Here is a 55,349-nt window from a genome sequence, read left to right as displayed (position 1 = left end):
TCGGCCGAACTGGCGCGCGCGCGGCTGGCCGATCTCGGCTTTCCGGCCGACAAGCTGGCGGCCGTCGCGCACGCGATCGAGGCGCACAGTTTTTCCGCCGGCGTGCCCGCGACGACGCTGGAAGCGCGCATCGTGCAGGACGCCGACCGCCTGGACGGTCTCGGCGCCGTGGGCCTGGCGCGCATGTTTTATATCGCCGGCCGCATGGGCAGCGCCCTCGCCCACGGCAGCGATCCGCTCGCGCGCGACCGGCCGCTCGACGACCGGGCGTATTCCCTCGACCACATCGAGGCCAAGCTGGCGCGCCTGCCGGCCATGATGCAGACCGAGGCCGGACGGGCGCTCGCCGAGGACCGCCTGGCCACGTTGACGGATTTCCGGCGCGCGTTCGCGGCCGAATGGAGCGGCGCGCCGGCCGGCGAAACATGATGGGCCCGCCATGTTGTCGGCACGGCAATCGATGCTACCATAGGCATTTCCCTATTTTCCCGCGAAGTCCATGACCAGCAGCGCGACTCTTGCCAAAAAGCCGTCCGGCAACCTGAATTTCGTCCTGATCTGCGTGTTCATCGACATGCTCGGCATCGGCCTCATCGTGCCCGTGCTGCCGGGCCTCGTCGGCGAATTCGTCGCCAACCGCCAGCAGCAGGCGCTGTGGTACGGGGTGCTGGGCGCGACGTTCGGCCTGATGCAATTCCTGTTCATGCCGATGATCGGCGCGCTGTCCGACCGCGTCGGCCGCCGCCCCGTGCTGCTGTATTCGATGGGCGGCATGTGCATCAACTTCCTCGCGACGGCGTGGGCGCCGAATCTCGCGTGCCTGTTCATCGGGCGCGTGATCGGCGGGGCGTCGTCGGCCAGCATGTCGGTGGCGTCGGCGTACGCATCGGACGTGTCGGCGCCCGAGAACCGCGCGAAGAGCTTCGGCAAGATCGGGGCCGCGTTCGGCTTCGGCTTCATCTGCGGCCCGATTCTGGGCGGCCTGCTCGGCAACATGGGGCTGCACCTGCCGTTCTACGTGGCGGCCGCGCTGTCCGCCACGAACTTCGTCTACGGCTTCGTCGCCGTGCCGGAATCGCTGCCGCGCGAACGGCGCGCGCCGTTCCGGTGGGCGCGCATCAATCCGTTCGGGGCGCTGCTGCGCCTCGTGCGCCGCACCGACATCCGCGGGCTGATCGTCGTCTACACGCTCGTCGCGTTCGCGCAGATGATGCTGCAGTCGACGTGGGTCCTGTTCACGACGTTCCGCTTCAACTGGACGCCGCGCGACAACGGCATCGCCCTGTTCTGCGTGGGCGTGTGCTCGATCGTCGTGCAGGCGGGGCTGCTCGCGCCGCTGATCCGGCGCTTCGGCGAGGTGCGGCTGTCGCTGATCGGCCTCGCGTCCGGCGCCGTCACTTACTTCCTGTACGCGATCGCCACGCACGGCTGGATGATGTACGTGTTCATCCTGTGCAATCTGCTGTCGTTCGCGGCCGGGCCCGCGCTGCAGGGCATCCTGTCGAAATCGTCCTCGAGCCGCGAACAGGGCGAGTTGATGGGCTCCCTGCAATCGATCAGCAGCGTCGGCCTCGTCATCATGCCCCTCGTCGGCACGGCGCTGCTGGGCGCGGCGAGCCACCTGCCGCCGCTGGACTGGCGCGTGGGCGGGCCGTTCTTCGTGTGCGCCGCGATGCAGGCCGCGGCGCTGCTCGTCGCGCACCGCTACTTCCGCAGCCACGGCATCCCGGAGACGGCACCGGCCGCCGAACAGGCGTGAACCCGGACACCGCGATCGCCGCGCCCGTGCTGCTCGCGGTGCTGGGCGCCGCGCTGCTGCACGCGAGCTGGAACGCGCTGCTCAAGCGCCGGGGCGGACCCCGGCTCGCGGCGTTGCTCGTGGTGGCCGGGTCGGCCCTCGTGTCGGCCGTGGCGCTGCCGTTCCCAGCGGCGCCGGCGCGCGCCAGCTGGCCATTCATCGCGGCGTCCAGCGGCATCCACACGGTCTACTTCCTGCTCCTCATCGAGACCTACGGCGACGGCCAGATCAGCCACGCCTACCCGCTGATGCGCGGCTGCGCGCCGCTGCTCGTGGCCCTGGCCGACGGCCCGCTGACGGGCGAGGCGCTCAGCGCGGGCCAGTGGTGCGCCATGCTCCTGATCTGCGGGGGCGTGCTGGGCAGGTGGTGCTGCGCGAACCCGTCGGCCGCGCGCACCTGGCGGCCGTCGCGCTGATCGCCTGCGGCGCCGTCGCGATGCGGCTCGCCTGAAATTCGGGGTCAGAGCACTTATTCGGGGTCAGAGCACTTTTTCGAGCTATTGCTTGCCCGAACATCTGCGCACGGCATCGACGGGAATTGCACGATTTCCGGCGCCGTCGTGCCACAGCCGATCAATAGAAATTGCGGTCAGCCTATTTTCCTGAAATGTGCTCTGACCCCGAAGTGAATGCAAATTGTGCTCTGACCCCGAATTTCCTGACCCCGAATTTCTTGCGACACAATGGCGTTATTGCGATGTGCATGTCAGAATGGCAAAAAAGGAGCGGCCGTGTCTGTTCGCCGGATTGCGGACCGCAAATTTCTTCCGCGAAAATATTTTTGACATGCATAACCGTCGGCGACCCCGCGGTTTTGCCTTCATGAACACCCGTGCCGCTATAATGGCGCGTCTTCATTTCGAGGTTCACCGTGTCCGATCGCCTGAAAGTCCTGCCCCAGTATCTGCTGCCGAAGCGGCGTCTCACGACCTTCGCCGGCCGCGTGGCCGGGGCCAACGGCGGTACGATCACGACGCGCATGATCCGCTGGTTCGTCGCGAAGTACGGCGTGAACATGGCCGAGGCCGAGAATCCGGACATCGCGAGCTACAAGAGCTTCAACGAATTCTTCACGAGAGCGTTGCGGTCGGACGCCCGCCCACTGGCCGATGCCGATTTCGTCAGCCCCGTCGACGGCACCATCAGCCAGTTCGGCGCCATCGACGACCATCGCATCCTTCAGGCGAAGGGCCATGGCTTCACGACGACGGAGCTGGTCGGCGGCGACGCCGCGCTGGCAGCGCAATTCCGCCACGGCTGCTTCGCCAACCTGTACCTGTCGCCCAAGGATTACCACCGCCTGCACATGCCATGCGACGGCAAGCTGACCCGCATGATCTACGTGCCGGGCGCATTGTTCTCGGTCAGCCCGACGACGGCGCGCGGCCGGCCGAACCTGTTCGCGCGCAACGAGCGCGTCGTCTGCGTGTTCGAATCGCCGGAACACGGCCCGTTCGTGCTGGTGCTCGTGGGTGCGACCATCGTGGGCAGCATGGCGACCGTGTGGCACGGCGTCGTGAATCCGCCCCGCATGCAGAAGGTAACGGAGTGGACGTACGCGGACCGCGACATCGTCCTGAAAAAAGGCGAGGAGATGGGCCGCTTTCTGCTCGGCTCGACCATCGTCATGCTGTTCCGTCCGGGCACGATCCGCTTCAATCCTGACTGGGCGCCGGAACGCCCGGTGCGCCTCGGCGAGATGATGGGCAGGCGCCCGGCCTGATCGTTCGACGCTAAAACATATTGTACTGACAAGATTTTCGTGTCAGCATGGCGCTTCCCGTTCTCGGAGGCAACCATGCAAGACACGCAAACGTCCGTTTCCGCCCCCCTCACCGTCGCCGCAGCCCAGCAGGACATGCGCACGGCCTACCTGGGCGGTGCGCCCGGCCTGTTCGTGTCCGGCAGTGTGTGGACCATCGCGGGCATCGTCTGTTTGTGGCGTTCCCCGCAGATGGCCGTGTGGGCCTTGTACGTGGGCGGCGCGCTGATCCACCCGGTGTCCGCCCTGCTGACCCGCCTGCTCGGGCGCTCCGGCCGGCACGCGGCCGGCAATCCGCTCGGCATGCTCGCGCTTGCGACGACGATCTGGATGATCCTGGCGCTCGTCCTCGCCTACGGCATCTCGCTGTGGCGCATCGAACTGTTCTTCCCCGCGATGCTGTTCGTGATCGGCGGGCGCTACCTGACCTTCGCCACGCTGTTCGGCACGAAGCTGTTCTGGGTGTGCGGCGCCGTGCTGGCACTGGCCGGCTATGAACTGGCCAGGCTGCACGCGGCGCCGGCCACCGCCGCATTTGCGGGGGGTGCCATCGAAATCGTGTTCGGCATCGTCATGCTGGCCGGCATGCGGCGCGCGGCGCGCACGGCGCCCGCATCGGCCTGACGTCACGGCGCCTTGTCGCGGTCCTTGCAGAACATTTCCTCCATCATGTCGAGGAACGCCCGCGTCTTCGCGGGCATCAGGCGCCGGCTGGGGAACACGGCCCAGCCGGTCGCGAGCGGCATCTCCCATTCCGGCAGTACGCGCACCAGTTCGCCCCGCTGCACGTGCCGCGCCACGATGAAGTCCGTGCTCGCCGCGATGCCGGCCCCGCTGCACGCGATCGTCGCCAGCAGCTGGGGCGAATTGGCCGTCAGGCGCGCCGTCAGCTCCTTTTCCCAGCGCACCTTGCCGCGCTGCAGAATCCACGGTACGGCGCCGCCCGAACGGCTCAGCACGCACAACAAGTCATGCCGCAACAAGTCGTCCGGCTGTTCCGGCAGGCCGCGCTGCGCGAGGTAGATCGGTGCCGCATACAGGCCGAACTGCTGGGTCACGACGCGGCGCGCGGCCAGCGTGGAATCGTCCGGCAGGTTGCCCATGCGGATCGCGATGTCGAAGTTCTCCGCGATCAGGTCCACGCGCCGCGGCGACAGGTCCAGTTCCAGCGACACGGCCGGATAGCGCTCGATAAACCGCGGAATCATCTCCGCCATGACGACGTTGGCGAAATCCTGCGGCATCGAGATGCGCAGCTTGCCGCTGGGCACCGCCTGGCGGTGCTGGGCCAGCGCGCCGGCCGCCTCCACTTCTTCCGCCACCTTGCGCGCGTGTTCCAGCAGGCTCGCACCGAACTCGGTCAGCATCAGGCGGCGCGTCGTCCGTTGCAGCAGGCGCTCGCCCACGCTCGCCTCCAGCAGCGCGATGCGGCGCGACACGGTCGACTTGGGCAGATCCAGGCGCTGCGCCGCCATGCTGAAACTGCCCGCTTCGACGATACGGGCGAACAGCAGAAGGTCGTTCGGTTCGACGTTCATGGATTGTTCCACTCATTGAATAATGTTATCCATTCTACTGTCTTCCGCACGATATTTGGAACCATTAAAGTGTCTACATCGAAACCCGAACCGAGGAAGACACCATGAACATCCTGCAGATCAACTCGAGCTTGCGCGGCGCCCAATCCGAATCGACCCGCGTCGCCAATGCGATCGTGGCCAAAGTGGCCTCCGCCAATCCGGGCGCGACCGTCACCGTGCGCGACCTGGGCGCGGACCCGCATCCGGTGCTGGACGAAGCGACGCTGGGCGCCCTGTTCACGCCCGCCGAGCAGCGCACGCCCGAGCAGGCCGCCCGCGTCGCGCTGAACGACGCGCTGATCGCGGAAGCCCAGGCGGCCGACGTGATCGTGCTCGGCGCGCCGATGTACAACTTCGGCATGCCGATCCAGCTGAAAGCGTGGTTCGACGCCGTCGCCCGCGCCGGCGTGACGTTCCGCTACACGGAGAACGGTCCGGAAGGCCTGCTCAAGAACAAGAAGGTGTACGTGGCCACGGCGCGCGGCGGCATCTACCCGGCGGACGCCGACCCGCAAGTGCCGCACATCCGCATGCTGCTGAACTTCCTGGGCCTGACGGACCACGCGTTCATCTACTCGGCGGCCCAGTCGATGGGTCCGGAAGCGGCCGCCAAAGGCCAGGCCGAAGCGGACGCCGCGGTCGCGGCGCTGGCCTGAATCCAACCGGACGCCTGGAGACCATCATGACCCAGCAAGTGCAAACGCAAACCGTGGCCACGAGCCGCGGAGTCGAACGCCTGGTCGGCGGCCAGTTCGTCATGGACGGCGCGGGCGTCAAGATCAACCGCGTGCTCACGCAGCCGCTGCAGCGCCGCCTCGACCCGTTCCTCATGCTCGACGCGTTCGGCAGCGACGAGGCGGGCGACTACATCGCCGGCTTCCCCGAACACCCGCACCGCGGCTTCGAGACCGTCACCTACATGCTCGAAGGCCGCATGCGCCACCGCGACAGCGCCGGCCACGAGGGCTCGATCACGAACGGCGGCGTGCAGTGGATGACGGCCGGCCGCGGCGTGGTCCACTCCGAGATGCCGGAGCAGAACGAAGGCTTGATGGAAGGCTTCCAGCTGTGGCTCAACCTGCCCGCGAAGGACAAGATGAGCGCGCCCTGGTACCGCGACATCCCGGCCGAGGACGTGCCCCGCTTCACGCTGGACTCCGGCGCGACCGTGCAGGTGATCGCCGGCAGTTCGCACGGCGTCGCCGGCGCCGTGCGGCGCGACGCGACCCAGCCGCTGTACCTGGACATCACGCTGCCCGCGGGCGCCACGTTCGAGCAGCCGCTGCCCGCCGGGCACAACGCGTTCCTGTACGTGTACCGGGGCGAGGTCGTCGTCGAAGGCAAGGCCGTGCCGCAGGCCCGCATGGCCATCCTCGACAATGCCGGCGGCGCCGACGGCGTGTGCATCAAGGCGACGCAAGCTGCGCGCCTGCTGCTGATCGCGGGCCGTCCGCTCAACGAGCCGATCGCGCAATACGGCCCGTTCGTGATGAATACCGAGGCCGAGGTGTTCCAGGCCGTCGAGGACTTCCGCAACGGGAAGTTCACCGACAGCACGGCGGCATCGAGCGCCTGAACGCCCGATTTCCGCGCGGGCAGACCGTCACCATGCGGCGGTCTCCCGCGCTTCCTTGCGTCTTGCGCTACACTAGCCGCCATCGCATTTCGCCGTCGCCCACGATGCCGCTGCTCCCCGTCCTGTCGTCCCTGCTGTCCCGCGCCAGCCGCGCCCTCGGCCTGGAGAGCGTCGACGCCTTCCCGCCCGGCCACCGCTACCCGCACACGCGCTGGGACCCGGCCTATTTCGACATCGCCTCCGACCTGACGGCCGACCAGATGGAGACGGCCGTCTGCGCGGCCATCGCCAACACGCCCGCGATCTTCGCCCACGTCACGCATCCGACGCCGCGCATGCAGCGCGCGCTGCTGGGCGTCATCCACGCGCGCCTGCGCCGCGGCAGCACGGCGCCGACGGACCTCGTCGGCATGCTGATCGAGGCCTGCGACGACCCGCGCACGCCGGAAGCCCTGCCCGGCCTGCGCGCCGCGCTGGCGTCGACGGCAGGCTACGACCCGTCGATGCGCATCGCCCACCTGCAAGCCTGGCTGGCCGACATGCCGGCCGCGTTCGACGTCATCGAAGCGCCGGTGCGGGTGCGGGGCTGAGCGCCGATTCCCAGCGCGCGCGCAGCCGCATGAACGGCGTCTCGACGACCACGAACAACAGCCACCCGGCCACGAGCGACGCCAGCAGGCAGGCGGCGATCGTCGCCCCGTCTTCCGCGCCGTAGCCCGCCCGCGCCATGCGCGCCGCGACGAGGATGCTGACGGATTTATGCGTGAGATAGATCGCGTACGACCACAGCGCGAGGCTCGCGGCACCCGGCACGCGCACGCGCTGCAGCGGCGAGCCGGGCGCCAGCGCCGCCAGGATCAGCAGCGACCAGCCGAGGCCCAACAGCGGATAGCCGGCCACGGTCTGCGCCAGCCCGTAATGATCGTCGAGGAACCACGCGCTCGCGGCGCCGACGACGGCCACGCCGGCCGCGAACAGCGCATTGCCGTGCGCGAGCACGCGCCGCCACGCGCCCGGCGCCCGGTTCTTCAGCAGCGCGAGGGCGACGCCCGCCAGCAATTCGTCGCAGCGGCACCAACTCGAGTAATAAATGTATCGGTAGTAATACCACAGCCAGTTCGACGCCTGCTGGCCGTCGTGCCAGATCGTGGCGCGCGCCACCATCCCGCCCACGACGCCCAGCAGCAGCGCGCACCAGGCCCAGCGCAGGCGCACGCCGCGCCGTCCGAGCGCGGCCCCGGCGACGGCGACGGCCGGCAACAGCATGTAGAACTGTTCTTCGATGCACAGCGACCACGCGTGCGAAAACGCCGTGCCCGGCTGCAGGTGGATGTTCTGCGTGAACGTCAGGTAATGCCACAGCGGCAACATCGGCGTGGCGCCGCGCCACGCCGGCCACAGCGCGTACAGCGCCAGCACGCCCCAGAAATTGGGCAATGTGCGCAGCAGCCGGCGCATATAAAAACGTCCCAGCCCGAAACCGCGGGCGGACCGGAGCGCCGCGAAGATCTGGTTGCCGATCAGGTAGCCGGACAGCGCGAAGAACAGGTCGACGCCCGCCCATCCCATCGTCCCCACCCAGCCGAACGTGGGCGCGTCGCTGACGAACAGCGTGTAGTGGTGCAGCACGACGAGCGACACCGCGAGGGCGCGCAAGGTGTCGAGGCCGTGGATGCGGGACGTGCCTCCCGTATTGACGCCGTCCATATTGGCATTCTTTTACGAAAACCACGGATGATGCCACGCACCGGGCCGGCACGCTACAATGCCCGCATTTTTCTCCTTTGGAACGACGCATGATTCCCGCCAGCCAGCTGCACTTCAAGTCCGTCAACTACACCGGCCAGGGCACCGGGCCCAAAGTCATCATCATGGGCGCCACGCACGGCAACGAAAAGTGCGGCACCCAGGCCATCGGGCGGATCATGGCGGAGATCGACGCCGGGGCCCTGCACATCGTCAACGGCAGCGTGACCTTCGTCCCCATCGTCAACCCGCTGGCCTATGCGAAGAACACGCGCTCGGGCGACCGCAACCTGAACCGCGACCTGTCGCCGAAAGCGCGGCCGCACGACTTCGAAGACCGCGTGGCGAACTGGCTGTGCCCGCTGCTCGCGCAACACGACGTCCTGCTCGACCTGCACTCGTTCAACGCCGCGCACGGCGAACCGTTCGTGATGGTCGGCCCGCTCGACAACGACGGTCCCCTCGAACCCTTCGCCCACATGCGGAAAGAACGGGCGCTGGCGCGCCGCCTGGGCGTGCGCCGCTTCGTCACGGGCTGGATGGCCGCGTACGGCGGCGGCGTCCAGCGCCGCTCGCGCGGCAACGCGCAAGAACTGGAGACGGTGCTGCGCTACGGCATGGGCACGACGGAATACATGCGCAGCACGGGCGGCTATGCGCTGACCCTGGAATGCGGCCAGCACCTGGACCCGCGCGCGCCCGACGTCGCCTACACCGCCATCCTGAACACCCTCGCCTTTCTCAGGATCATCGATGCACCGGAACCGGAGCCGCTGCCGTACGACGACATGGAAGCGCTGCAGATGGTCGTCGTGCACGACAAGCTCCACGCCGACGACCGCTTCATCCGCCAATGGGCCAGCTTCGACCCCGTCGCGGAAGGCGAGCAGATCGGCGTGCGCGCGGACGGCACGCCGGTCGTCGCGGAATTCGCGGGCCGCATCCTGTTCCCGGACGTGAACGCCGGACCGAACCAGGAGTGGTACTACCTCACGCGGCCGAATCCCGCGTTCGGGCGCGAATGACGGCGCTGCCGCCGCCATGACGCCGAACACCTTCCTGCTCATCCTCGGCATCCATGCGCTCGCGCTGATCTCGCCCGGGCCCGACTTCGCCGTCGTGACGCGCACCGCCATCATGTCCGGGCGCCGCGCCGGCCTGTGGGCCGCGGCCGGCGTCGCGACGGCGATCGGCATCTACGTGCTGATCTCCGTCCTCGGCATGTCGCTCGTGCTGGCCGCGCTGCCGGGCCTGTCCCGCGTCCTGGCCGTCGTCGGCGCGTCGTATCTGGCGTGGCTCGGCATCCAGTGCCTGCGCTCGAAGGGCCAGTTGCCGGACGCGCAGCCGGCCCAGGCCGGACGCAAGACCTTCGTCACCGGTTTCCTCACGAACCTCCTCAATCCGAAAGCCATGCTGTACTTCGGCTCCGTGCTGTCCCAGGCCTTGAAGCCGGGCCTGGCCGCCGCCGACGTCGCCCTCCTCTGGACCCTGCTCGTGGCCGAGTCGCTGCTGTGGTTCGTGCTCGTGGCCCTGTTGTTCTCGTCGCGCCCGGTGCTGGCCTGGCTGCGGGCGCGCCTCGTCTGGCTCGACCGGACCGTGGGCGCCGTACTGCTCGTGCTGGCCGCCAAGGTCTCGCTACTGGCCGTGCGCTGACCCGCCTATTCCCCCCTGGCGGCACCGTCCCGCGCACGGCGGATCAGCTGCAGGTTGCGCAGGTAGATCGCGACGCCGAGGCCCTGGCCGGCCACGAACACCGGATCGCGCCGGTGCAGCGCGTAGACGAGCAACACGAGCGCGCCGAGGATGCTCAGATACCAGAACGACACGGGGATCACACTGCGCCGGTCGCGTTCGCTGGCCAGCCACTGGACGACGAAGCGCCCCATGAACACGGCCTGCCCGCCCAAGCCCAGCAGCAACCACCCGTCCACGTCAGCCATCGCCCCTCCGCCGCTGCACCCGCTGGACGAGCCGCACCAGGCCGAGGCGGCTTAGCCACCACGACACCCACGCCCGCCGGGCCAGCCCCGCCACCGTGGCACGTCCCGGCGGTGCCTGGGCCGCGTAGGGCGCCGCACCGTTGCGCGCCGCCTCCGCGGCAAGCCACGTCCTGCCCAGCCGGCCGGTCTCCCAGGCGCCCCACGCCAGGCAGACTGCACCGACCACACGTTGCGCCGGCATCACGGCCGGGATGCCAATGTGGCGGCTCACGAGCAGGCTGGCCGCCACGGCCATCAGCACCGCGCCGGCCAGCAGGCCGCCCCGCCCCGCCGTCGGCCAGCGCCGGCGCGCCTGCAACGCGAGGCCGGCCCAGGCCGCCAGCCAGCCGCCCGCCATGCCGCCCAACACGTCGAGCGGCCAGTGCACGCCGAGCATGATGCGCGACAGCCCGACGAGGCCCGCCAGCGCGAACGGCAGCGCATGCCAGCGCCGCCGCCACTGGCCGCCCATGATCCAGATGCCGGCCAGCGCGAACGCGGCCGCGGCGTGGCCGGACGGGAACGACACGTGCTTGTAGGCCGGCCCCGCCAGGTGGAAATCGCCGGGTGCCAGCACCAACAGCGGCCGCGGCACGTCGATGACCTGTTTCGCGCCCTGGGTCCACAGGCCCGCGACGACGGCCGCCAGCAGCGCCGCCCAGAACAGCCGGGGCGCACGACGGATGCACGGCAGCACGAGCGTGAGCGCGACGGCGCCGTCCCCCAGCATGGTCAGGTGGAACCACACGAGATCGTCGACGGCGCGGCCGCGGTGGTTCAGCCACAGGAACAGCGCCCGGTTGCTGCCCGTCGCCACGATGGCGGCCGCCAGCACCAGCGCGACGGCGGGCGGCAGCCAGGACCACGACGGACGGACGGCGGCCGGCATCGCACGCTCACCCGTCGATCCGCACCAGCAGCACGCCGCCCTCGCGGAACAGCACGCGCGCCGGCGGCAGCGCGTCCAGCGCGTCGCTGCGCGTGAGGACGACGTCGCCCGCGCGTGGCGCGTCCGCCGCCGGCGTGATCGCGCCGCGGTACACGGAAAAGCTCGGCACATTGATGCGCCAGCTGCGCACCGGCCATCCCGCTTGCCGGGCCAGGAGCGCGGCCCGCTTGACGGGACCCTGCTGGAGCACGGCGACGGCAGGCAGCACCAGGCCGCCGAGCGCGTACGAGCAGGCCAGCGCCGCCGCGGCCAGGCGGGGCCAGGGACCGCCCGCGGGGCGAGCCGCCGAGTGCCCCCCCTCCGCCGCGCCGTCCGCCTCCGTGCACGACGCCGGTGCCGTGCCCGCGTTGCCTTCCGCGCGCGCCGGCGCACGGGCCCACCCACCGGCGGCGCGGCGCCGCACGGGCCACGACGCCAGCAACAGCACGGCCGCGGCCACCGCGAGCGCCCGCATCCTCCATGACGCATCGAACACGCCCGTCCTGGACAGCGCCTCGCGCACGTACGCGTTGTGCGCGCCCGCAGCGAGACGGGGCAATACGCGCGGCAAGGCGGCGACGGCGCCCGCCAGCAACAGCGCGGGCAGCAGGGCCGCCACGCGGCTCCGCAAGACGTGGCGCCGGCGCGCCATCAGGATGAACAGCGGCGTCGCGCCGTACAGCAGATAGTGCGGCAGCTTGGTGCCCGCCACCGTGAAGAAGGCGAGGACGAACAGGAACCAGCACCACAGCAACGTGTCGAGGGGCGACGCGCGCAGGCGCCGCAGTCCGGGGAGCGTGACCAGCAGCAGGCCCGTGTACGGCAGCACGAGCAGCAGCGCGACCGGCAGGTAGTAGAAGATGCCGCCCGCGTGGCCCTGCATGGGGACGAGGAAGCGCTCGACGTTGTGGCGCAGGAAGAAGCCGGCCACGAAGGCGTCGCCGCGGCGCGCGTATTCCAGCGCGTACCACGGCCCCGCGACGGCCAGCAGGATCGCCCAGCCGACGGGATCGCGCACGGCGCGCCACCAGCCGGCCATGCGGCGCCGCAGCAGGAACGCGATGGCGCCGGCGGCGCCCGGGATCAGCAGCGCGACGGGTCCCTTGGCCAGCACGCCCAGGCCGATCCAGAGGAAGGCGCGGCGGCGCCAGCGCGGGCGCGGATCGACCAGTTCGCGGTAGACGTCGAACATCGCCAGCGCGAGGAACAGGTTCAACAGCGCGTCGGCGATCGCGGCGCGGCCGATCACGACGACGCCGGCGCTCGTGGCGGCGATGAAGGCGGCGGCGCGGGCCGTGTCGCGGTCGACCGTGCGGCGCACGAACGCGTGGATGGCGGCGATCCACGCCGCCGCCGCGAGCGCGGACGGCAGCCGCAGCGCGAACTCGTCCAGGCCGAACAGCCGCACGGACGCCGCCTGCAGCCAGTAGGTGAGGATTGGCTTGTCGAAGCGCGGCTGGCCGTTCAGCCAGGTCGACACGTAGTCGCCGCGGGCGAGCATCTCCCGCGTCGCTTCGCCGAACGCGCCCTCGTCCACGTCGAACAGGGGGATCGCGCCGAGGCCGTGGAACAGGCCGAGCCAGACGGCCGCCGCGAGCAGCAGCGGCCACGTCCACGATACGAACGCGGCGCGCACGGACGGCCGCCGCCCTTGCGCGCCCTGGGCACGGGCGAGCGCCGCCGCGTCCGCGCCGCTTCGTGGATTCATGGCCGCCCCCGCGCCGCGCGCGGCCGCGGATGCGCGGGCGCGCCCACGTCCGCGCCGCCGCCCACGGTTTCGCGCACGAGATAGGCGGGCGCGCCGGCCGCCTCGAACCAGGTGCGGGCCAGCATCTCCGTCACGATGCCCGTGCAGACGAATTGCACGCCGATGACGACGAGCAGGATGCCGAGCAGCAGCAAGGGCCGGCCCGCGATGGCGGCGCCCTCGCCCAGCTTGACCCAGCCAAGCCAGCCCAGCATGACCAGCCCGGCGCCGCCGCAGGCCAATCCGATGCGGCCGAAGAAGTGACCCGGACTGGCGCGAAATCGCACGAAGAACGCCATCGTCAGCAAGTCGAGGAGGACCCTCACGCCGCGCGCCAGGCCGTGCGCGCCGTATTTCGACCGGCCGTGCCGGCGCGGCGCGTGGCCGACTTCTTCCTCGGCGATGCGGTCGAGCGACGTCAGCGTGGCCATCCAGCTCGGGATGAAGCGGTGCATCTCGCCGTACAGCCGCACCCGGCGCAGCACGGCGGCGCGGTAGATCTTGAGCGTGCAGCCGTAATCGTGCAGCGGCACGCCCGTCAGCAGGCCGATGACGCGGTTGCCCAGCCGCGACGGCAGCCGGCGCAGCCAGCCGTCCCGGCGTGCCCGGCGCCAGCCCACCAGCAGGTCGAGGTCGTCGTCGAGCAGGCGGCGCACCATGCGCACGATGTCGCGCGGATCGTTTTGCAGGTCGCCGTCCAGCGTGGCGATGACGGTACCGCGTGCGAGGTCGATGCCGGCCTGCATGGCCGCCGTCTGGCCGAAGCCGCGGCGCAGGATCGCGCCGCTCAGGTGACGGGGATTGGCGGCCACGGCTTCGCGGATGCGCTCGCCGGTGCGGTCGCGGCTGCCGTCGTCGACGAGGATCAATTGCCACGGCCACGGCGCGCCGGCCAGCGCCGCCTGCACCTGGGCCGCCAGCGCCAGCACGTTGTCTTCCTCGTCGCGCAGCGGCACGACGACGGACAGGACGTGGCCGCCGCCGGCGCCCGGCGGGGCCGCGGGCCGGACGACGTCCCGTCCTCCCGGCTCATGCATGGCGCGCCTCCCGTCGGGCGGCGGGCGCCATCGGGGGCGGCATCGCGCTGAAGTGTTTCATCCCATTCTCCTCGTCGGCGCCGGCCGTGCGGGCTGGCAGCGGTATCTTCGCGTGCGGGCGGAACGCGACGACGATGCACGTCAAACGTGCGCGGGTATGCCGCCGTTGCCGAATCCACACGCAACGGCGCGCGCTTGCGAAAACGGGCGCGGATCGTGCGACAATCGGCCGTTGGCAGCAACGACAACAGAACAACAATCAAAACCAATGGGGAAATTTGCAAGAACGGTGCGGTGCGCCGTATTGGCGCTCGCGTTCGCCGACGCCGGCGCGCAGGCGCTGGACGTCCGCGTGGCGTCGCAGTTGACGCTGGAACCCAAGTGGATCCATGACGGGGGCCGCGTCACCGGCATCTGTCCGGACATCATGGCCGCCATCGAACGGGTCGAACCCCGGCTGCACTTCGTCGGCTACCGGCACAGCAGCCGCTCGCTGTCGGGCATCGAGGCCGGGCTGGAGAACGGCTCGCTGGACGCGGCGTGCGGCCTCGTGTCGTCGCCGCACCGGCTCGCCATCGGGCAGCCCGTGGGCAAGTCGATCTATCCGGTGCGCCATTATCTGGTCGTGCGCAGGAACGACCCGGTCACGATCGAATCGACGGATGACCTGGCCCGGCTGGGCGACCTCGTCACGACGCAGCGCTCCTCGGTATTTACGGAGCGCCTGCGCGCGGCCGGGGTGCGCGTCGACGATGCGACGGACGACAATCGCGTGAACCTGCGCAAGATTTTGGCCGGTCATGGCCGCTTCGCGTACATCAACGACCTGGCCCTGCGCTACCTGATCCGTACGGAAGGCCTGGAAGACAGGGTGCGCGTCCTGCCGGTCGTCCTGGGCGACGAACCGATGTGGTTCTGGGTCGGCCGCCGGGCCGATCCCGCGCTCGCGCCGCTGCTGGGCGCCGCGCTCGACAAGCTCAAGGCAAGCGGCGACCTGGACCGCATCTACGTGCGCTGGGAAAACATGCAGTGAACCGCATGCCCCGCACCGCCGTCAGGCCGGCGTGAGCAGCTTGAGGCCCACGATGCCGGCCGCGATCAGGCCGATCGACAACAGCCGCAACGCACCCGCGGGCTCGCCCAGCAAGACCATCCCAGCCACGGCCGTGCCGATCGTGCCGATGCCCGTCCACACGGCATAGGCGGTGCCGAGCGGCAGTGTCCGCAGGGCCAGTCCCAGCATGCCGACGCTGCCCGCCATCGTCGCCAGGGTGAACGCGGACGGCCACAGGCGCGTGAATCCCTCCGTGTACTTGAGACCCGTCGCCCACGCGACTTCCAGCAGGCCGGCCACGGCCAGGTAGATCCAGCTCATCGATGACTCCCGCCCGAACAAACCGGCCAGTATAGCACCGGCGGGTACACGCTGCCGCGGCGGTGCGAATTCGGGGCGTCCTCTGCAGGATTTCCGACGCTGCTTTAAGATGCCCTTTCTTCGCCGCACGCTCGCGGCGAACCATCGAAAAACAGGAGTACCGATGACGACTTTGTTTGACCCGATCAAGGTCGGCAGCCTCGAACTGCCGAACCGCATCATCATGGCGCCGCTGACCCGTTCGCGCGCCGTGGGCGCTGGCCGCGTGCCGAACGCCCTGATGGCCGAATACTACGTACAGCGTGCCTCGGCCGGTCTGATCCTGTCGGAAGCGACCTCGGTGACCCCGATGGGCGTGGGCTATGCCGACACCCCGGGCATCTGGTCCGACGAGCAGGTCGAAGGCTGGAAGCAGGTCACCGACGCCGTCCACGCGGCCGGCGGCCGCATCTTCCTGCAGCTGTGGCACGTGGGACGTGTTTCCGACCCGATCTTCCTGAACGGCGAATTGCCCGTCGCCCCGTCGGCGATCCAGCCGCAGGGCCACGTCAGCCTAGTGCGCCCGACGAAGCCGTACGTCACGCCGCGCGCGCTGGCGCTCGAGGAAATCCCGGGCATCGTCGCCGCCTTCCGCAAGGGCGCGGAAAACGCGAAAAAGGCCGGCTTCGACGGCGTCGAGATCCACGGCGCCAACGGCTATCTGCTCGACCAGTTCCTGCAGGACAGCACCAACCAGCGCACGGACGCGTACGGCGGCCCGATCGAGAACCGCGCGCGGCTGATGCTGGAAGTGACGGACGCGTGCATCGACGTGTGGGGTGCCGACCGCGTCGGCATGCACCTGGCGCCGCGCCGCGACGCCCACGACATGGGGGATTCGGCGCCGCTGGACACCTTCGGCCATGTCGCGCGCGAACTGGGCAAGCGCGGCATCGCGTTCATCTGCGCGCGCGAAGCGATCGGGGAAGACCGCCTCGGCCCGCAACTGAAACGCATCTTCGGCGGCGTGTACATCGCCAACGAAAAAATGACGAAGGAAAGCGCCGAGCAATTGCTGACGAGCGGGGACGCGGATGCCGTCGCTTTCGGCCAATGGTTCATCGCCAACCCTGACCTGCCGGAGCGCCTCAAGCGCAATGCGCCGCTGAACGCGCCCCGGCCGGATAAGTTCTACGCGCCGACCGCCGAAGGCTATACGGATTATCCGGCCCTGCAAGCTAACGGCTGACGCCGGTGTGTATCCGGACGCGTCCGCGCCGCGCGGACGCGTCCTTTCCCATGCATATATCCTGGTAAAAATCCCTCGATTCGCGCGCTTCACGGGTACGAATACTATTGCCGACATGATATTCTTGTGAGATTCCTACCGGGCGTGGCCACAAGCCGCCGCCCTCGTTCATCATCGCAAGGAGTCCCGTGAAGACCTGCCTGTCCCGCCTGATGCCGCTCGCCGCCGCTACCGCGCTGGCGTTTGCCGCCACCCCTCTCGTCCACGCCGCCACGGCGCCCGCGGCCCCCGCGGCGCGCGCCGACAACGCCTACCTGTCGCAGGCCGACGCGGCCGCCCGCTCCGCGCGCGTGTCCAACGTCGACTACCAGCTCGACTTCACGCTCACCGGCCGCGAGACCTTCAGCGGCACGACGACGCTGACCTTCGACCTCAAGGACGTGAACAGCCCCCTGACCGTCGACCTCGACAAGGCCACGATCAAGGCGTTGACCGTCAACGGCAAGACCGTCGCGCCGCAATACAACGGCTGGTTCATCACGCTGGCGCCGCAAGACCTCGTGAAAGGCCGCAACACGGTCGTGGTCGCCTACGAGCGCCCGCACAGCACGAACGGCGAAGGCCTGCACCGCATGGTCGACCCCGTCGACGGCCGCGTCTACACGTATTCCCACTTCGAGCCGGCCGCCGCGCACCAGATGTTCGCCGTGTTCGACCAGCCCGACCTGAAAGCGACGTACCAGGTGACCGTGAGCGTCCCGGCCGACTGGCAGGTGATCTCGACGACGCGCGAGACGAACGTCGCCCCGGCCGGCGACCTGCGCCGCTGGACCTTCGCCAGGACCAAGAAGCTGAGCCCATACAATTTCTCGATGCACGCCGGTCCCTACAAGATGTGGGAAGACAAGAGCGGCAAGTATCCGATGCGCCTGTTCGCACGCCAGTCGGTGGCGTCGCAGATCAAGCCGGCCGAATGGTTCAAGTACACGAAGGCCGGCCTCGCCTTCTTCGACGACTATTTCGGCATTCCTTACCAGTTCGAGAAATACGACCAGGTCCTCGTGCCCGACTTCCTGTACGGCGCGATGGAGAACGCCGCCGCGATCACGTTCGCCGAACAGCGCTTCATGTACAAGGCCGACATGACGGCCGAACAACGCGCGCGCCTTGCCTACGTCATCATGCACGAGATGGCGCACCAGTGGTTCGGCGACCTCGTCACGATGCAGTGGTGGAACGGCCTGTGGCTGAACGAGAGTTTCGCATCGTTCATGGGGACGCTCGCCACAGCGGAGTCGACGGAATTCAAGGATGCCTGGCGCGCCTTTTACTCGGAAGGCAAGCAGCGCGCCTACGAGCAGGACCAGCGCGCGACCACGCACCCGATCGAGGTCCCGGTGCCGTCGACCCGCAACGCCTTCGACAACATCGACGCCATCACCTATTCGAAGGGCGCCTCCACGCTGATGCAGCTGCGCCACCTGCTGGGCGCCGACGTGTTCCGCAAGGGCGTCCACGACTATCTCGTCAAATACCAGTACCGCAACGCGAAGCTCGACGACTTCATCGGCAGCCTCGGCCACGCCGCCGGCCGCGACCTTTCCGGCTGGACGAAGGAATGGCTGTACCGGCCCGGCGTGAACACGATCGCCGCCACCTACGCCTGCAAGGGCGGCAAGATCGCCGGCTTCGTCCTCGACCAGCGCGCGCCGGGCAAAGCGATGCCGACCCTGCGCGAACAGCGCGTGCAAGTGGCCGCGTTCCGCCTGGACGGCAAGGACTACAAGCTCGAACGCAACGTCGCCGTCACGTACAAGGGCGCGCGGACGCCGGTGCCCGCGATGAACGGCGCCGCCTGTCCCGACCTCGTCTACCCGAACTACGACGACTGGGGCTTCGTCAAGGTGCAGCTCGACCAGCGCTCGTTCGACAGCGCGCGCGCCCACCTGGCCGCCGTCGACGATCCGCTGCTGCGCGCCATGTTGTGGCAGAGCCTGTGGGACGGCATACGCGACGGCAAGCTCCCGTTGAACGACTTCCTCGCCACGGCGCTGAACAATGTGCCGCAAGAAAAAGACTACACGCTGCTCGGCGACGTGCTGGGCAAGGTCGTCGCGTCCAAACGCTATCTCGACCTGATGGATCCGCAAGCCGCCTACGCCCAGGCCGTCACCCGGCAGCTGGAAGACATGACCTGGACCGCCGCGCTCGCGAACAAGGGCGACGACAATTTCCAGCGCCGCTGGTTCGGCGCCTACATCGCCGTCGCCAGCTCGCCCGCGGCGCTGGGCCGCCTTGCCGCCATCCTCGACGGCAAGGAACAGGTCGACGGCCTCGCGATCAACCAGGACCTGCGCTGGGCCATCATCGGCCGCCTGAACCGCTACAACACCCCGGGCGCCGCCGCCCTCGTCGAGGCCGAACAGGCACGCGACAAGTCCGACGCGGGCCAGACCGCCGCGTTGTCCGCCATCGTCAGTCGCCCCGACCCGGCCGTCAAGGCGAAATGGCTGGACACCGTCCACGACCTGCACACCAAGCTGCCGTTCTCGAAGGTGCGCACCGCGATGGAACACCTGTACCCGGCCGAGCAGCATGGCCTGGGCGAGCAGACGGCCGCCGCGCGCCTGGCGCGCCTGCCGCAGCTCGACAAGACGGCCGGCCCCGTCTACATGCGCGCCTACGCGCCGACGCTGATCCCGGCCGGCTGCACGCCGGCCAGCGTCCGGCGCCTGCAGGCGGCCGCGAACGCCGACAAGGACCTGTCCGCCGGCACGCGCCGCGCCCTGCTCGACGCAGTGCAGGAAGACCAGCGCTGCGTAACGATCCGGCAGACCATGACGGCGCACTGAGCGCGGCAATGGGGGCACGCAGGATGCGCACACGACCGGGAGGGCGGGCACCGCAGCCACCGCAGCTACCGCAACCTCTGCTGCGCCTGCGGTCGCATCCGGAGCGCGCATGACGTCCGCCGCCACGCTTGGCCCGGCATTCGCTACCCACCGGCGCGGGGTGCTGGCATTCACCTGCGCCGTCCACCTGCTGGCGCTGCTCCTGTGGACGCAGGAACGGCGCCAGCTGCCTGCCCGGCAGTCTTCGGTCGCAACGATCTTCCTGTACAACGACGGCGCCGCATCCGCGCGACGGCCGTCCCGCACCGGGCCCCATCCGCTGCCCATCCCTCCCTGGCCGGCGCCGGCCGCGCCCGTCCGTTCCGCGTCCCCATCTCGATCCGCACCAGTGCCGCTGCCGCAGTTCCGCACGGACACCCAACCCGACGCGCGCCCAGCGCCCGCGCCGGCGCAACCCGCAGCCGCACCGGATCCGGCCGCGTCCGCGCCCTACGACCCGTTCGACGCCGCCCGGCCGCCATCCGCGCCGGCAGGATCGGCTGGGTCGGCTGGGTCGGCGTCCACGCGCGGCGGCTTCGCGGTCGACCTCGCAAAGAACCAGGCCGGACGCATCGACCGCGAGCTCCGCAAAGGCAAGCCGGGCGTGCCCACCGAAGCCGACACGCCGTGGGCACGCCTCCAGCGCGGCCTCGACGGCGCGTATATCGACCGCTCGCTGAGCTTGCAGTCCGATACCTATACGTCGCCGGACGGCGTCGTCATCTACCGCTTCCGCCAGGGCAACCGCGTGCGTTGCCGCCGTGCAGGCGGCATCGGCATACCGTTGCGGGGCATGCCGGACGGCCCCTCGGCCAGCCTGCCGACGGCGGGCTCGGCCGGCGACACCGGCTGCCCCAAAGGTGTCGTGTGGAACCAGGATGGTCCGTGAACGGCGCCGCGTCCAGCAGCCATTCGTTCCCCCCCCCCCCCCCCGCAGTCGCGCCTAGCGCCTTGCCGACCTGGCGGGCTTGTCGCCCAGCCCGCCTCCGCCACCTCCTTCCGTATTATTGCCGGGCTGTTCCGATGCGCGGCACAGCTCGGCCATCCGTTCCCACGCCCCCTCCGCCTGGCAACGCAGGGGCGCGTACGCCTGCAGCGCCTTCGACAGATCGATCGGCTTCATTTCGTTGACCCGGACGTTGGTATTCACCTTGATACACATGACGTCCTGCCAGGCCGCCGAATAATTGCGGGGAATGGGCACCGGCCCACGCAGCTTGCGTGCTGCCGATTCGCATTCGCCCTGCTTCAGGTAGTGCCCGCGCAGGTTCGCCTGGTCCAGCGACACGTCCAGTCCCTGCTGCAGATACAACAAAAGAATCATCGTGTACATCGCTGCCTCCCTCGTTTGCATAGACCGTACGCGAGTCCGCTGGTTCGCCGCGCACGCCTGAGCTGCATCAGTTCGCGGCACCGGTATCACGCTAGCCTGTGCTTCTCGAAAGGACCGCCATGCCAAGCCTGATCACGTGGAATATACAATGCGCCCGCATGCCGGACGATACGGCCGACGTCGACCGGATCGTCGAACAGGTGCTCGGATGCGATGCCGGCTTCGACCTCCTGCTGCTCCAGGAAGTCGGCTGCGGCCTGCACGCGCGCGACGGCAGCCCCGGCGGCGACCAGTTCGCCGGCCTGGCGCGGCGCCTCGCCCACCTGCACGCCGCCCGTGCCTACGCGCTGGACGCGCGCAACACGGACGGTTCGCCGCGCCGGCTGGGCTGCATGACGTTCGCGCGGCACCCCATCGTCCACGTGCGCCGCCACACGCTGCCCCGCCCGCCCGATCCCGAGGTGCCCACCATGCCGCGGGCCGTCCTCGACACGGTCGTGGCCATGCCGGACGGCCCGCTGCGCGTCCTGAACACGCACCTCGAGTATTTTTCGCCGCGCCAGCGCATGGCGCAGGTCGAGCGCCTGCGCGAGCTGCAAGCGGAAGCCCTCGCGCACGCACGCGCGCCCGGCGCGCCGGCGCCCGGCGGTCCGGGTGGCGCGCCGTTCGCGCCGCTGCCCCATCCCGCCGCCGCCATCCTCGCCGGCGACTTCAACCTGCTGCCCGGATCGGGCTGCCATGCGCGCCTGCTGGCGCCGGACGCGCATGGCGTTCCGCTCTGGCTGGACGCCTGGGAATCTGCGCGGCCGGGCGAGCCCCATGCGCCGACGGTCGGCCTGCACGACACGTTCGATTATGCATACGTCAGCGCCGCGCTGGCGTCCAGGGTGCGCGCGGTGCGGGTGGATACCGCACCGACCGGCTCGGATCACCAGCGGCTGCTGCTGGAGTTCGCATGAACCGGCGCCGCGTCTACCCGGCCCAGGCCGGCAATGCGACGCGCAAGGCATCGACGTCGGTGCCCGGCTGCGCCACCACGAAGGCCTTCGGGCGCTGCCCTTCGTCGGGCCGCATCGGCCGCACGGCCGCTTCCCGCACGTGCGGATGCAGCGCCAGCACTTGCGCGACCCAGGCCGCGAACAAATGCACGGGTGCCGAAATGTCACATATGCACACGATTGATTTGACAGAGACATGACGTCATGTCACTATCATTTCTAGCCTGCAACACCAAGCATTCCGTCTCCGGAGCTCCCATGACCGCCCCCGACCTCTCCTTCGCCGCGCCGGATCTGCACGCGCGCCTTGCGCACCTGGCCGAGGACGACCTCGACCGCCTCGACTTCGGCGTCATCGGCTTCGACGACGCCACCCATGTGTGCCGGTACAACCGCACGGAATCCGACGCGGCGGGCCTCGCGCCGGCGCGCGTGCTGGGCCAGCCGATCTTCACGAACGTCGCGCCCTGCCTGAACAATTTCATGGTGGCGCAGCGTTTCGAGGACGCCGAGGACGACGGCACGGTGCTCGACGACACCATCGACTATGTGTTGACCTTGCGCATGCGTCCCGTGAAAGTGGCCCTGCGCCTGCTGGCCGCGCCGGACCGCGCCGTCCGCTACATCCTCGTCCAGCGCAAGCAATGAGCCCGGACGACGCGCATGTCCGCCTGCTCGCCGAGCACGAGGCGCTGCTGCAGTTCCTGTACCTGGCTCCCGTCGGCCTCGTGCAGGCGGCGGCCGACGGCGAGATCGTCATGATCAACCCGATCTCGGCCCAGCTCCTGATGCCGCTCGCGCGCGACGGCAGCCTCGACAACCTGTTCGCGGTGCTGCAGGACGTGGCGCCGCAGTTGCGCGCCGTGACGGCGGCGTTCGACGCGCCGTGCGGCGTCGTGTGCGACGGCCTGCGCCTCGAACTGGGCGACGCGGCCGCGCCGGACGGGCCGCGGGTGCTGTCGCTGAGCCTGCTGAAACTCGACGGCATGCGCTTGATGGCGGCCGTCACGGACGCCACCGCCGACGTGAAGCGCGAGCAGGACCGGCTGACGCGCCGCCTCAGGGGCCAGGCGCGCCGGGACGCGCTGACGCGGATGCCGAACCGCGAAGCCCTGCTGGAACAGCTGCAGCGGATGCTGGCCCGCCCCCCGGCGGCCGATGGCGCGGGCTTCGCGCTGCTGCTCATGAATTGCGACCGCTTCCGCCAAATCAACGACGCCCTCGGCCAGGCGGCCGGCGACCGCCTGCTCGTGCAGGTCGGCGAACGCATACGCGCGACGCTGCGCCCGCCCAGCGACCGGATCGATACGGACGGAGGCGCCGGCCAGATGGCGGCCCGCATCGGCGCCGACGAATTCGCCGTCGTGCTCGATGGATTGCGCTGCCGCGAGGACGCGGAGCGCATCGCGGTGCGCCTGCAGGGCGCGCTCGCCCGGCCGCACGCGCTGGCCGGCCAGGAGGTCACCTGCACGCCGAGCATGGGTCTCGTGTGGAGCGGCGATGCCGACGCGGGCGCGGGCGAGATGCTGCGCGACGCCAGCATCGCGATGGTCGAGGCCAAGCGGGCCGGCGGCGCCCGCTGCGTCGCGTTCGTGGCCGCCATGCGCGAACGGGCCGCGCGCCGCGCCGACATCGAGTCGGAGCTGCGCCAGGCGCTGCTGGAGGAACAGCTGTTCGTCGTCTACCAGCCGGTCGTCGGCCTGCGCGCGGACGGCGCCACGGACCATGCTGCCGGCGTGGAAGCGCTCGTGCGCTGGCGGCATCCCGTGCGCGGCGTCGTGCCGCCCGTCGAATTCATCCCGGTGGCCGAGGAATCGGGACTCATCGCCGCCCTCGGCGATTTCGTGCTGCGCCGCGCCTGCAGCGACTTCGCCGCGTGGCAGCGCGCGCTGGGCGAACGGGCGCCGCGTTTGCTGGCCGTGAACCTGTCGCGGGCCCAGCTCGCGGAGCCGGGCTGGCCCGGCGTCGTGCGCGACGTGCTGGCGCAGCACGACATGCGGGCGGACCAGCTGCAGCTGGAAGTGACGGAAAGCCTGGCCGCGCAGGACCAGCACGTGCAGCAGCGGCTGCACGAACTCAAGGCCATCGGCGTCACCCTGGCGCTGGACGATTTCGGCACCGGCTATTCCTCGCTCTCCAGCCTGCACCAGCTGCCTGTCGACACGGTCAAGATCGACCGCTCGTTCGTGTGCCAGGCCGACACGAGCCACCACCACCGCGTGCTGATCGAAGCGACGGTGAAGGTGGCGCAGAGCCTCGGCATGAACACGGTGGCCGAGGGCATCGAGACCGAGGCGCAGGCCGCCGCCGTGCGCGCCCAGGCGTGCGCGAAGGGGCAAGGCTATCTGTTCAGCCGTCCCCTCGCCTCGCCCGACCTCGTCGACTGGCTGGCCGCGCGCTGAGCGCCGCGTTCAGCGCATCGCCAGCGGACGGCGCCGGCCCGGCGGCGGAAAACCGGTGTCCAGCAGCGCGATGTCGTCCTCGCCCAGGCGCGGCGCCAGGTCCAGCGCGGCGCGGTTGGCGCGCACGTGGTCCGGCTGCACGGCCTTCGGGATCGTCACGACGCCGTCCTGGCGCAGCAGCCACGCCAGCGCCACCTGGGCCGGCGTGACGCCGTGGCGGCGCGCGACCTCCCCCAATTGCGGGCGGGCCAGCAAGGTCCGCTGCTCCGCCCGCGTCGATTCCAGCGGCGAGTACGCCATCACGGGGATGCCGCGGTCGCGGCACCACGGCAACAGATCCCATTCGATGCCGCGCTGGACGAGGTTGTACAGCACCTGGTTCGCCGCGATGCCGGCGCCGCCGGGCAGCGCGGCCGCTTCCTGCATGTCGTCCGTGTCGAAATTGGAGACGCCGTAGTCGCAAATCTTGCCCTCGGCGCGCAGGCGCTCGAAGGCGTCCAGCGTCTCCGCGAGCGGCACGCCGCCGCGCCAGTGCAGCAGGTACAAGTCGAGGCGGTCGGTGCCGAGGCGGCGCAGGCTGCGCTCGCACGCGGCGCGCACGCCCGCGCGCGAGGCATTGTGCGGATACACCTTGCTGACGAGGTAGACGTCGTCGCGGCGCCCGGCGATGGCGTCCCCGGCCACCTCCTCGGCGCCGCCCTCGCCGTACATCTCGGCCGTGTCGATCAAGGTCATGCCGAGCTCCATTCCGAGCCGCAGCGCGGCCACCTCGGCCGCGCGCGCGGACGGGTCCTCCCCCATGTTCCAGGTGCCCTGGCCGAGGACGGGGATGGTCCGGCCGGAGGGGAGCGCAAGGCGTTTCATTTCGCCGCCCGCGCCGTCGCGATCTGGTCGAGGATGTGCTTCGGCACCGCCGCGTAGTGCTTGAACTCCATCGTGTACGTGGCCCGTCCCTGCGTCAGCGAGCGCAACGTGGTCGAATAGCCGAACATCTCCGCCAGCGGCACGACGGCGTCGATCAGCTTCCCGCCGCCGCCCGGGATCTCGTCCATGCCCTGCACGACGCCGCGCCGCGTCGACAAGTCGCCCATCACGTTGCCGGTGAACTCCTCCGGCGTCTCGACCTCGACGTGCATCATCGGCTCGAGCAGCTCCGGCGCCGCCTTGCGCATGCCGTCCTTGAACGCCATCGACGCGGCGACGCGGAACGCGTTCTCGTTCGAGTCGACGTCGTGGTACGAGCCGAACGTCAGCGTGGCGCGCACGTCCACGACCGGATAGCCGGCCAGCACGCCGGCCTGCAGGGTCTCCTGGATGCCTTTGTCGACGGCCGGGATGTACTCGCGCGGCACGACGCCGCCCTTGATGGCGTCGACGAACTCGTAGCCCTTGCCCGCTTCGAGCGGTTCGAGTTTCAGGACGACGTGGCCGTACTGGCCCTTGCCGCCGGACTGCTTGACGAACTTGCCCTCGATGTTCTCGACGGCCTTCTGGATCGTCTCGCGGTACGCCACCTGCGGCTTGCCGACGGTCGCCTCGACGCCGAACTCGCGCTTCATGCGGTCGACGAGGATCTCGAGGTGCAGCTCGCCCATGCCGGACATGATCGTCTGGCCCGATTCCTCGTCCGTGCGCACACGGAACGACGGGTCTTCCTGCGCCAGGCGCGACAGGGCGACGCCCATCTTTTCCTGGTCGGCCTTCGTTTTCGGCTCCACGGCCTGCGAGATCACGGGTTCCGGGAACGCCATCTTTTCCAGCACGATGACCTTGTCCGGGTCGGACAGCGTGTCGCCCGTGGTGACGGCCTTCAGGCCGACGGCGGCGGCGATGTCGCCCGCGAACACCTCCTTGATCTCCTTGCGCTCGTTGGCGTGCATCTGCAGGATGCGGCCCAGGCGCTCCTTCTGGCCCTTGGTCGGGTTGTACACGGTGTCGCCGGAATTCACGACACCCGAATAGACGCGGAAGAACGTCAGCTGGCCGACGAACGGGTCGGTCATGATCTTGAAGGCGAGCGCGGAGAACGGCTCGTCGTCCGACGGGTGGCGTTCGAGCGGCCGGTCGTCCTCGTCGTGGCCCGCGATGGCCGGCACGTCGACGGGCGACGGCAGGTACTCGACAACCGCGTCCAGCATCGCCTGCACGCCCTTGTTCTTGAAGGCGGAGCCGGCCAGCATCGGGACGATCTCGCCCGCGATCGTGCGCGCGCGCAGCGCGGCCTTGATCTCGTCTTCCGTCAGCGCCTCGCCGTTCAGGTATTTTTCCGTCAGCTCGGGCGTGGCGTCGGCCGCCGCTTCGATCATCGTCTCGCGCCATTTTTCCGCGACCGGCACCAGGTCGGCCGGGATGTCCTCGTAGGCGAAGCGCACGCCCTGGCTGGCGTCGTCCCAGCGGATCGCGCGCATCTTGACGAGGTCGATCACGCCCTCGAAGTGCTCTTCCGCGCCGAGCGGGATCTGGATCGGCACGGCATTGCCCTTCAGGCGGTCGTGGATCTGCTGCTGGACGCGGAAAAAGTCGGCGCCGACGCGGTCCATCTTGTTGACGAAGGCGATGCGCGGCACCTTGTACTTGTTCGCCTGGCGCCACACGGTCTCCGACTGCGGCTGGACGCCGCCGACGGAATCGTAGACCATGACGGCGCCGTCCAGCACGCGCATCGAGCGCTCGACTTCGATCGTGAAGTCGACGTGGCCCGGCGTGTCGATGATGTTGATGCGGTGCTCCGGCATTGTGCCGCCCATGCCCTTCCAGAACGCCGTCGTCGCGGCCGAGGTGATCGTGATGCCGCGTTCCTGCTCCTGCTCCATCCAGTCCATCGTCGCCGCGCCGTTGTGCACCTCGCCGATCTTGTGGTTGACGCCGGTGTAGAACAGAATGCGTTCCGTGGTGGTGGTCTTGCCGGCATCGATGTGGGCGCTGATGCCGATGTTGCGGTAACGCTCGATGGGGGTCTTACGGCTCATCACTATCTCCTGTGGATACGGAACGCCAATTCAAGGCCGGGCGGCGCGACCTGGCCATAGGACAGGGCGTGCCGCACAATGTAACTGAAGTGCGGCGATCCTGCTGGAGATGCGCGATGTCGTACGCGACGGCAGCCGGACGTCAGCCGACGACGGTCTGCAGCCCCCGCGCCGGAATCTCCACCGCCACTTCGCGCCGGTCGACGAACAGCCGGTAGCGCACCGGCCGGTCGCTGCGGTTCATGACGACCACCGCGAGGCTGCCGTCGGCGTTGCGAAACGCCGTCGCGTCCAATGTGCTGCGGCTCGTCGCGGCGCTCACGCGGCGCGCGCGGGGGCGGATGTAGCGGCTGAAATGGCCGATGGCGGTGTAGATGGGCGTGAACACCAGCCGGCCGTCATCGCCCGCGTGCAGCGGCGCGAAACAGTAATTGTGCTTGTGGTTCGGGCCGCCCCGGCTGTCGAGCAGCATGTTCCAGTCGACCCAGCCCACGCAGCCGGCGTTCAGGTCGGCGATCATCTGGCTTGCATACCGTTCGCCGTTGGCCCAGTCCTGCAGGCGGGTGGGATCGAATTTCTCGATGCAGCCTTCCGTCATCAACAGGTTCACGTCCGGCCACGCTTCATGCGCGGCGGCGACGTTGCGGTGCATGGGTTCCCCGCCCGCCCACGTCTCGTACCAGTGGTAGCCGACGCCCCACACGTAAGGCCGCGCCTTCGCGTCGGACAGGACGTGGGCGGCGCGCTGCGGCAGCAGGTCGCGGTTGTGGTCCCACACGATGATCTTCTTCGCGCCCAGGCCGGCCGCGCGCAGCGCCGGCCCCAGGTGGTCGGCGAGGTAGCGCGTTTCGTCTTCCGCGCTGAAGATCATCGACTCCCACGCCTGCTTGGCCATCGGTTCGTTCTGCACCGTCAGGCCCCACAGCGGCACGCCGGCCTGTTCGTACGCCTGCACGAATTTGACGACGTAGCGCGCCCACGTGTCGCGGTAGGCCGGCAGCAGGCTGCCGCCGCCCGTCATGCTGCCGTTCGACTTCATCCAGGCGGGCGCGCTCCAGGGACTGGCGAACACGCGCACGTCCGTACCATGCGCGCGCGCCGCCGCGAGCGCCGCGCGCAGCAGCGGCACGCGCAGCTTCAGGTCGTGGGCGATGGAAAACGACGCGAGCGTGCGGTCGCCGTCGCTCACGTACGTGTAGCTGCCGCTGCCGAAGTCGGAGCTGTGGATCGTCGTGCGCAGGACGCTGTAGCCCAGGCCGGCGCGCGGGTCGAAACAGGCGGCCAGGAAGGCCTGCTGCGCGGCCGGCGCCAGCCGCGCATGCACTTCGGCGACGGCGTCCGTGACGGCGCCGCCGAAGCCGAACACTTCCTGGAACCGTTTGGAGGTGTCGACGAAGACGTCGATGTCCGTCTCCGGCGGCTGGCCGGCCGGCGCGAACGCGTCCAGCGGACGCGCGGCGAACCGGTCGGCGCCCGGCGCGGACGTGACCACCTGCCAGCCGGTGCCCGATCCGGCCGCCGCGCCGGCGCCTGGCGGGGGCACGGCCGCGGGCGCGGCCGCCGTCCGGCCCGCCGCGGCCATCTGCCCGCCCGCCAGGGTCGCGGCACCCAGCAGCCGCATTGCGTCTCGTCTCGTCGTCATCGTATCTCCCGTTGTTGGTATGCGCCGCGCGATTGGAAACGTTACCAATCGCAGTCCGACGACTATACCATCCGCGATTTCCTGATGTCAAAATGATGGGAATCTCATGCGGCGCAGCAACTCATGGCGCACCGCCGGCGCCTCATGCCGTCCGGTTTAAGCGGCATCAAACGTTCGATTGAGGCAGGCAGCCGCGCCGGCCGACATGTCCGGCAAACTTGCGCCGTTAGCGACCGTTCCGTGCCCGCCATGACATCGATCCGCCCCGCCCCGCAAGGCGCACCGCTGCGCCACCTGCACTTCCTGCGCAGCCTGCTGTGCCTGCTGTTCTGCGCCCTGTGCGCCGCCTGCACGATGAAGGAGGCGCCCGCCGTCACCGTCGCGCCGGAAGTCGTCCCCACCGAGCTGTACGTCGCGCCGGACGGCCTGGATACGAATCCCGGCACCCGCGCCGCGCCGCTGCGCTCGCTGGCGCGCGCGGCCCAGCTCGTCACACCGGGCACCATCGTCAACGCCCTGCCGGGCACGTATTACGGCGGCTTCCGCACGACCATCGACGGTCGCGCCAACGCCCGCATCGTGTTCCGCGCCACCGAGCGCTGGCGCGCGCACATCGTGCCGCCGCCCGTCTCGACGGCGGCGCTGGGCTGGGACAACCGCGCCAGCTATGTCGACATCGAAGGCTTCGACGTCGACGGCAGTCCCGGGCTCGACGGTCCGGACCCCAGCGCCGGCATCCGCTGGACGACGGGCATCTACAGCGGCGGGTCGTACGACCGCATCGTCGGCAACCACGTCCACCACGTCGCCATCACCGTGCCGTGCACGAGCACGGGCGGCTCCGGCATCGGCGTCGACAGTTTTTACAAGGGCTCGCATTCCGAAGTCATCGGCAACAGCGTGCACGACATCGGCCCGCCCGGCTGCCGCTGGGTGCAAGGCATCTATGTGAACACGCCGGCCACGATCCGCAACAACGTCGTCTACCGCATCTCGGAGGCCGGCATCCACCTGTGGCACGACGCGCACGACGTCGTCGTCGTCAACAATACGGTGACGGCGTCGAACACGGGCATCCTCGTGGGCGGCGGCGATTTTTATCATACCGAGGGACCGAACGACCACACGCGGGTGGTCAACAACATCGTGTACGACAACCGCCGCGGCATCATGGAACAGGGGGCAACGGGGCCCCACAACACCTACCGCAACAACCTCGTGTTCGGCAACCCGGACGGCGACTGGCAACTGGCCGAGGGCATGACGCACAGCGGCACGGTGGCCGCCGAGCCCCATTTCGTCGCGTACACGCGCGACGGCACGCCGGATTTCAGCCTCGCGCAGGACTCGCCGGCGATCGGCAAGGGCTTGCCGGAGGGCGACACGGGCCCTGACTTCTACGGCAAGACGCGCCCGCCGAAGGAGCCCGTCGACATAGGCGCCTGCCAGCACTGACGGACCGGCGGGTGTTACCGTCCCGCGCCGAAATCGAGGACCACACGGCCCTCGATTGCGCCGCGGCGCATGCGCTCGAAGATGTCGTTGATGTTGTCGAGGCTGTCCGTCGACACGGTGGCCTTGACCTTGCCTTCGGCCGCGAAGGTCAACGATTCCTGCAGGTCCAGCCGGGTGCCGACGATCGAACCGCGCACGGTGATGCCGTTCAGGACCATGTCGAAAATGGGCAGCGGAAAATCGCCCGGCGGCAGGCCGTTCAACGACACGGTGCCGCCGCGGCGTACCATGCCCAGGGCCTGCGAAAACGCCTTGGGCGACACGGCTGTGACCAGCACGCCATGCGCGCCGCCGATGTCGCGCTTGATGACGGCCGCGGGATCCTGGTCGCGCGCATTCACGGTAAGCGCAGCGCCCAGGTGGCGGGCCAACGCGAGCTTCGCGTCGTCGACGTCGACGGCCGCCACGTTCAGGCCCATCGCCCGCGCATACTGGACGGCCATGTGGCCGAGCCCGCCGACACCCGAAATGACGACCCAGTCACCCGGCTTGGTATCGGTGACCTTCAGTCCCTTGTACACCGTGACGCCGGCACACAGGATCGGGGCGATGTCGACGAAACCGATATTGCCGGGAAGGTGGCCGACATAGTCGGCATCGGCCAGCGCGTATTCTGCAAAGCCGCCGTTGACGGAGTAGCCGGTGTTCTGCTGCGCCTCGCACAAGGTTTCCCAACCGCCCAGGCAATGCGTGCAGTGGCCGCACGCCGAATGCAGCCAGGGAATGCCCACGCGGTCCCCGGCCTTGACGTGCTTGACGCCCGGACCGACCTCGGCGACGTAGCCCACGCCTTCGTGGCCGGGTATGAACGGCGGATTCGGTTTGACGGGCCAGTCGCCCTCGGCCGCGTGCAGGTCCGTATGACAGACGCCGCATGCCTCGATCTTGACGAGAATCTGTCCCTCACCGGGTGTCGGTATCGGCGCATCCTCGATATGCAGCGGCTGGCCGAATGCCCGGACCACCGCGGCTTTCATCATTTTTCCCATAACTCTCTCCTGTCGGAACGGCGACGGCGGCGCTTTGTGTGCCGGTGTGCGACACCACGGCCGTCGGTTTGATGTTAGGAAAGGCAGGCGGAAAAATGGATGATGCAAATCAAAACGCACAGGATTAGGAAAATAAACCTGACCACGTGACGCCACGCGGTCATCACCGTCGTGTGTTAACGTGCCTTGGACGGCTTGGCCAGCCTGGTGGCCAAGCTGTTCAGCTCGCGGCTATGGAACAGGTCGATGCACTTCATGGTATCGAACCGTCCTTCGACCGAGCCGCTGTAGTTGCGCGCGGCGTATTTCTCTGCCAGCTCGCGCAAGCCGGCATAGGCCTCGGGCGCTTGATGGCCGAACTCCATGTACGCGCTGGCGGTGGCGTTGGCGTCCGCGCGCAGCGCCGGATCGGTCGCTACGGTTGCCAGGCACGCGCTCAAGGCCCAATTTTTCAACAAGTCCTTTTGCGAATAGCTGGCCGTCATCGGGGCGCCGTCGCGGGCCGGGCCGGTTTTCTGCCCGGTTACGTGCGCAGCGGACTGCTCCGCTCCCCGCGCACCCAGCGCGCAGGCGAACAACGCGCCAGCCGCGGCGGCCGCGAAGACCGGCTTCATTTGAGCACCCACAGCGAACCGATGTCGGGAATGAAGCCATGGTTTTCCGGATCATTCATCAGATGACAGGTATCCGAACACACCGCGCCATCCCACAGCGTGACGTGGCCACGTGCATTCGCCCAGCCGCTGCCCTTGATGACGATGATGCCTTGAAGGCCGGCGAAATCAGAGGTCTTGGGAGACCTCACGATCTTGTCGGCCTTGCCGAAGGTCTCTTCCAGGTAGTTCATCATGTCATTGACGCGGTACAGGTATTGCAGATTGCCCGCGCCGCTGACCATGGCATAGCGCGAGCTCTTGCGAATTGGGAAGCCGGTGTGGTTCAACACATAGCTCATGCGGATCGGACAGGCGTTCTGGAATCCGCCGACCGGCATGTCGGTATTCTTCTGGACCGCGCCGCCGATCTTGCGGCCGACGTCGGCCACGGGAAGGCGCACGGCCATGAAGGCCGCCCAAGCGCTCTTGAACAATGGTCTGGCCATGGGGCACCCTGGCTCAGACGATCTTATTGGTCGCCAGGTCCCAGCCGCCGGAGGTGCCTCCGCCCGCGCCGCCGGCGACTTTCTGCTGGGTGTAACGCCATTTCACCTTGGAGAATTTCAAGCTGACGTTTTCAGACAAGATGTCGCCAGCGTGTACGCCCGGGGAGATCATGCCGATCAGCACGTTTTCCAGTTCGATTTCGAAATATTTGACGCGATCGCCATTCCCATCGGCGCGCATGAATTCGAATTTAGCGCGAGGAATCGTTTTACCGACTGCGCAAGTCTGCAGCAGGATCGGCGTCGAGATATCGGCCAGCTTGGTGAACATGACGTCCTGCAGATCGGCGCGCTCGGCGGTGTGGCCGCCGCCGGTCGAAGTGGTCGCACTCTTGGGCTGGGTGATGCCCCAGTGAACCGAGCTGCACTCGATCCAGTCGCGGTGCTTGTCGTCCGCCGATTCGCCTTTGATGCCGTCGATTTGCAGGTACACGTCAATTGCCATAATTTCTCCATAAGATGATTCGGTGCAGTGGCTGGACTGCCGGCCCGACCGGTCCCTGCGAGCGGGACGATTATCTCACGAAAGTGTAACGTTTAATTAACTTTTTTAATCAACATTGTGAATTTGACGAGAAGCCAGGAAAGCGAAAAAGGCAGCAAAGCCTCGGACCAGTCGAGCTACGAGATCGACCTGCCGAACGCGGGCACGGCCTTCGTCATCGGCAACCTCATCATGAATGCGATCAGGGCGTATGGGTCCCGGTCGTCGCCTACTGCCAAGCTGCGGAAAAACTGAACTAAACGTTCCAAAAATTCGAAAAGCACTGAGTATTGGGGTCGTTATAATCATTGCCAGAATTCACAGGTTATTTACCTTGGCTTATTTGGGATGTACATGAACGAATTTCTTGACGGATTGATGTCCTCGCTTGCTTCACTTTTCGCGGGCAATATGGGATGGGCTATTTTGCTTCTCGCCCTTACGGTACGGTTGGCCCTGCTGCCGTTGACTCTGCACCTGTCCCGCAAAATGCTCAGCAACCAACGAAAAATCCGGAACCTTCAGCCTCAGGTCGACGTGATCAGGGAACGCCTGAAGCACGATCCGCAGGCGATGTTCGCGGCCATTTCGAAGCTATATAGGCAGAACGGCGCGCACGTGGTCGACCGGTCCAGCATCGTCGGCACATTGGTTCAGTTGCCGATCTTTGGCGTGCTCTACAAGACGGTCAGCAACGCAAGCGCGGCAGGTGGATCTTTTCTATGGATGAGGAACCTGGCGTCGTTTGACGTGGCGCTGACAGCCATCGTGCTACTGCTCACGGGTATCGCAACGTATTACGTCCCGTCCGCCTCAAACGCACCGTCAACCTTAATGGTTGCGGTGCAAATAGCCATCACGGCCATTTTCATGTGGAAGATGTCGGCCGGCCTTGGCCTGTACTGGGCAGCATCGTCTGGTGTCAGCGTCATCCAGAATGTCGTGCTGCGCCGGGAACAGAAACGCGTCCCGCGGTCGGCCGGGATCAGCAAGCCGCTCTGACGGCAGCGCTGATCGGAAAGTCGTTGAAAGCGCACGGACAAGTGGTCCGTGCGCTTTCAGGCGCGTGTCCGGTATGGCCAAGAAGGCGCGCACGGTGATCGGCACGCCCATACTGACCGCTATTGCCGACCGCGGCTATTTCAAGGGTGAAGAAATCCTCGCATGTCACGAGGTCGGAATCTTTGTGCTGGTGCCACCGACGAAGACCTCTGGCGCCAAGGCCGACGGGCGATTCGACAAGGCGGATTTCATTTACGATCCGCAAAAGAACGAGTACCGTTGTCCGGCAGGCCAGGCATGGATGCCCACTCAAGGAAAAGTGCACTCCGAGCACGAATCGGCGAGTAACGCGCTGGGAGCACCAGGCCGTACTTGAGGATATGCAGACGTGCCTCGAACAAAGCCCTGACGCCATGCGGATCCGACGCTCCACGGTCGAGCATCCGTACGGAACCACGCCAATCACACGATAAAGCTTCGCTCGGCGCCAAATGAATAACAACGTGACGCATAGCACAATCGACGCAAGCTCGGCGTAGATCGACGTTAGAACTTCCTCTCCGTGCGCATAAGCCAGCGGGCTTGCAGATGCAAGCATGAGCAAATACAGAGAGTGGTTATGTTTCAAATGCATCTCCCTATTCGAACTGGCAATGCAATGTCTGCTTCTATCCTATAGCCGGAGCTCCTCACACTATCGCCCCGAGCACCATCACACGGCGGCTACGTGCCTCCAAAGGTGCGCCAACAATGTCAGGGAATGTGTTCAGCGTCCGCAGGAGGTACTACCCACTTGTGCATCCGCTCCTCATACACGGAAACCGTCGGGGGTGGAAAGTCCGGATCGGCAAAAGCGCCTACGGGAATGGCCAGGTAGTCCTCCAACCCCACGATGTCGTAGTACACCGTCGAGCCACATTGCGGGCAGAAATGGAACCTGGCGCCCGGCCCCTCGTCCCCCACGCGGGCGTACTCGGTCGATTCACCGGTGACGGTCACGTCCTCACGCAGGAACCTCGCTTGCTGGCCGAAGACGCTGCCCGTGCGGCGCTGACAAGCCAGACAGTGACAGACCGAAATGCGAACAGGTTCGCCAGTGGCGCGGGCCGACAGTTGGCCACAGCTACAGGATGCATGTCGAATTATCAAGTTCCCTCCTACGGTTCACTCTAAGAGATTGCTAAAAGCTGGATTGTCCTCAGCTACATCATCGTCCAGGAGCTCGGGCAGCGGCGTACCTTGTCCTCGATCCTCGCCTTCGATAAAGCGCTTCATGTCGCATCCGTATTGATGAGGTACTTGCTCAACGTTTACCGGGCCGGTTCCGTTTACCTGGACCTAAGTTTTTACACAGCCTGGCCCAGAAGCAGACGTTTCGATAAATCACGAGGTACGAGAGAGCTAAGAAGATTAATAACGAGCTTGCCAAGAACAAGGTGTCGTTCGGGAGGCGATGCCATGGTGATTTGGCATTCCAAGCGGATGAAGGGCAAACTGCGGAATATCTAATGCTTCAGTATCCTCTGCAAACCGACGTGCAAGACAGACGTCTTGGCCCGGACGGCCTGTACATCGAACGCGATGACCAAGCGTTCGGGCGCTATCGCGGTGGCCAGTCAATACGTAGGTCGATGATCGCATCGAAATCGATCTGAATATGGAAGGCAAGCAGTCGCTGAAAGCGGAGCGAATGGTCATTGTTCCTGTGCATTGGATAAAGGAGTTAGCAATAACCGCTGAGGAGTACTCCTTATAGAAGCCGTCATGCGTTGCGAGCCTTTAATGTTTCCACAAAGCGCTCGAAATTCGCCTGAAATTCGTCGTCGCTGACGTATTTGGAAAAAAATGCGGTGTACAGACCAGCTGGCACAGTATCCTCACTCATATCTGGACGTGCAACCCCAAGATCGTCGGCCATCCAGTTGTGGACATCCGCCACATTGCCTCCATGACGGCATGCGCCATAGATGAATTTACCCATACGTTCGTACTCATCTTTGGCAGTCATACAACCTCCTTTTTCGCTAAATTTTAACCCTGAAAATGTGCGCATCAGGGCCGATAGTGGGGCTTGAGAATAATTCAGCAAATGAACGTTATTTCTATCGGGAAATCTTTTAAGTTCTGCCGCAGCGTTTCTTAAACTCAAGATTGAACGCGATCATCCTCATCCCGCAAGTAACTGTTTAGTTTCGTGTGATCATGTTCCACGCCGTAGCTGGCCTTTGTTTCGTGCAAAGGCTATGCTCGGCGAGTTGATTGCTGGGTTCAGCAGTCCCGGCATTCAATCGCACCAGGAGCAGTTGGCAGCATGAGTTCACGCATTCACCCGCAAGCCCGTACCACCCCGAAAATTCGACAGGAGATCAAGGATTCCGGCCTCTCTTCCAGGGAAGCGGCCAAGGTCTTCAACGTCACGCGGGCAACGGCACAAAAGTGGCTGGGCCGCGAGGATGTGCAAGACCGCTCCCACCGTGCGCACACGCTGCATACGACCCTGAGCGCGGCGCAGGAAGCCATCGTCCTGGCACTGCGCCAGTCGCTCTACCTGCCACTCGACGACCTGCTGTTCGTCACAAAACAATACATCAATGCCGATGTGTCGAGATCCGGCATCGCCCGTCTGCTCAAGCGCGAACGCATGGCGCGCCTGGAGGATGTAATCCCGAAGTCCGAGGGCGAAACAATCGGACCGAAGAAGACCTTTAAGGACTACGAGCCGGGATTCATCCACATCGACATCAAGTACCTGCCGCAGATGCCGGACGAGACCTCACGCCGCTACCTGTTCGTCGCTATCGACCGCGCCACGCGCTGGGTCTTCATGCACATCTACAGCGACATGACCGAGACCAGCAGCGTCGATTTCCTGCGCCGTCTAAAGTTGGCTTCGCCGATCAAGATCAGCAAAATCCTCACGGACAACGGCTCGCAATTCACCGACCGCTTCACCACCAAAGACAAGAAGCCCAGCGGCAAACACGCATTCGACGTGGCCTGCGCAGCCTTGCCTGCCGAGCATCGTCTGGCACCGCCGCGCCACCCACAAACCAATGGCATGGTTGAGCGCTTCAACGGGCGCATCAACGAATTACTGCAGCAGACCCGTTTCGATAGCCGGGCCGACCTGCAAGTCACTTTGCTGAACTATTTGAAGCTGTACAACCACCACATCCCACAACGCGCCATCGGTAGTAAAACGCCCATCCTGGCGCTCAAGGAATGGCAGAAAACGCGCCCAGAATTATTCGTCAAACGCATTTACGATCAAACGGGACTCGACAACTATATGGCCCACTCCGGGCAATTATTTTGATCACCTTGCCTGGAAGACTGAGAAGAAGGTGTGGCGCGACTGGGGCGCCCGTCGCGTGCTGAAACTAATCTCAACCAGGTTCTAGAGGCCCAGCGTTCTGCCTTTGTTTTTACACGGCCTGGATCCGAAGCGGCCGTTCGCTAGCCGTCAGCGTGTAACTGGGCGTACGCTTCAGTCTCGACGCGGCCATCACCACAAAGGAGATCACCGTCCTCATCGAGCACACGATAGCTATGTTGGACGCCGCCGATGCTCGCAACGCCATCGAGGCCAAGTAGTAGGGTGTAAAACGTCTCGGTTAAAACCAGGTTCAGCACGTCACGTAGTACGACCGTCTGCTGTTCGCTAAGGCCCATCGATGAGATTTTTTGCGAGACCAATGCTTCACTACCGGTCCCCATGAATAAATCGAGCAACTCGTCCTTTTCGATCCGCCAGTGCGTTACAAACTCGGCTGGAGTCATCTCAGGTTCCCTCACAGATCAATCAAACACGGTGTTGCTGTGTCCGCTCCTGCCCCGACAGCGCACGACCGGACCAGCCCAGTGTACCCAGCTGTGACCTCCAGAGAAACCAGAGGCTTCTGCCAGGCGTTTTACAATATCTCGCGCACCAGCTCCGACGGCCGGCACAGCCGCACGCCCTTCGGTGTCACGACGAACGGACGGTTGATGAGGATGGGATGGGCGACCATGGCGTCCAGCAGCGCGTCGTCGGTCGTCGCCGGGTCGTCCAGGCCGAGTTCCGTGAACAGGGCTTCCTTGCTGCGCACCGCCTCGCGCACCGTCAAGCCCGCACGGGCGATCATGTCCTTCAGATCGTCCCGCGCCGGCGGCTGCGCCAGATAGTCGACCACGCGCGGTTCGGCGCCGCTGGCGCGGATCGCTTCCAGGGTCGTGCGCGACGTGCCGCAGCGGGCATTGTGAAAAATCGTGATGTCCATCTTGAAAATCCTTGATTGAGAGGCAAGGATGATACCGACGGGACCGCAACGCTTCCAGTTTTTTCGCTTGTCCGGTGCCTGGCAGCGCTATAAAATGCCCGGCTTGCTTTCCGAGACGCAATCGATATTGCTCGGAGACGGCCCGTATGGAGACACCATGGACGAATACCTGATGCGCCCCGAGGCAATGCCGACCTGGGGCCAGCGCACCGCCCTGCGCATGCTGAACGCGATCGGCTGGAACTTGTACTTCAAGCCCCTGCCCGGCCCGCACGGCATCGCCGTCGTGTATCCGCACACGTCGAACTGGGATTTCTTCGTCGGCCTGCTGGCCAAGTGGGCCCTCGGCCTGCAGTTCCGCTGGCTCGCCAAGGATTCGCTGTTCCGCGGCCCGATGGGCCCCGTCATGCGCTACTGGGGCGGCGTCGCCGTCGACCGCAGCTCGCCGCAGGGCGCGATCGTGCGCCTCGCGCAGACGATGCGCGCGTCGAAATGGTTCTGGCTGGCCATCACGCCGGAAGGCACGCGCAGCTACCGTCCGCACTGGAAGAGCGGCTTCTACCGCATCGCGCTGGCCGCCGACGTGCCGGTGCTGCTCGTCTCGTTCGACTACGGCAGGAAGATCATCGACGTCACGCGCACGCTGACGATGACGGGGAATGAAGCGGCCGACATGGCGGCCGTCGCCCAGGCCTATGAAGGCGTGCGCGCACTGTACCCGGACAAGGCGGCGCCGATCCGCCTGGGCGAACCGTCCAAGCGCCAGGACGGGACACGCAAGCAGGCGTGAGCCGAGGCGCGGACGAGATGCCGGGAGAGCGACGCCGGCAGACGGCCGCGCATGGCGGCCAGGGAAGAGGCACGGGGACGTCCGCCTGCCCGGCCGGTCGCAAGGACCGGTCGGCACGGCGGACCGCGGCGGACGCCGCTCAGCGGCGGCGGCGCAGCGGGCGGGCGACGCGGGCCGGACGCAGGGCGCGCTCGCGGTCGGCGGCGCGCTTGACCGCGGCCAGTTCGAACGTCAGCGCCAGGGCGATGCCGGCCGGTGCGGCGGCGGCGAAGCCGAGGGCCACCAGGACGACGGTTGACAACAAGATAATGAGAGTGCTGGGGCGCGGCATGATATCCACCTTTTTCCTGAAACCTTGGTTCCATCCTGCCACAGCTGGGATTTGCTTGCAATCACGAGTCGTGTCGTGCGAGGGCATCCCGGGCATTGGCTGTGCGCAAAAAGCGACGGCCGCTGAGCTCACGCAAGGGTGGCGCTGCTCGCAATCGCTCACTGCATCGCCAGTTCGACGCAGTTGCGGCCGGACCGCTTGGCGCGCGCGAGGGCGGCGTCGGTGCGCTGCGTCAGCGAGTCGCCGCTCTCCTGCTCGCCCAGCTGGGCCACGCCGAGGCTCACCGTCACGTGGTCGCAGCCGGGGATGTCGGCCTGCTCGATCGCCACGCGCACCTTTTCCGCCATCCTGAGGCCGTCGATGGCGCTCGTATGCGGCGCGATGATGTGGAATTCCTCGCCGCCCGAGCGCACCAGGATGTCGCTGGCGCGCAGCACGGCGCGCGCGGTGTCGGCCACGGTGCGCAGCGCCACGTCGCCGACGGGATAGCCGTAGGTGTCGTTGACCGCCTTGAAACGGTCGATGTCGAACGACAGCAGCGCGAGCGGCACGCGGTAGCGGCGCGCGCGCTTGATTTCCTTCTCCAGCAATTCCTCGCCGTGGCGGCGGTTGGCCACGCCGGTCAGCGCATCCGTCGTCGAGAGGTATGTCAGGCGCGCCAGCAGCTGGTCGTTTTCCTCCGCCATGGCCGCGAGGCGCAGGCCCAGCGCGGCCATGCGCGCGACGTCAACCAGGGTCGCCCACTCGTCGGCGCCGAACTCGCGCGCCGCCCCGAACAGCAGCGACAAGGCGCCGCGCGGGGCGCCGGGACCGTCCGGCGGAATCGGCAGGCCCAGCACCATCGCGACGCCGTGCGCGCGCAAGCCGTCCGCCAGCGCGGGTTCGCCCGACTGTTCCGGCGCCTCGATGAGAACGGCGCTGCCGCCGGCCGCCGCCAGCAGGCCCGGAAACGCGTGACGCAGTGGCGCCTGCAGCAGGCGGTCGGTGCGCTGCAGCAGCGCGCCGAGCAGCAGGCCGTCGGGCCCCTGTTGCGCGGCCAGCTGCAAATCGTTGCCGTCGCGGAGCAGGAACACGCCGGCGTGCAGCACGCCCGGCCACGCGCACAGCGCGGCGCACAGCGATTCGGCCAAGTGGTGCGCATCCTCCGCCTCGTCCACCGCGGCCTGCACACGGGCGCGCAGGTCGACCAGGGCGCGCAGGTGGGACGCGTCGCCGGACTGTGCCTCCGGCGAAGCCAGGCGCGCGCCGACGGCCGCACGCAGCGCGGCGGCGTCGAGGGGCGTGACGGCGTAGTTCAGCGGTCCGCGGGTCATCAGCGCGGGCAACCAGGCGGCGCCGGCGAACGGACACAGCAGCAGGATGGGCAGGCCGGCCCGGCGCTCGACGAGGTCGCCCAGCGCGTCGGCGTCGATGCTGGGCTCGAAGCGGTCGAGGTCGATGACGAGCAGGTCCGGCTGCGCGCGCGCCAGCAGGCTCGCTGCGACGTCGGCGCTGTCGGCCAGGTGCAGGCGCACGAACATCGACCCGCACGCCTCCCCGAACTCGGCACGACGCTGCGCCACCGGACTCAGATACACCCCGGTCCGCCCTGCTTCACCTTCGCTCTCGTGCATCATGATCCACCCCCTGAAATCCTTTGTTACGCTAACAAGTTTGCCACAAAGCACCTGTAACGCCTAGCAAATGCTCGCAATGTGTGGAAGCGCACCGTCAGCGCCGCCGGCGGCCGGGAATACTGGCGGAATCATGCACAAGGAGGGCACCATGGCAATACAGGACGACGCAGCGAACAAGCAGAAGGCGATCCAGAACCGCCAGGATCAGCATGACGCCAGCATGCAGAAGGGTGACCCGGGCAGCGGCAAGGACGGGAGCAATGCGGCGCAAACGGGCATCCACCAGCCCAGCGGCGACTTCCCCGCCCAGCACCTGGCGAAGCCGGGCCTGGAAGCCCGGATGGAGCTCAAGCCGAAATTCATGGCCGAGCACTACAAGGGCAGCGGCAAGCTGGCAGGCCAGGTCGCCATCGTCACGGGCGGCGATTCCGGCATCGGGCGCGCCGTCGCGCTGCTGTTCGCGCGCGAAGGCGCCGACGTCGCGGTCCTGTACCTGAACGAGCACGAGGACGCGGCCGAGACCCAGCGCTACATCGAGGCGGAAGGCCAGAAATGCATCACGATCGCGGGCGACGTGAAGGACATGGAATTCTGCCAGCAGGCCGTCGACCAGGTCGTCGCCAAGTGGGGCCGCCTCGACGTCCTCGTCAACAACGCCGCGTTCCAGGAACACGCCGAATCGCTGCTCGACCTGACGGAAGACCGCTTCGACGAGACGATGCGCACGAATATCTACGGCTACTTCCACATGGCGAAGGCCTGCCTGCCCTACATGAAGCGGGGCGCGGCGATCATCAACACGGGCTCCGTGACGGGCCTGAAGGGCTCCAAGAAGCTGCTCGACTACTCGACGACGAAGGGCGCCATCCACGCGTTCACGATGTCGCTCGCGGCGAACCTGCTGGACCAGGGCATCCGCGTGAACGCCGTCGCGCCGGGCCCCGTGTGGACCCCGCTGAACCCGGCCGACCAGTCGCCGGAAGACATCACCAAGTTCGGCCAGAGCACGACGTTCGGCCGCCCGGCCCAGCCGGAAGAACTGTCGCCGGCCTACGTCTACCTGGCCTCGAACGTGTGCTCGGGCTACGTCACCGGCGTCGTGCTGCCGATCACGGGGTCGGTGGGCGAATAAACCACGAGGAACCGATCATGGCGAGAAGCATGTGGAAGGGTGCGATCAGCTTTGGGCTGGTGCACATCCCGGTCGAGATGTATCCGGCGGCGAGCGACCAGGGGCTCGACCTGACGATGCTCGACCGGCGCGACTTCGCGCCGATCGGCTTCAAGCGCTACAACAAGGCGACCGGCAAGGAAGTCTCGTGGGACGACATCGTCAAGGGCTATGAATACCGGGACGGCGAATACGTCGTGCTGTCCGACGAAGACCTGCGGCGCGCGAATCCGGAAGCGACGCAGACCATCGACATCCTCGCCTTCGTGAATGCCGAGCAGGTCCCGCTGATCTACTACGAACAGCCCTACTACCTGGCACCGGGCAAGGGCGGCGACAAGGTCTATGCGCTGCTGCGCGAGACCTTGCGCGAGGTGGGCAAGATCGGCATCGCCAACGTCGTCATCCGCGTCAAGCAGCACCTGGCCGCCCTCGTCTGCGTGGGCGACACCATCGTGCTGAACACGCTGCGCTACCCGGACGAGATCCGCCCCGTCGACGAGCTGAAGATCCCGGCCGCGGACTCGAAGGCCGCGCAGGTCACGGACAAGGAACTGCAGATGGCGAAGGCGCTCGTGGAAGGCATGAGCGAGAAATGGAAGCCGCAGCAGTACCACGACACCTACCGCGAGGACGTGCTGGCGCTGATCGAGAAGAAAGTCGCCGCCAACCAGACGAAGACCCTGACGGAACCGGAGCCGGAGGAAGAGAAGCCGGCCAAGACGAACGTCATCGACCTCGTGTCGCTGCTGCAGGCCAGCCTGGGCAAGAAGCCGGCGAAGGCCGCCGCGGACGAAGACGACGACGAACCGCCTCCGGGCAAGTCGAGGAAGCCGGCGCACCGCGCCGACGACGAGGACAGCGACGAAACACCGCCGCCGCGCGCGCGCAAGGCGCCCGCGCACGCGGCCACGCACGCGGCCACGCATGCGAGCACGCGTGCGAGCACGAAGCGCACGACGGCGGCCAAGTCGACGAGCGCGAAGACCGCGACGAAGACCGCCGCCAAGCGCGCCACCGCCGACAAGGCGCCCGCCCGGCGCAGGAAGGCCGCCTGAGTGGATGTCGACACGCTGCTGGACCTGCTGCAATGGCCGGCGATGGCGGTCACGCTGGCGGCCGCCTTCCTCGTCGGCGCGCGCCATGCGAAGAAGCGCGTCGTCGGCTTCTGGACCTTCATCGCCAGCAACGTCCTGTGGATCGTGTGGGGCGTGCACGACGACGCCTGGGCGCTGATCGCGCTGCAGGCGGGCCTGGCCGCCATGAACGTACGCGCCATCGTGCGCAACGAACCCGGCGACCCGCCGGCGGAGCAGGACCCGGGCGCCGCACGGCGCACGACGTAGACGGCGCCCGTTGCGCGCGCGGCCGCTAAACATCGCCGCGCCCCGCGCCGGCCATTGCGCGCGGCGCCCCTCATCGTTTAGCCTTGGCGGGCGGCACCGCAACCAGACCAACAGCCAACAGCCGACAGCCGCCAGGAGACCCGCATGATCCGTTTCACGTCCACGCTCGCCGGCGCGCTTGCCCTCGGCGCGTCCCTCGCCGCCTGTGGAGGCGGCGGCGGCGGCTCGTCCGCCGCCACGCCTGCCCCCACCGCGCAGGTCCCCGCCCCGGCCACCACGTCCGCCGACACCGCCACCTGCGCCCGCGCCTACGTGCCGCCCGTCGCCGCGCCGCCCGGCGGCACCGCGTTCTGCGCCAGCCTCGCGACCGCGCCGGACGCGCAGGGCAACGGCAGCGAGAACGGCAAGTCGTGCCGGGTGCGCGGCGCCGCCGACATCGTCAAGGAGATGGGCCAGGGCTGGAACCTCGGCAACACGCTGGACGCCTACGGCGACACGGCGGACCCGCTCGCCGACGAGACGCACTGGGGCAACCCGAAGACGACGAAGGCGCTCGTCGACGCCGTGCGCAAGGCCGGCTTCACGACGCTGCGCCTGCCCGTCAGCTGGGACGATCACATGAGCGGCAGCGCGCGCACCATCGATCCGGCCTGGCTGGACCGCGTGGAGGAAGTGGCGCGCTACGCGCTCGACGACGGCATGACCGTCATCGTAAACATCCACCACAACAACGGCTGGGAAGCGCCGACCACCGCCAACGAGGCCGCCGCGAAGGACACGCTCGTCAAGCTGTGGACGCAGATCGCGACGCGCCTGGGCGGCTACGACCACCATCTCGTGTTCGAAGTGATGAACGAGCCGCGCGTCGCGCCGAACGGCGTCGACGACTGGGTCGGCAAGGCCGAGTACTACGACGTGCTGAACCGGCTCGACGCGGCCGCGCTCGCCGCGATCCGCGCCACCGGCGGCAACAACGCGCGCCGGCTCGTGATGATCCCGACCTATGCGGCGGCGCCGGACGACGCGCAGCTCGATGCGCTCGTCCTGCCCGCCGATCCGATGATCGCCCTGTCCAGCCACGCGTACCGCCCGTGGAACTTCGCCGGCGACCAGAACGGCACGAGCGTGTTCGCGGGCCAGGCGGAACTGGACCAGTTGTTCGCGCGGCTGAACACGAAATTCGTCGCCAAGGGCATCCCCGTCGTCATCGGCGAATGGGCGTCCACGGACAAGGGCAACGCGGCCGAGCGCACGAAACACGCCGCTTACTTTGTCAAGGGCGCACACCGATACGGCATCCCGACGGTCTGGTGGGACAACGGCAACCACACGCTTACGCCGACGGCGAGCGACGTGATGGCCCTGCTGGACCGCGCGACGACCACCTGGGTGCACCAGGACCTCAACGACGCGATCTTCTGCGCCGCGCAGTAGCTCAGGTGCGCGGGTGCGGGCCCCACGCGCCGGGACCGACGCCGGACGGCCTGCTCGCGCGGAGGCGCTCGATCACCTCCGGCGGGATGCCCCGCAGCTGGGGCGGCGGTTCGCCCGGCGGTGTGACGATCGCGGGATTCGCGACCGGCAGCGGCATCGCCCCGCCGGACCTGGCCACCGGCGGCGCCAACAGGCGCCCGGGCGCATCGCTCCTGTCGTCCGACGCGGCCGCGACGATCTGCAGGCTGGCAATCGCACTCGATGGCAGATCCAGCCGCCTGACCGCGCCGCCTTCGTTCAGCATCACATAGGTCCGGTGGATCTCCCGCACCGTCACACCCGGCGCCGCTTCCTGTCCGACGCCGAGCGCCCGCGGCGGCTTGCCGTCCGCGGCGACGATCGCCACCCCGTCGGGACCGTCGTCGATGACGCCCTTCAGCTGGAACGTGGCGCCGGCGGCTACCGGTTGGCCGCCGAACAATCCGGCGGCGGCCTCGATGCTCAACGGCGGCGCCGCCGTCCTGGCCACCGCGGCGGCCGGCGGCACCGGTGCCCGGAACCACGGCATGCCCCAGTAAGCGGCAGAGGCACCCGCCGCGACGAACATCAGGCTGGCGGCAACGAGCGGCATGTGTTTCATGGGTCTTTCGGGTGCCTGGCGCACCGGTTGATGATTCTGGGAAACAGCATAACACCGGGCGCCGGACCGTGACCAGGTGGCCGCGGCGCCCGGGTGGACATCAGTTCGCCGACGTGCCGTAGATGATGCCCCGGCCCATGCCGCCACCGCTGTTCAGGTAGACGGTGCCGAAGGTGCGCATGTCGCCGACCACCTGGCTGATGCCGCCCCACTGGTGGTTGCCGTCATTGATCTTCGCCCAGTTCACGCCGCCGTCGGTGGAGCGCATGATGCCCGTCGTGCCGTCGTTGAACTGGCCGCCCGCGAAGATGGCCGGATAGCTGGCGCCCGTCGCGGCCTTGCCGAAGCCGATGGAGGTCGGCGTGAACGAATAGCCGAAGTAGTTGGTGATCGTGATCGGCGCGTTCCAGGACGAACCGGAGTTCGTGCTCTTGTACATGCCGCTCGGGGCCACCATCCACACCTCGCCGGCGCGGCCCGGCACGGTCGCGACCTGCGTCGGGGCGGCCGGCAGGGCCGGAGCCTGATACCAGCTGCCGCTGTTGTTACCGACGTAGAGGTTGGTCGTGCCGGATTTCCACGCGTAGAACAGGTTCTGACCACCGTCGGACAGCACTTTCGAGCCCACCGGCAGCGTATTGCCCCAGAACGAGATCGTCGTCCATGAGGCGCCGCCGTTCGTCGTGTAGACCGGATTCAGGTTGTCGTCCGTATGCGGCGACCAGAGGATGGTGCTGCCGTCGTAGCTGATCGCGACCGAACCTTCGCCCTTCTTCATGCCGGCCGGCAGGCTGGGGAACGCGGTCCAGCTGGAGCCGCCGTTGGTCGTCACGACGCCGACGGGCACCGGGCTCGCGTACGGATTGCTGCCGACGAGGACCATCTTCGCCGGATTGCCGCGGGCGAAGTCGATGCCGCTGCCGAACGTGCAGGCGCCGGGCACGCCGGTGCCGCTCTGCGTGGAGATCATCGAATTCGGCGCCGTCGTCAGCGAGTTGAACACGAAGCCGCACACGTCGGCGATGGCGGCGGCCAGCGGCGCGCCCGACGTCGGCGAGATGATCGTCTGCGGCACGGTTTCCTCGATGCCCTTGGCGGCGACGGCCCAGCTGGTGCCCTGGCCGCTGTCGGCGGCGGTGAGATTGGTGGTACCGAAGATGCCGCCGCCCGTGCCGTAGAACGCGTTGTTCGAGTTGAACGGGTCGATCACCGGATTCATCCAGCCCTGGAAGCCGGTCGGATGGCCCCACGGCGCCCACGGCGACTGCGTCCAGCTGAAGGTCGCCTTCGACTTCAGGTCGTTCCAGCTGCCCGTGTTGCCGGCGCTGGTCGAGCGGAACATCGTGTCGCCGGCACCGTAGCGGTCGACCGTCGTGACGATCAGCGTGCCCGGCTTCTTGGCGTCCAGCGCGAGGCCGTCGTAGCCGAACGTGTCGGAACCGGACGGCACCAGCGGCGTGACGTTCGTCCAGGTGCCGGTGCCGACGCTGTACTTCCACACCTGGCCATTGCTCATGCCGTACGGCCCCGGAGAATTACCGTAGGTGATGTACAGGTTGCCGTCCGGCCCGATCAGGCCGTGGTTCGGGTACATGCCGCCGCTCGGCGTCGAGCCCGGACCGCCGCTGACGGCGCTCCAGTGGGCGCCGGCGTCGTTGCTGACGTACAGCGTGGACGGCGCCTGGCTGTCGGAAACGCCGGCGAAGATCTTCTGCGTGCGGCCGCCCGACAGCGACGGCTTGTAGAACGCGGTGAAGACGATGCCGGCGCCGGTGCCGTTGCTGGACAGCGGCGGCGCGTTGCCGGCCGCGACCTGGGTCCAGGTGCTGCCCTTGTCGGTACTGGTCCACAGGCCGTTCATGCCGTTGTTGTACGGCGTCGGCAGGTTGTCGTTGCGGGTGCCGTAGAACAGCACGTTGCCGTTGTTCGGGTCGACCTGCAGGCGCTCGCCCGCGTCGCGGCCCGTGTTGTTCGAGCCCATCGGGAACGGCATCTGGTGCACGGTGAAGCTGGCGCCCTGGTTCGACGACACGAGGATCGCGCCGGCCGGCACGTACGACCAGCTGTCGTAGGCGCCGACGGACATGAACAGCATGCTCGGGTTGCTCGGGTCGACGGCGATGCTGTCGACGCCGATCCAGTCGTTGTTGGCCTGCGGCGTCCAGTCGTTCAGCGGGATCCAGGTGCCGGTCGACGAATTGTAGCGGTAGGCGCCGCCGACGTCGGTCTTGGCGTAGAACAGGCCCTGCTGCCCGGGATGGGCGACGATGCCGTCGACGTAACCGCCGCCGACCATCTGTACGTTCTGCCAGCTGTAGCTTTGCGCCTGGGCCGGCGCCGCGGCCAGGCCGGCCGCGACGATGCCGCCGACCAGGCCGGCGATGATTGTCTTACGCGTGCAACTCATCATGCTATCTCCTCGTGCTGCTGTGGATTGAGTGCCTCTGTTACCGAGGCACTTGTTCGTGGATCGAACTCTTGTACTCGACGAGTCCCGCTCGCCGTGATGACATTGTGTGAGTGTTGATTGAGCGCCAGCAATTCCCAAAATCACCAGACTGACAAATGAAATTTGCCGTGAATTAACAGTCGTTAATATAGATAACGGGAATATTCAGGAGACGAGGGTGCGCGGCATCCGGGAACACCGGTGCCGGCATGGCGGGGAAATGCGGGGAGAAGCCGTCGCGGCGGGGCGCGACGGCGGGTGTCACGTGGCTTGCTTCGGCTTGAATCCGAGGGCCTTCATGGGCTTGGTCAGGGTCGTGGCGCTCTTGGCATAGTCCGCCCACGGGGCATTGCCTTCGTCGAGCCGCGTGTGCACGGTCTTGACGGTCCAGTGGCTGCCCGACTTGAGCCTGGGCAGCTCTTCCCAGCGCACGGGCACGGAAATCCCGAGACCGGGACGCACGCGCGCCGACCACGCCGCCACGGTCGTCGCGCCGCGGCCGTTGCGCAGGTAGTCGATGAAGATGCGGCCCACGCGGTTCTTCGCGCCGCTCTTGGCGGAAAAGCGCTCCGGCAGCGTTTTCGCCAGGTGGTCGACGATCGCGTGGGAAAAATCCTTCACGGTATCCCAGTCGAGCTTGGGCTTCAGCGGGACGACGACGTGCAGGCCCTTGCCGCCGCTCGTCTTGAGGAACGGGTTCAGCCCCAGCTCCTGCAGGAAGGCGCGCATCAGCTGCGCCGCCTCCTGCACCTTCGGCCATTCGACGCCCTCGCCCGGGTCGAGGTCGAACACCATGCGGTCCGGCGTGTCGTAATGCCGCGCCGTCGCGTTCTGGCTGTGGATCTCGACGACGTTCCACTGCGCGCAGGACAGCAGGCCCTCGGCGCTCGCGATCTCGGTCATGCGCGGATGATCGGGGTCGAGCGCCTGGTCCATCCGCACGACGCCCGGCATGCTCGCGGTGGCGGCGACGTGCTTCTGGAAGAACAGCTCCCCGCCCACGCCCTCGGGCGCGCGCACGAGCGAGACCGGGCGGCCCTTCAAGTGCTCCATCATCAGCGCGCCGACGAGGGCGTAGTAGCGCACCAGCTCGATCTTCGTGACGCCGCTCTCGGCATCCATCACGCGCTCGCCGTGCGTGACCTTGAACGTGGCCGGCAGATTGCCCGGCAGGTCCGGATCCGGATCCGGGTCCGGCGCCTCCGCCTTCTTCGCGGCGCGCTTGCGGGCCGGCGGCTTGGCATCGTCCTTGGCCGGGTCCTTGGCGGCCTCCTGCATGTGCCTGGGCAGCTCGCGCACGACGCTCTTCGCGGGCTTGTCCTTGCGCAGGCCCTGGAACACGGGATGGCGGATCGAATCGGTGGCGGTCCATTCCGAGAAGCTCACTTCCGCGACCAGCTGCGGCTTGACCCAGTGGTTCGTGCGGCCCGGCACGGCGCGCGGCGGGAACGGATTCTTGTCGGTCTCGATGTCCTCCAGCACGGCGCGCATGTGGCGCAGCGACGTGCCGTTGAACCCGCTGCCGCAGTTGCCCGCGTAGCGCAGCACGGCGTCCTTGTCGTAGTAGCCCAGCAGCAACGAGCCGATGCCCGTGCGCGAACCGTTCGGATCGGTGTAGCCGCCGATGACGAATTCCTGGCGCTGGCCGCATTTCAGCTTGATCCACTCGGGCGAGCGGCGCGTCACGTAGCGGGAATCCCGGCGCTTGCCGATCACGCCTTCGAGCCCGATCTGGCAGGCGGCGTCGACAAGCTGCGCCGGGTCCGTCCCGAACTCCGCGGAGAACCGCACGGTGTCCGAAGGCCGCGCGGCCAGCACGTCCTGCAGCAGCTGGCGGCGCGCGTCGAGGCGCGCGTCGCGCAGGTCGTAGCCCTTGTGGTACGGGACGTCGAACAGGAAGTAGACGATCTGCGCGCTGTTGGAACCGTCGAACGCCAGCTGCAGCAGGTTGAAATTCGGCTTGCCGTTCTCGTCGTGCACGACGATCTCGCCGTCGTACCAGCCGTCCGGCAGCTTCATGCGCCGGATTTCCTTCTGCAGCGGCGCGAGCTTGTCGGTCCAGTCGTTACCGTTGCGGGTGACGAGGCGGACGTCCTTGCCCTGCACGCGCGCGAGCATGCGGTAGCCGTCGAACTTGATCTCGTAGATGTAGTTTTCCGGATCGGTTGGCGGTGCGTCCACGAGCGTCGCCAGTTCCGGCGACAGCTTCTCGGGCAGGTCGTCCTTGACGGCGCCGTCGGGCATGGCGCCGCGCTTGGGCTTTACGGCGGGCTTGGCGTCCCCGCCCGGCTCGGGCATCGGCAAGTCCTTCACGCTATCGGGGAATTCGTCGACGACGGAGAATTCGCCGGCCGGGCGGGCGTATTCGTCGTTCTCCTTGATGAGCAGCCACGACTCCTGCTTGTCGTCCTCGTGGCCGCGCAGGCGCACGAGGACCCAGCGGCCGTGCATCTTGTGGCCGTGCATCTCGAACTTGATCTCGCCTTTCGCATAGCCCTTTCGCGGGTCGCCGACGGGCTCCCACGTGCCCTTGTCCCACACGATGACCTTGCCCGCGCCGTACTGGTGCGGCGCGATCGTGCCTTCGAAGTCGGAATACGAGATGGGATGGTCTTCCACGTGCACGGCCATGCGGCGGTCGTGGGTGTCGTAGCTGGGGCCTTTCGGCACGGCCCAGCTTTTCATGACGCCGTCCAGTTCCAGACGGAAATCGTAGTGCAAGCGGGTCGCCCAGTGCTTCTGGATCACGAAGGTGAGAAGCCCCTTGCTGGCCTCCCCGCCTTCCTTGGGCTCGGCCGTGATCGAAAAGTCGCGCTTGGCCTTGTACAGCTTTAACGGGTCGGGCATGGCATCACCTCTGCATCAATGCCGTCAAGTGTAGGCGGATGATGCGGACGCGACTGTTCGCCAGCTAACTCTGTGATGGTGTGCTTGGTGGGCACGGGGTGCCCACCCTACAGCGTCGTAGGGTGGGCGCCCCGCGCCCACCTTTCGTTACTTGCGCTCGGCCGCGGTCGCGTCACGCGCCGCGCGGAACTCGGCGTCCCTGGACCAGTTCGGCCAGGCCGACGAATCCGCCAGGTCGCGGCCCACCGAGTACAGGATGCCGAGGTCGCGCGCCATGCCCGTGAACGGCCATGCCGCGCTCCACTCGTCGGCCGGCTGGTGGTAGGCCACGTTCACGTATTTCTCCGCGGCCGCCTTGCCCGCTTCGGTGCCGCCCTGCTCCCAGTTCTCGCCCGATTCGAACGAGATCGCCGGCACGCCCTTCTTCGCGAACGAGAAGTGGTCGGAACGGAAGAAGTGGCCCGCTTCCGGTTTCGAATCCTTCGAAAAGGCGACGCCGTTCTGCTTGGCCTTGGCGATCAGGCGGTCGAGCAGGTCCAGCTTGGCGCTGCCGGAGATCGAGAAGTCGCGCGCCGGGCCGTACGGGCTCAGGGCGTCCATATTGATCACGCCGGCCGTCTTCGCCAGCGGATAGACCGGGTTGCTCGCATAGTATTCCGAACCCAGCAAGCCCTTCTCTTCCGCCGTCACGGCCAGGAACACGACGCTGCGCTTGGGCGCCGGCGCCTTGGCATAGGCCCGTCCCAGTTCCAGCAGCGCGGCGATGCCGGTCGCGTTGTCGACGGCGCCGTTGTAGATCTTGTCGCCCTTGGCGTCCGGCAGGCCGACGCCCAGGTGGTCCCAGTGCGCGCTGTAGATCACATATTGATCCGCGTGCTCGCTGCCCGGGCGCACGGCCAGCACGTTCTTCGACGTGATGACCTTGGCGTCGACGGCGTAGTGCGCGGACATCGTCACGCCCTTCAGTTCGACCGGCTTGAAGGCGCGGGTCTGGGCCTGTTTCTTGAGCTTGTCGAAGTCGAGGCCGGCGTGCTTGAACAGGTCGAGGGCGACGTCGCGCTGGATCCACGCTTCCACCGGCGCGTGCACGTCGAGCGGGCGCTTGCGCACGATGTCGTACTGGACGTTCGTGTTCGAGTTCTTCACCGTGGCCCAGCCGTACGACGCGGGCGCCGTCTCGTGGACGATCAGCGTGCCCAGGGCGCCGCGGCGTGCCATCTCTTCGTATTTATAGGTCCAGCGGCCGTAATACGTCATGGCCTTGCCGCCGAAATCGCCCTTGCCCGTCTCGAAGTCCGGGTCGTTGACCAGCACGACGGCCAGTTTGCCCGTCAGGTCCTGGCCCTTGAAATCGTCCCACTTGCGTTCCGGCGCGGTGACGCCGTAGCCGACGAAGACCAGCGGCGCGTTCTTGAAGTCGACGCTCTTCGCGCCCGTCATCGCGGCGCGGACGGCGATTTCGTTACCCTGGGTATAGGACTTGGTCTTGCCGCCCTCGTCCACGGTCACCTGGACGGGACCCTGGATCTCGAAGCGGCCCAGCGGCACGTCCTGGGTCCAGCCGCGCTTGCCGGCGACGAGGTCGCCGCCGGGCTGCAGGCCGGCCGCCTTGAATTGTTCGATGATGTAGTTGACGGTCTTCGTTTCGCCGGGCGTGTTCGGGCCGCGGCCCTCGAACGCGTCGGACGACAGGACTTTGACGTCCTGCGACAGGTGCTGCGGATCGATGTGGACGGCGTCTGCGGCCTGGGCGGCCAGCACCGCGGTGGCGAGCGCGATGGCGGTCAGGGTGGTACGGAAGGAAGTGTGTAGTCTCACGAGCGGTCTCTTGGGCGTCGATGTTGTTGGGTGCACGGATAGTGCCGCCAAAGTATCGTTGGAATAATTTCCACTGTCAAACATCGCACGGCAATTGTCATTGCCGTAAACACAGTTGTAAGTGGATGTAAAGACCCGTCAACCGCGTGCGCAGCGGCCGCGTTTTCGCTCCAGTAGCACGGGAATCATCCCATCCATCGACACCTGAAGGAATCACCGCCATGAGCAAAATCGTCGCCACCCTGATCGCAGGCCTGTTCGCCACCGCTGCATTCGCCCAGACGCCCACCGCGCCGGCCGCGACGACGCCAGCCGCCAAAGCCGAAGCGAAGGCCGACAAGAAAGCGGCCAAGGCCGAAGCCAAGGAAGAAAAGGCCGACGTGAAAGCCGACGCCAAGCTGGAGAAGAAAGCGGCCGCAGCCAATGCCGACGTCGCCGTCGCCAAGGCCGACGCCGCGAAGAAGAAAGCCAAAGCACACAAGAAAGCCGTCAAAGCCAAGACGGACGCCGCAGCCGACAAGGCCGAGGCACATGCAGACCAGAAGGCCGAAGCCGCCAAGTAATCCCCGGCGGCACGCAACCGGCTCAAGCCCCTCCATCCTTCGAAAGACAGGGTTCGCCCTGTCTTTTTTTCGTCCGCGCACTACAATGGCAATCCCTCTTTATCCGGGCCTGCCATGCACGACATCGTCTTCCTTGATCGCGACAGCCTGATCGCCAACGTCCGCACTCCTGCCTTCGAACATCGCTGGCGCGACTATCCGGCAACGAACGCGGACGACGTCGTCGAACGCCTGCGCGGCGCCACCATCGCGATCACGAACAAGGTGCCGCTGCGCGCGAACGCCATCGCCCGGCTGCCCGACCTGAAGATGATCGCCGTCGCCGCCACCGGCACCGACAACGTGGATCTCGCCGCCTGCCGCGAACGGGGGATCGTCGTCGCGAACATCCGCAATTACTCGCTCGTCTCCGTCCCCGAGCACTGCTTCGCGCTGATCCTCGCCGTGCGCCGCAACCTGCGCGCGTACGTGGCCGACGTCGAGGCGGGCCTGTGGGAGCGGTCGACGCGCTTCTGCCTGCTGGACCACCCGATCGGCGACCTGGCCGGCAGCCGCCTCGGCATCGTCGGCTACGGCGCGCTGGGCCGCCGCGTCGCGCAGATCGGGCGCGCGTTCGGCATGGACGTCGCCGTCACGTCGCGCTCGCCCGTGGCCGACGCGGACGTCGTGCCGCTGCCGCTGGACGAACTCCTGGCCACGTCGGACGTCGTCAGCCTGCACCTGCCGCTGACGGAGCAGACGCGCCACCTGATCGGCGCGCGCGAACTGGCGGCGATGAAGCGCGGCGCCATCCTGATCAACACGGCGCGCGGCGGGCTCGTCGACGAGGCGGCGCTGGCGCAGGCGCTGCGGGACGGCACGATCGCGGGGGCCGGGTTCGACGTCCTGAGCAAGGAGCCGCCCGTGCCGGACAATCCGCTGCTGCAACTGCGCCTGCCGAACTTCGTGCTGACGCCGCACGTGGCGTGGGCCAGCGGCGGGGCGATGCAGACCTTGGCCGATATGCTGGTCGACAATCTCGAGGCGTGGGTGGCGGGGAAGCCGATCAACCTGGTTGTGTAGGCTCGATCGCCGCGGCGGCCGCGCGCAGCGGCAGCTCGAGGATGAACACCGTGCCCCGGCTAGGCGCGCTCTCGACCTCGATCGTCCCCTGCAGCAGGGTCGTGACCAGGTTCCACGCGATGTTGAGGCCGAGTCCCGTGCCGCCCTGCCCCATGCGCGTGGTGAAGAACGGATCGAAGATGCGCGACAGGTGTTCCTGCGGGATGCCGTGGCCGTCGTCGGAAAATTCGATGCGCACGCGCTCGCCGTCGACCGCCGTGGCCACGAGCAGCATGTGGCCGCCCGGCGCGTCGAACGCATGCAGCAGCGCATTGTTGACGAAGTTGATGACGACCTGGCCGAACGGGCCGGGATAGCTGTCCATCGCGATCCCCGCCGGCACGCGCAACTCCAGCGTGTGGCCGGCGCGGCGCACCTGGTTCATCATCGTGGCCGCGATCTCGTGGCAGGCCTGGGCCAGGTCGAAGCGGCGGCGCTGCGTGCTGGCCTGGTCCACCGACACCTGCTTGAAACTGTTCACCAGGTCCGCCGCCCCGCCCAGGCTGCGCACGATCAGGCTCGCCGCTTCGCGCGCGGCCGCGATCCACGTTTCCAGGTCCGATTTCTTGAGGGCGTTGTGCGCGAAGCGCTCGGCCAGCGCGTGCGTCTTTTCTTCCAGGGTGCTGGCCATCAGGAGGCTGTTGCCGATCGGGGTGTTCAGTTCGTGCGCGACGCCCGCGACGAGGGAGCCGAGCGACGCGAGCTTTTCGCGCGCGGCCAGCTGCGCCTGGGTTTCCTTGAGCTGGCGGTAGGCGTCGGCGTTGTCCAGCGCGACGCCGACGTACGATGCGAGGGTGCTGAGCATGTCCAGCTGCACGTTCTGGTACGCGCCCGGGCGGCC

The 55,349-nt window shown here is 67.6% G+C and carries 55 protein-coding genes and 1 pseudogene (2 of these 56 cut by a window edge); 29 read left to right on the top strand and 27 right to left on the bottom strand.

All coding sequences use genetic code 11. The annotated features are described in order from the left end of the window. The 5 genes from ISF28_RS00530 to ISF28_RS00510 form a co-directional block, all read left to right on the top strand. On the top strand, nt 1-429 hold the 3' portion of the coding sequence (locus ISF28_RS00530; protein WP_229518782.1) for an HD domain-containing protein. The gene continues 255 nt to the left of window position 1, outside the view; only the last 429 of its 684 coding nucleotides appear in the window; the start codon falls outside the window, past its left edge; the stop codon is at nt 427-429. Between the two features lie 70 nt (nt 430-499). Then, a complete protein-coding gene (locus ISF28_RS00525; protein WP_198115198.1) occupies nt 500-1,759 on the top strand; it encodes an MFS transporter in 1,260 nt (419 codons plus the stop codon). Beyond that, nucleotides 1,756-2,214 (top strand): EamA family transporter, encoded by a 459-nt coding sequence (locus ISF28_RS00520; protein WP_198115197.1) that lies wholly within the window; start codon nt 1,756-1,758, stop codon nt 2,212-2,214. Before ISF28_RS00525 ends, ISF28_RS00520 begins: the two co-directional genes overlap by 4 nt. A 455-nt stretch (nt 2,215-2,669) precedes the next feature. Continuing rightward, entirely contained in the window at nt 2,670-3,521 is an 852-nt protein-coding gene (gene asd, locus ISF28_RS00515; protein WP_198115196.1) for an archaetidylserine decarboxylase, read from the top strand. A 75-nt stretch (nt 3,522-3,596) separates the two neighbouring features. Continuing rightward, nucleotides 3,597-4,184 (top strand): DUF7010 family protein, encoded by a 588-nt coding sequence (locus ISF28_RS00510; RefSeq protein WP_198115195.1) that lies wholly within the window; start codon nt 3,597-3,599, stop codon nt 4,182-4,184. A 2-nt stretch (nt 4,185-4,186) separates the two neighbouring features. On the opposite strand, the gene ISF28_RS00505 is transcribed toward ISF28_RS00510, so the two are convergent. Next, nucleotides 4,187-5,098, bottom strand: a complete 912-nt coding sequence (locus ISF28_RS00505; protein ID WP_198115194.1) for a LysR family transcriptional regulator — start codon at nt 5,096-5,098, stop codon at nt 4,187-4,189. 104 nt (nt 5,099-5,202) lie between these two features. Here ISF28_RS00505 and ISF28_RS00500 point away from each other — a divergent pair, with 104 nt between their 5' ends. From ISF28_RS00500 to ISF28_RS00490, 3 genes are all read left to right on the top strand, one after another. Then, nucleotides 5,203-5,796 (top strand): FMN-dependent NADH-azoreductase, encoded by a 594-nt coding sequence (locus tag ISF28_RS00500; RefSeq protein WP_198115193.1) that lies wholly within the window; start codon nt 5,203-5,205, stop codon nt 5,794-5,796. A gap of 26 nt (nt 5,797-5,822) precedes the next feature. Continuing rightward, complete coding sequence (locus tag ISF28_RS00495) at nt 5,823-6,716, top strand: pirin family protein (protein WP_198115192.1); 894 nt, start codon at nt 5,823-5,825, stop codon at nt 6,714-6,716. Between the two features lie 104 nt (nt 6,717-6,820). Next, nucleotides 6,821-7,306 (top strand): hypothetical protein, encoded by a 486-nt coding sequence (locus ISF28_RS00490; RefSeq protein WP_198115191.1) that lies wholly within the window; start codon nt 6,821-6,823, stop codon nt 7,304-7,306. On the opposite strand, the gene ISF28_RS00485 is transcribed toward ISF28_RS00490, so the two are convergent. After that, entirely contained in the window at nt 7,275-8,423 is a 1,149-nt protein-coding gene (locus ISF28_RS00485; RefSeq protein WP_198115190.1) for an acyltransferase family protein, read from the bottom strand. The genes ISF28_RS00490 and ISF28_RS00485 overlap by 32 nt on opposite strands. An 89-nt stretch (nt 8,424-8,512) precedes the next feature. Between ISF28_RS00485 and ISF28_RS00480 the strand changes: the two genes are divergently transcribed. Together ISF28_RS00480 and ISF28_RS00475 are read left to right on the top strand one after the other, a co-directional pair. Then, nucleotides 8,513-9,487, top strand: a complete 975-nt coding sequence (locus ISF28_RS00480) for a M14 family metallopeptidase (RefSeq protein WP_198115189.1) — start codon at nt 8,513-8,515, stop codon at nt 9,485-9,487. A 16-nt stretch (nt 9,488-9,503) separates the two neighbouring features. Next, nucleotides 9,504-10,115: a LysE family translocator gene (locus tag ISF28_RS00475; protein WP_198115188.1), complete on the top strand. Its 612-nt coding sequence runs from the start codon at nt 9,504-9,506 to the stop codon at nt 10,113-10,115. 5 nt (nt 10,116-10,120) lie between these two features. On the opposite strand, the gene ISF28_RS00470 is transcribed toward ISF28_RS00475, so the two are convergent. Genes ISF28_RS00470 through ISF28_RS00455 form a run of 4 tightly spaced genes read right to left on the bottom strand, consistent with a single transcriptional unit; the run spans nt 10,121 to nt 14,153 of the window. Then, nucleotides 10,121-10,402 carry a lipid-A-disaccharide synthase N-terminal domain-containing protein gene (locus ISF28_RS00470; protein WP_198115187.1) on the bottom strand — a complete coding sequence of 94 codons (282 nt, stop codon included), beginning with the start codon at nt 10,400-10,402 and terminating at the stop codon, nt 10,121-10,123. After that, a complete protein-coding gene (locus ISF28_RS00465) occupies nt 10,395-11,330 on the bottom strand; it encodes a phosphatase PAP2 family protein (protein WP_198115186.1) in 936 nt (311 codons plus the stop codon). The genes ISF28_RS00470 and ISF28_RS00465 overlap by 8 nt, the downstream gene beginning before the upstream one ends. 7 nt (nt 11,331-11,337) lie before the next feature. After that, on the bottom strand, nt 11,338-13,077 hold the full coding sequence (locus tag ISF28_RS00460; RefSeq protein WP_198115185.1) for an ArnT family glycosyltransferase: 1,740 nt from the start codon (nt 13,075-13,077) through the stop codon (nt 11,338-11,340). Continuing rightward, nucleotides 13,074-14,153 carry a glycosyltransferase family 2 protein gene (locus ISF28_RS00455; protein ID WP_198115184.1) on the bottom strand — a complete coding sequence of 360 codons (1,080 nt, stop codon included), beginning with the start codon at nt 14,151-14,153 and terminating at the stop codon, nt 13,074-13,076. Before ISF28_RS00455 ends, ISF28_RS00460 begins: the two co-directional genes overlap by 4 nt. A 304-nt stretch (nt 14,154-14,457) precedes the next feature. Between ISF28_RS00455 and ISF28_RS00450 the strand changes: the two genes are divergently transcribed. Then, nucleotides 14,458-15,186: a substrate-binding periplasmic protein gene (locus ISF28_RS00450; protein ID WP_198115183.1), complete on the top strand. Its 729-nt coding sequence runs from the start codon at nt 14,458-14,460 to the stop codon at nt 15,184-15,186. Nucleotides 15,187-15,207: 21 nt separating this feature from the next. Here ISF28_RS00450 and sugE read toward each other — a convergent pair whose 3' ends face one another. After that, a complete protein-coding gene (gene sugE / locus ISF28_RS00445; protein ID WP_198115182.1) occupies nt 15,208-15,528 on the bottom strand; it encodes a quaternary ammonium compound efflux SMR transporter SugE in 321 nt (106 codons plus the stop codon). A 163-nt stretch (nt 15,529-15,691) separates the two neighbouring features. On the opposite strand from sugE, the gene ISF28_RS00440 reads away from it, so the two are divergent. The 3 genes from ISF28_RS00440 to ISF28_RS00430 all read left to right on the top strand — a co-directional run bounded on the left by ISF28_RS00440 (nt 15,692) and on the right by ISF28_RS00430 (nt 20,536). Further along, nucleotides 15,692-16,756, top strand: a complete 1,065-nt coding sequence (locus ISF28_RS00440) for an alkene reductase (protein WP_198115181.1) — start codon at nt 15,692-15,694, stop codon at nt 16,754-16,756. Nucleotides 16,757-16,944: 188 nt separating this feature from the next. Further along, the gene (pepN, locus tag ISF28_RS00435) at nt 16,945-19,608 is read left to right on the top strand and encodes an aminopeptidase N (protein ID WP_370663360.1); all 2,664 of its coding nucleotides are present in this window, start codon (nt 16,945-16,947) and stop codon (nt 19,606-19,608) included. A gap of 160 nt (nt 19,609-19,768) precedes the next feature. Then, the gene (locus tag ISF28_RS00430) at nt 19,769-20,536 is read left to right on the top strand and encodes a hypothetical protein (protein WP_198115180.1); all 768 of its coding nucleotides are present in this window, start codon (nt 19,769-19,771) and stop codon (nt 20,534-20,536) included. A 54-nt stretch (nt 20,537-20,590) separates the two neighbouring features. On the opposite strand, the gene ISF28_RS00425 is transcribed toward ISF28_RS00430, so the two are convergent. Next, nucleotides 20,591-20,971 (bottom strand): hypothetical protein, encoded by a 381-nt coding sequence (locus tag ISF28_RS00425; protein WP_198115179.1) that lies wholly within the window; start codon nt 20,969-20,971, stop codon nt 20,591-20,593. 128 nt (nt 20,972-21,099) lie between these two features. Here ISF28_RS00425 and ISF28_RS00420 point away from each other — a divergent pair, with 128 nt between their 5' ends. After that, entirely contained in the window at nt 21,100-21,939 is an 840-nt protein-coding gene (locus ISF28_RS00420) for an endonuclease/exonuclease/phosphatase family protein (RefSeq protein ID WP_198115178.1), read from the top strand. A 13-nt stretch (nt 21,940-21,952) separates the two neighbouring features. Here ISF28_RS00420 and ISF28_RS00415 read toward each other — a convergent pair whose 3' ends face one another. Continuing rightward, nucleotides 21,953-22,129 (bottom strand): AMP-binding enzyme, encoded by a 177-nt coding sequence (locus ISF28_RS00415; RefSeq protein WP_198115177.1) that lies wholly within the window; start codon nt 22,127-22,129, stop codon nt 21,953-21,955. Nucleotides 22,130-22,236: 107 nt separating this feature from the next. On the opposite strand from ISF28_RS00415, the gene ISF28_RS00410 reads away from it, so the two are divergent. Together ISF28_RS00410 and ISF28_RS00405 are read left to right on the top strand one after the other, a co-directional pair. Then, the gene (locus tag ISF28_RS00410; protein ID WP_198115176.1) at nt 22,237-22,626 is read left to right on the top strand and encodes a phosphonate transporter; all 390 of its coding nucleotides are present in this window, start codon (nt 22,237-22,239) and stop codon (nt 22,624-22,626) included. Beyond that, nucleotides 22,623-24,380, top strand: a complete 1,758-nt coding sequence (locus tag ISF28_RS00405) for a putative bifunctional diguanylate cyclase/phosphodiesterase (protein WP_198115175.1) — start codon at nt 22,623-22,625, stop codon at nt 24,378-24,380. The genes ISF28_RS00410 and ISF28_RS00405 overlap by 4 nt, the downstream gene beginning before the upstream one ends. Before the next feature lie 9 nt (nt 24,381-24,389). On the opposite strand, the gene ISF28_RS00400 is transcribed toward ISF28_RS00405, so the two are convergent. From ISF28_RS00400 to ISF28_RS00390, 3 genes are all read right to left on the bottom strand, one after another. Continuing rightward, nucleotides 24,390-25,244: an aldo/keto reductase gene (locus ISF28_RS00400; RefSeq protein WP_198115174.1), complete on the bottom strand. Its 855-nt coding sequence runs from the start codon at nt 25,242-25,244 to the stop codon at nt 24,390-24,392. Continuing rightward, nucleotides 25,241-27,349, bottom strand: a complete 2,109-nt coding sequence (gene fusA, locus ISF28_RS00395; RefSeq protein ID WP_198115173.1) for an elongation factor G — start codon at nt 27,347-27,349, stop codon at nt 25,241-25,243. Before fusA ends, ISF28_RS00400 begins: the two co-directional genes overlap by 4 nt. Nucleotides 27,350-27,491: 142 nt before the next feature. After that, nucleotides 27,492-28,991 carry a glycoside hydrolase family 30 protein gene (locus ISF28_RS00390; protein ID WP_198115172.1) on the bottom strand — a complete coding sequence of 500 codons (1,500 nt, stop codon included), beginning with the start codon at nt 28,989-28,991 and terminating at the stop codon, nt 27,492-27,494. Between the two features lie 249 nt (nt 28,992-29,240). Between ISF28_RS00390 and ISF28_RS00385 the strand changes: the two genes are divergently transcribed. Then, the gene (locus ISF28_RS00385) at nt 29,241-30,446 is read left to right on the top strand and encodes a right-handed parallel beta-helix repeat-containing protein (protein ID WP_198115171.1); all 1,206 of its coding nucleotides are present in this window, start codon (nt 29,241-29,243) and stop codon (nt 30,444-30,446) included. Between the two features lie 14 nt (nt 30,447-30,460). Here the strand turns inward: ISF28_RS00385 and adhP are convergent, their stop codons facing one another. From adhP to ISF28_RS00365, 4 genes are all read right to left on the bottom strand, one after another. Beyond that, on the bottom strand, nt 30,461-31,495 hold the full coding sequence (gene adhP / locus ISF28_RS00380) for an alcohol dehydrogenase AdhP (RefSeq protein ID WP_198115170.1): 1,035 nt from the start codon (nt 31,493-31,495) through the stop codon (nt 30,461-30,463). A 176-nt stretch (nt 31,496-31,671) separates the two neighbouring features. Further along, a complete protein-coding gene (locus ISF28_RS00375) occupies nt 31,672-32,109 on the bottom strand; it encodes a T6SS amidase immunity protein Tai4 family protein (RefSeq protein WP_198115169.1) in 438 nt (145 codons plus the stop codon). Further along, nucleotides 32,106-32,558, bottom strand: coding sequence for a type VI secretion system amidase effector protein Tae4 (locus ISF28_RS00370; protein ID WP_229518781.1), 453 nt, complete (start codon nt 32,556-32,558; stop codon nt 32,106-32,108). The genes ISF28_RS00375 and ISF28_RS00370 overlap by 4 nt, the downstream gene beginning before the upstream one ends. 52 nt (nt 32,559-32,610) lie before the next feature. Next, a complete protein-coding gene (locus ISF28_RS00365; protein ID WP_198115167.1) occupies nt 32,611-33,102 on the bottom strand; it encodes an Hcp family type VI secretion system effector in 492 nt (163 codons plus the stop codon). A gap of 393 nt (nt 33,103-33,495) precedes the next feature. On the opposite strand from ISF28_RS00365, the gene ISF28_RS00360 reads away from it, so the two are divergent. Further along, complete coding sequence (locus tag ISF28_RS00360) at nt 33,496-34,143, top strand: YidC/Oxa1 family membrane protein insertase (RefSeq protein ID WP_198115166.1); 648 nt, start codon at nt 33,496-33,498, stop codon at nt 34,141-34,143. 61 nt (nt 34,144-34,204) lie between these two features. Then, a pseudogene (locus tag ISF28_RS00355) lies at nt 34,205-34,598 on the top strand (IS5/IS1182 family transposase); the annotation flags it as partial. Nucleotides 34,599-34,896: 298 nt separating this feature from the next. On the opposite strand, the gene ISF28_RS00350 reads toward ISF28_RS00355, so the two are convergent. Continuing rightward, complete coding sequence (locus ISF28_RS00350) at nt 34,897-35,292, bottom strand: GFA family protein (RefSeq protein ID WP_198115164.1); 396 nt, start codon at nt 35,290-35,292, stop codon at nt 34,897-34,899. 287 nt (nt 35,293-35,579) lie between these two features. On the opposite strand from ISF28_RS00350, the gene ISF28_RS31380 reads away from it, so the two are divergent. Then, the gene (locus tag ISF28_RS31380) at nt 35,580-35,798 is read left to right on the top strand and encodes an Imm10 family immunity protein (protein ID WP_370663359.1); all 219 of its coding nucleotides are present in this window, start codon (nt 35,580-35,582) and stop codon (nt 35,796-35,798) included. A 107-nt stretch (nt 35,799-35,905) separates the two neighbouring features. On the opposite strand, the gene ISF28_RS00340 is transcribed toward ISF28_RS31380, so the two are convergent. Then, nucleotides 35,906-36,151 carry a hypothetical protein gene (locus ISF28_RS00340; protein WP_198115162.1) on the bottom strand — a complete coding sequence of 82 codons (246 nt, stop codon included), beginning with the start codon at nt 36,149-36,151 and terminating at the stop codon, nt 35,906-35,908. Between the two features lie 303 nt (nt 36,152-36,454). Here ISF28_RS00340 and ISF28_RS00335 point away from each other — a divergent pair, with 303 nt between their 5' ends. After that, the gene (locus ISF28_RS00335; RefSeq protein WP_198115161.1) at nt 36,455-37,459 is read left to right on the top strand and encodes an IS481 family transposase; all 1,005 of its coding nucleotides are present in this window, start codon (nt 36,455-36,457) and stop codon (nt 37,457-37,459) included. A 140-nt stretch (nt 37,460-37,599) separates the two neighbouring features. On the opposite strand, the gene ISF28_RS00330 is transcribed toward ISF28_RS00335, so the two are convergent. Continuing rightward, nucleotides 37,600-37,923, bottom strand: coding sequence for a hypothetical protein (locus ISF28_RS00330; protein ID WP_198115160.1), 324 nt, complete (start codon nt 37,921-37,923; stop codon nt 37,600-37,602). A 131-nt stretch (nt 37,924-38,054) separates the two neighbouring features. Further along, a complete protein-coding gene (arsC, locus tag ISF28_RS00325) occupies nt 38,055-38,402 on the bottom strand; it encodes an arsenate reductase (glutaredoxin) (protein WP_198115159.1) in 348 nt (115 codons plus the stop codon). A gap of 157 nt (nt 38,403-38,559) precedes the next feature. On the opposite strand from arsC, the gene ISF28_RS00320 reads away from it, so the two are divergent. Continuing rightward, nucleotides 38,560-39,192 (top strand): 1-acyl-sn-glycerol-3-phosphate acyltransferase, encoded by a 633-nt coding sequence (locus tag ISF28_RS00320; RefSeq protein ID WP_198115158.1) that lies wholly within the window; start codon nt 38,560-38,562, stop codon nt 39,190-39,192. 139 nt (nt 39,193-39,331) lie between these two features. Here ISF28_RS00320 and ISF28_RS00315 read toward each other — a convergent pair whose 3' ends face one another. After that, the gene (locus ISF28_RS00315) at nt 39,332-39,493 is read right to left on the bottom strand and encodes a hypothetical protein (RefSeq protein WP_198115157.1); all 162 of its coding nucleotides are present in this window, start codon (nt 39,491-39,493) and stop codon (nt 39,332-39,334) included. A 188-nt stretch (nt 39,494-39,681) separates the two neighbouring features. Continuing rightward, nucleotides 39,682-41,139, bottom strand: a complete 1,458-nt coding sequence (locus tag ISF28_RS00310) for a GGDEF domain-containing protein (protein ID WP_229518780.1) — start codon at nt 41,137-41,139, stop codon at nt 39,682-39,684. A 148-nt stretch (nt 41,140-41,287) separates the two neighbouring features. Here ISF28_RS00310 and ISF28_RS00305 point away from each other — a divergent pair, with 148 nt between their 5' ends. The 4 genes from ISF28_RS00305 (at nt 41,288) to ISF28_RS00290 (ending at nt 45,090) form a co-directional block, all read left to right on the top strand. Beyond that, nucleotides 41,288-42,271: an SDR family oxidoreductase gene (locus ISF28_RS00305; RefSeq protein WP_198115156.1), complete on the top strand. Its 984-nt coding sequence runs from the start codon at nt 41,288-41,290 to the stop codon at nt 42,269-42,271. 17 nt (nt 42,272-42,288) lie between these two features. Beyond that, nucleotides 42,289-43,368, top strand: coding sequence for a non-homologous end joining protein Ku (gene ku, locus ISF28_RS00300; protein WP_198115155.1), 1,080 nt, complete (start codon nt 42,289-42,291; stop codon nt 43,366-43,368). Beyond that, complete coding sequence (locus tag ISF28_RS00295; protein ID WP_370663358.1) at nt 43,369-43,656, top strand: hypothetical protein; 288 nt, start codon at nt 43,369-43,371, stop codon at nt 43,654-43,656. A gap of 144 nt (nt 43,657-43,800) precedes the next feature. After that, a complete protein-coding gene (locus tag ISF28_RS00290) occupies nt 43,801-45,090 on the top strand; it encodes a glycoside hydrolase family 5 protein (RefSeq protein WP_198115154.1) in 1,290 nt (429 codons plus the stop codon). A 1-nt stretch (nt 45,091) separates the two neighbouring features. Here the strand turns inward: ISF28_RS00290 and ISF28_RS00285 are convergent, their stop codons facing one another. From ISF28_RS00285 to ISF28_RS00270, 4 genes are all read right to left on the bottom strand, one after another. After that, nucleotides 45,092-45,730, bottom strand: coding sequence for a hypothetical protein (locus ISF28_RS00285; protein WP_198115153.1), 639 nt, complete (start codon nt 45,728-45,730; stop codon nt 45,092-45,094). Nucleotides 45,731-45,830: 100 nt separating this feature from the next. Continuing rightward, the gene (locus tag ISF28_RS00280; RefSeq protein ID WP_198115152.1) at nt 45,831-48,140 is read right to left on the bottom strand and encodes a beta propeller repeat protein; all 2,310 of its coding nucleotides are present in this window, start codon (nt 48,138-48,140) and stop codon (nt 45,831-45,833) included. Nucleotides 48,141-48,440: 300 nt separating this feature from the next. Continuing rightward, on the bottom strand, nt 48,441-51,026 hold the full coding sequence (gene ligD, locus ISF28_RS00275) for a DNA ligase D (RefSeq protein ID WP_198115151.1): 2,586 nt from the start codon (nt 51,024-51,026) through the stop codon (nt 48,441-48,443). Nucleotides 51,027-51,173: 147 nt separating this feature from the next. Next, nucleotides 51,174-52,844 (bottom strand): M28 family metallopeptidase, encoded by a 1,671-nt coding sequence (locus ISF28_RS00270; protein ID WP_370663357.1) that lies wholly within the window; start codon nt 52,842-52,844, stop codon nt 51,174-51,176. A 221-nt stretch (nt 52,845-53,065) separates the two neighbouring features. On the opposite strand from ISF28_RS00270, the gene ISF28_RS00265 reads away from it, so the two are divergent. After that, on the top strand, nt 53,066-53,407 hold the full coding sequence (locus ISF28_RS00265; protein WP_198115149.1) for a hypothetical protein: 342 nt from the start codon (nt 53,066-53,068) through the stop codon (nt 53,405-53,407). A gap of 114 nt (nt 53,408-53,521) precedes the next feature. Further along, complete coding sequence (locus ISF28_RS00260; RefSeq protein ID WP_198115148.1) at nt 53,522-54,469, top strand: D-2-hydroxyacid dehydrogenase; 948 nt, start codon at nt 53,522-53,524, stop codon at nt 54,467-54,469. Here ISF28_RS00260 and ISF28_RS00255 read toward each other — a convergent pair. Next, nucleotides 54,453-55,349 carry the end of a sensor histidine kinase gene (locus ISF28_RS00255; RefSeq protein WP_229518779.1) on the bottom strand. Its footprint extends 3,054 nt past the window's final position, so the window shows 897 of its 3,951 coding nt (coding positions 3,055-3,951); the start codon falls outside the window, past its right edge; it ends in the stop codon at nt 54,453-54,455. The genes ISF28_RS00260 and ISF28_RS00255 overlap by 17 nt on opposite strands.

The organism is Massilia rhizosphaerae, assembly GCF_016093545.1.
Classification (GTDB): Bacteria; Pseudomonadota; Gammaproteobacteria; order Burkholderiales; family Burkholderiaceae_D; genus Telluria; species Telluria rhizosphaerae.
Note: the sequence above shows the minus strand (reverse complement) of the source record. Positions and strands in the feature narration are given on the sequence as shown.

Excerpts from the sequence above, each read along its gene's own strand:
- ISF28_RS00525 (WP_198115198.1), top strand. The coding sequence starts at position 500 with ATGACCAGCAGCGCGACTCTTGCCAAAAAGCCGTCCGGCAACCTGAAT.
- ISF28_RS00510 (WP_198115195.1), top strand. The coding sequence starts at position 3,597 with ATGCAAGACACGCAAACGTCCGTTTCCGCCCCCCTCACCGTCGCCGCA.
- ISF28_RS00505 (WP_198115194.1), bottom strand. The coding sequence starts at position 5,098 with ATGAACGTCGAACCGAACGACCTTCTGCTGTTCGCCCGTATCGTCGAA.
- ISF28_RS00500 (WP_198115193.1), top strand. The coding sequence starts at position 5,203 with ATGAACATCCTGCAGATCAACTCGAGCTTGCGCGGCGCCCAATCCGAA.
- ISF28_RS00495 (WP_198115192.1), top strand. The coding sequence starts at position 5,823 with ATGACCCAGCAAGTGCAAACGCAAACCGTGGCCACGAGCCGCGGAGTC.
- ISF28_RS00490 (WP_198115191.1), top strand. The coding sequence starts at position 6,821 with ATGCCGCTGCTCCCCGTCCTGTCGTCCCTGCTGTCCCGCGCCAGCCGC.
- ISF28_RS00485 (WP_198115190.1), bottom strand. The coding sequence starts at position 8,423 with ATGGACGGCGTCAATACGGGAGGCACGTCCCGCATCCACGGCCTCGAC.
- ISF28_RS00480 (WP_198115189.1), top strand. The coding sequence starts at position 8,513 with ATGATTCCCGCCAGCCAGCTGCACTTCAAGTCCGTCAACTACACCGGC.
- ISF28_RS00475 (WP_198115188.1), top strand. The coding sequence starts at position 9,504 with ATGACGCCGAACACCTTCCTGCTCATCCTCGGCATCCATGCGCTCGCG.
- ISF28_RS00470 (WP_198115187.1), bottom strand. The coding sequence starts at position 10,402 with ATGGCTGACGTGGACGGGTGGTTGCTGCTGGGCTTGGGCGGGCAGGCC.
- ISF28_RS00465 (WP_198115186.1), bottom strand. The coding sequence starts at position 11,330 with ATGCCGGCCGCCGTCCGTCCGTCGTGGTCCTGGCTGCCGCCCGCCGTC.
- ISF28_RS00460 (WP_198115185.1), bottom strand. The coding sequence starts at position 13,077 with ATGAATCCACGAAGCGGCGCGGACGCGGCGGCGCTCGCCCGTGCCCAG.
- ISF28_RS00455 (WP_198115184.1), bottom strand. The coding sequence starts at position 14,153 with ATGCATGAGCCGGGAGGACGGGACGTCGTCCGGCCCGCGGCCCCGCCG.
- sugE (WP_198115182.1), bottom strand. The coding sequence starts at position 15,528 with ATGAGCTGGATCTACCTGGCCGTGGCCGGCCTGCTGGAAGTCGCGTGG.
- ISF28_RS00440 (WP_198115181.1), top strand. The coding sequence starts at position 15,692 with ATGACGACTTTGTTTGACCCGATCAAGGTCGGCAGCCTCGAACTGCCG.
- ISF28_RS00425 (WP_198115179.1), bottom strand. The coding sequence starts at position 20,971 with ATGATTCTTTTGTTGTATCTGCAGCAGGGACTGGACGTGTCGCTGGAC.
- ISF28_RS00420 (WP_198115178.1), top strand. The coding sequence starts at position 21,100 with ATGCCAAGCCTGATCACGTGGAATATACAATGCGCCCGCATGCCGGAC.
- ISF28_RS00410 (WP_198115176.1), top strand. The coding sequence starts at position 22,237 with ATGACCGCCCCCGACCTCTCCTTCGCCGCGCCGGATCTGCACGCGCGC.
- ISF28_RS00405 (WP_198115175.1), top strand. The coding sequence starts at position 22,623 with ATGAGCCCGGACGACGCGCATGTCCGCCTGCTCGCCGAGCACGAGGCG.
- ISF28_RS00400 (WP_198115174.1), bottom strand. The coding sequence starts at position 25,244 with ATGAAACGCCTTGCGCTCCCCTCCGGCCGGACCATCCCCGTCCTCGGC.
- fusA (WP_198115173.1), bottom strand. The coding sequence starts at position 27,349 with ATGAGCCGTAAGACCCCCATCGAGCGTTACCGCAACATCGGCATCAGC.
- ISF28_RS00390 (WP_198115172.1), bottom strand. The coding sequence starts at position 28,991 with ATGACGACGAGACGAGACGCAATGCGGCTGCTGGGTGCCGCGACCCTG.
- ISF28_RS00385 (WP_198115171.1), top strand. The coding sequence starts at position 29,241 with ATGACATCGATCCGCCCCGCCCCGCAAGGCGCACCGCTGCGCCACCTG.
- adhP (WP_198115170.1), bottom strand. The coding sequence starts at position 31,495 with ATGGGAAAAATGATGAAAGCCGCGGTGGTCCGGGCATTCGGCCAGCCG.
- ISF28_RS00375 (WP_198115169.1), bottom strand. The coding sequence starts at position 32,109 with ATGAAGCCGGTCTTCGCGGCCGCCGCGGCTGGCGCGTTGTTCGCCTGC.
- ISF28_RS00370 (WP_229518781.1), bottom strand. The coding sequence starts at position 32,558 with ATGGCCGTGCGCCTTCCCGTGGCCGACGTCGGCCGCAAGATCGGCGGC.
- ISF28_RS00365 (WP_198115167.1), bottom strand. The coding sequence starts at position 33,102 with ATGGCAATTGACGTGTACCTGCAAATCGACGGCATCAAAGGCGAATCG.
- ISF28_RS00360 (WP_198115166.1), top strand. The coding sequence starts at position 33,496 with ATGAACGAATTTCTTGACGGATTGATGTCCTCGCTTGCTTCACTTTTC.
- ISF28_RS00340 (WP_198115162.1), bottom strand. The coding sequence starts at position 36,151 with ATGACTGCCAAAGATGAGTACGAACGTATGGGTAAATTCATCTATGGC.
- ISF28_RS00335 (WP_198115161.1), top strand. The coding sequence starts at position 36,455 with ATGAGTTCACGCATTCACCCGCAAGCCCGTACCACCCCGAAAATTCGA.
- ISF28_RS00330 (WP_198115160.1), bottom strand. The coding sequence starts at position 37,923 with ATGACTCCAGCCGAGTTTGTAACGCACTGGCGGATCGAAAAGGACGAG.
- arsC (WP_198115159.1), bottom strand. The coding sequence starts at position 38,402 with ATGGACATCACGATTTTTCACAATGCCCGCTGCGGCACGTCGCGCACG.
- ISF28_RS00320 (WP_198115158.1), top strand. The coding sequence starts at position 38,560 with ATGGACGAATACCTGATGCGCCCCGAGGCAATGCCGACCTGGGGCCAG.
- ISF28_RS00310 (WP_229518780.1), bottom strand. The coding sequence starts at position 41,139 with ATGATGCACGAGAGCGAAGGTGAAGCAGGGCGGACCGGGGTGTATCTG.
- ISF28_RS00305 (WP_198115156.1), top strand. The coding sequence starts at position 41,288 with ATGGCAATACAGGACGACGCAGCGAACAAGCAGAAGGCGATCCAGAAC.
- ku (WP_198115155.1), top strand. The coding sequence starts at position 42,289 with ATGGCGAGAAGCATGTGGAAGGGTGCGATCAGCTTTGGGCTGGTGCAC.
- ISF28_RS00290 (WP_198115154.1), top strand. The coding sequence starts at position 43,801 with ATGATCCGTTTCACGTCCACGCTCGCCGGCGCGCTTGCCCTCGGCGCG.
- ISF28_RS00285 (WP_198115153.1), bottom strand. The coding sequence starts at position 45,730 with ATGAAACACATGCCGCTCGTTGCCGCCAGCCTGATGTTCGTCGCGGCG.
- ISF28_RS00280 (WP_198115152.1), bottom strand. The coding sequence starts at position 48,140 with ATGATGAGTTGCACGCGTAAGACAATCATCGCCGGCCTGGTCGGCGGC.
- ligD (WP_198115151.1), bottom strand. The coding sequence starts at position 51,026 with ATGCCCGACCCGTTAAAGCTGTACAAGGCCAAGCGCGACTTTTCGATC.
- ISF28_RS00265 (WP_198115149.1), top strand. The coding sequence starts at position 53,066 with ATGAGCAAAATCGTCGCCACCCTGATCGCAGGCCTGTTCGCCACCGCT.
- ISF28_RS00260 (WP_198115148.1), top strand. The coding sequence starts at position 53,522 with ATGCACGACATCGTCTTCCTTGATCGCGACAGCCTGATCGCCAACGTC.